The following is a 56,493-nucleotide window of genomic DNA, read 5'->3' on the forward strand; positions in this document are numbered from 1 at the left end:
GATCCTGCGGCGCAGCAGTCTGTCGTTGGCCTTCCCGTTGAGTTCGCTGGTGTTCGTGGCGGTGTTGCTGGGGTCTTGGCTGGGGTTGGGGGAGCACATCAGCCCGCTGCACTGGGTGGGCGTTGTGGTGATCATTGCCGGTATCGCCCTGCTGGCCGAAGGCGAAGAGAACTGAAACACGATCCCATGTGGGAGGGGGCTTGCTCCCGATAGCGGTGTATCAGCCAAAGGTGTATTGACTGACCCACCGCTATCGGGAGCAAGCCCCCTCCCACATTTTGACCGAGGTGAATCAATCGAATGTGTAGCTGATCGCCGTCTGCACCTGGCCCTGGTTCACCTCGCCGGCTTGCCTGACGATGCTGCTGTTGGCCGCCGAGCCGACCAGGTGCACCCAACTCGCACTGGTCAGCAATGACCAGTTGCGCGCCAGGGGGAACTGGAAGCTCTGGCTCAAGGTGACGTTCTGGAAACCGCCACTGGCGTTGTAGGCCTTGAACCCCGTGGCGGCCGCCTCGTTATTGTCCACCCCGAAAAACGTCTGGTTCTGGCGCGCGTCGGCAAAGCGCGCCACCAGGCCGCTACTGCCGATGATTCCACCGCCCAGCGGGTAACCGAGTTCACCGCCGACCTTGCCCAATACGCCGCTCTGGGAATGCCCACCGCCCACGGCCTGGCCCAGCTGCGCGTAGACCCGCCAGAAATCGGCCGGCGCGTACTGGACGAAACCGCCGACCTCGGCCATGTCCGACACATTGCGCAGGCCTTGCAGCGCGCCGTTGGAGGTACGGCCCGACAAATAATTGATGTACGGGCCGGCAGTGAGGCCGTGGGCGTTCAATGCGCTCCAGGTCAAGCCGTCATCGGTGCTCAGGCTGACGTCACCCCAGTCCAGGTCCAGGTAGGGCACGGGGCGGGTTTCGTAGCGGCTGCCGGTCGGGTCGTGGGGTTGGTAGCTGACGCCTGCGCCGACGTCTCCGGTAATGCCTTCGGCCTGCGCGCTCAGGCTCAGCAGCCCGGCGAGTGCAGCGCATGTGATCCTTAACATGGTCACAGTTCCTGGGTGAGTGAACAGGCGCGCATGAACGCGCAAACCCTGGCGCCTGCGCAAGCACTCATCTTGTTTGTAGCAAGCTACAAAAATTGTAGCTTGCAGCGCACCTATCGCCCGGAATATCCAGCAAACCCCCAGCCCCGCTGGGCTTTGGCCAATTGGCACGCTCCCTGCTCTACCGGTAAGGCAAGCGCATACAGCGCGCCTCTTTCCAAAGGTAGACGCAATGATCCAATGGCATATCGTGTGTGACTTCGACGGGACCATCACCCCCACCGATGTCATCGACAACGTCCTCCAACGCTTCGCCGGCCCCGAATGGGAAACCATCGAACAGGAATGGCTGGACGGGCATATCGGCTCACGCGAATGCCTGAGCCGCCAACTGGCGCTGATCAAGGCGACCCCGAGCGAGTTGCTGGCCTATTTCGACAGTGTCGAGATCGACCCGGACTTTCCGGATTTCGTCGATCACGTCATGGGCCTGGGCGCGACCATCGAAGTGGTCAGCGACGGCATCGAGCAAGGCATCGCGCGCATTCTGTCGCGCAACTACGTGACCTTGCTGCCGATCCTCGCCAACCGTCTGCGCCAGGTCGACCAGAACAGCTGGCGCATCGACTTCCCTTACGCAAGCGATGCCTGCCGCGCCGCTTCCGGCAACTGCAAATGCAAATCCACGCCGCGCAACAAGCGCGTGCTGGTGATCGGCGACGGCAAGTCCGATATGTGCGTGGCTTCCACCGCCGACTTCGTGTTCGCCAAAGGCAGCCTCGCCGAGTATTGCGTCGCCCACCAGATTCCCCATGCGCGCTTCGACAGCTTTGCCGAAGTGCCTGCATTGCTGGCGCAGCTGCCACAAGGCATCGCCGCCAACGCCACATCCTTTACTGCCGACACTCAGGAAATTTTCCATCATGTCTGATATCCGTATCGCTACCACTGAAGACCAGATCCTTCTGGATAAAGAAGCCAAGTACTGCTCCTACGGCGACACCGTGCATTACATCGAGCCGCCGCGTATTTTCAGCCGTTGCGAAGGTTCCTACGTGTGGGACACCGAAGACCAGGCTTACCTCGACCTGCAGATGTGGTACTCGGCCGTCAACTTCGGCTACGCCAACCCGCGCCTGAACAACGCATTGAAACAACAGATCGACACCCTGCCGCAGATTGCCAGCCAGTACCTGCACAAGGGCAAGATCGAGCTGTCGGAAATGATCGCGGTGGACGCCAAGAACAAGTTCGGCCTCGACGGTCGCGTGCACTTCAACGTCGGCGGTTCGCAGTCGATTGAAGACTCGTTGAAAGTGGTGCGTAACGCGTCCAACGGCAAGAGCCTGATGTTCGCCTTCGAAGGCGGCTACCACGGGCGCACCCTCGGTGCCTCGTCGATCACCTCCAGCTTCCGCTACCGTCGCCGCTATGGCCACTTTGGCGAACGCGCCAACTTCATCCCGTTCCCCTATCACTTCCGTGGCCCGAAGGGCATGACCAAGGAAGAGTACGGCAGCCACTGTGTGCAGCAATTTGCGCGGTTGTTCGAGACTGAATACAACGGCGTCTGGGACCCGAAAACCAACCAGTGCGAATACGCGGCGTTCTACGTCGAGCCGATCCAGGGCACCGGCGGCTACGTGATCCCGCCGATGAACTTCTATCGCGAACTCAAGCATGTGCTGGACCAGCACGGCATTTTGATGGTGTCCGATGAAATCCAGATGGGTTTCTACCGCACCGGCAAACTGTGGTCGATCGAACACTTCGACGTGCAGCCTGACGTGATCGTGTTCGGCAAAGCGCTGACCAACGGCCTCAACCCGCTGGGCGGCATCTGGGCCCGTGAAGAGTTGATCAACCCGAAAATCTTCCCGCCAGGTTCGACCCACTCCACCTTCGCTTCCAACCCACTGGGTACGGCGGTCGGCCTGGAAATGTTCAAGATGACCAGCGAAGTCGACTACGGCGCGATGGTCATGGCCAAGGGCAAATACTTCCTCGAAGGCCTGCAGGACTTGCAGAAACGTTTTCCGATCATCGGCGACGTCGACGGCCTGGGCCTGGCGCTGCGCTGCGAAATCTGCGGCCCGGACGGTTTCACCCCAGACAAGGCGACCCTGGACTACATGGTCGAGGAGGGTATGAAAGGCGACATGGTGGTGGATGGCCAGAAGCTCGGCCTGATCCTCGACGTGGGCGGCTACTACAAGAACGTGATCACCCTGGCGCCGTCCCTGGAAATCAGCTACCCGGAAATCGAGCTGGGCCTGAAGCTGCTCGAGCAACTGCTGGTGCGAGCGACCACACGGTGAGTGTCGGCGAGATCGACCTCGGTGAAGGTGATGCCGGCTTCGTTCTCGGTGCTGGTCCGGTCGGGATCCTGTTGATTCACGGCCTGACCGGCACCCCGACGGAATTGCGCCAGGTCGCCAAGGGGCTGGTCAAGGCGGGCAACTGCACGGTGTACGTGCCCACCCTGGCCGGGCACTGCGGTGATAACAGCGACTTGCAGGCCACCGGCTGGCGGGACTGGTACGAAGGGGTGCGCAAGACCTTCGCACAGATCGAGCGGCGTCACGCACAAGTGTTCGTTGGCGGCTTGTCCATGGGCGCGGTGATTTCGATGTATGTGGCTGCCGAACACCCTGGGCGAGTTGCCGGGCTGCTGATGTATTCCACCACCTTGAAGTACGACGGCTGGAGCATCAACAAACTGGCGTTTCTTACGCCGTTGCTGATGAAGATTCCGTTCGGCGTGCACCTGTGCAGCTTCGAAGAAAAGCCGCCCTACGGCATCAAGAACGAACGCCTGCGGGCCGTCGTCGAGCGGCAGATGAAGCAAGGCGAAAGCAGTGAGGCTGGGTTGTTGACCATGGAAGGCATCACCGTGCGCGAGTTGCACCGCCTGAACGCCGTGGTCAGGAAACGCATGCCCGAGGTCAAGGTACCGACGCTGGTGCTGCACTCCATCGAGGACGACATCACCAGCCGCTGGAACGCCGATTACGTGGAGCGCCACCTCGGTGGCCCGGTGACCAAGATCCTGCTGGATAACTGCTACCACATGATCACGGTCGACCTGCAATACCGCCGGGTGATCGAGTTGAGTGCCGCGTTTGTCGAGCAGCACATTCGGTCCGTCGAACCTGAGCTGGTGTGGCGAGGGAGCTTGCTCCCGCTGGGCAGCGAAGCTGCCCTGAAACCGGCTGCCTCTTTTTAGCTGGAAGAACTCACTGCTGTTGAGGGGGCTGCTTCGCAGCCCAGCGGGAGCAAGCTCCCTCGCCACAAAGGGATCAGATGTGATAACCACCCAAGCCTTCCCGACCCTCCGGGCTATCCAGCGCGATGCCTGGAATGACTGTTTTCCTGGTGCGCTGGAAGACTGGGACTATTACCTCGCGGTGGAAAACGCCGCGATCGATGACTTTCAGTGGCGTTACCTGGCGGTTTACGAAGAGGGAACGCTGGCGGCAGTGGCTGTGGCGTTCATCACCCATTATCGTCTCGACACCACGCTGTCGGGCGCCGGCAAGCGCTTGACCGAACGTGTGGCGCGACTGTGGCCGGGTCTGTTGCAACTGGGGTTGTATGCCCTCGGTTCGCCGGTGGCCGAGCGCTGCGACGTCGGTTTTGCCAGTGGCGTGGCGGATGCGCGGCGCCCGCAGTTGCTCAAGCACTTGCTGGAGGTCGCGCGCCGGGATGCGGATGACTTTGGCGTCGGCCTGCTGGCAGTCAAGGACGCACCGAGCAACGACCCGCATTGGGCCGAAAGTTGCCGTGCGGCTGGTTTTCAAAGCATGCCGAGCCTTCCCACGGGCGTGTTGCCGCTGCCTTACGGCTCAGTGGACGCTTACCTTGGCTCGCTGGGTAAATCCACGCGCAAAGACCTGCGCCGCAAACTGCGCGCACCGGGGCCGCGGGTGGAGTGGCGGCACAACATCAATGATGTGCTGCCCGAGGTCATGCGCCTCTATGAAGCCACGCTGATGCGCGCGGACTTGCAGTTCGAACGCCTGCCCGCCGGTTACTTCACGGGGATTCTCGAACAGCTGCAAGCGCGTGCGGTGTGTGTTCTTTACTGGGTGGACGAGCACCTGGTGGCGTTCAACCTGATCCTGCTCGATGAGCATCGGCTGATCGATAAGTTTTTCGGGCATGACATCGCGTTCAGCCGTGAGTACAACCTGTACTTCCGTAGCTGGCTGACCAATGTCGACTACTGTATTCAACACAATATTGCGGTGTACGAGTGCGGCCAGGCCGGGTATGCCAGTAAACTGCGCCTGGGCTGTCAGTTCCAGGGCAACAGCCTGTTCTTCCGCCACCGCAATCGGTGGGTCAACGGCGTGCTCAAGTTAGTCAAAATGTTGTTCCGACCGGATCGTTCCGACCCTGCCATGGCTGCTGCGATAAGCGAAACCTGATGATCACCAAGACCCGCCAGAAAGCCCGCCCCTTTGCCATTTCGCGCTGGAGCGTCCAGCGCAAGCTGGTGCTGGCCTTCTGGCTGGTCAGCGTCATTCCGACCATGATTGCGGCGGAATTGGCCGCCACCACGTTGTCGCAGATTTTCGACAGCAACGTGCGTATCTGGCTGCAGGAGTCGACCAAGATCGTCAAGGACGAGATCGGCGACATCCTTCACGACAACGCGCGCATGGCCAAGCTGTTCCTGCGCTACACCAGCCCACCCTCATCGCGGCAGGCCGAACGGCATGACCGGCTCACCGCCGACATCGCCGATGCCACCGACATCGATGTGGTGGCGCTGATTCGTAGCAGTGATCACAAGGTGGTGTTCAGCACCGCCGCCGACGACATCGTCAAGCAGATCAACCTGACCAGCAATACGGTGTTGCAGACCGTACAGGTGGCCGGTGTCAGCACGGGCCTGGTGGTATCGACCTTCGAAACCAACCGCGATGGCGTCGATTATCTGTTGCTGGTGGCCACCTACCTGGACAGCAGCTTCCTCACCAGCGTGGCCGATGTGCATTCCCTGGACCTGCGTTTGTACCTGGCCAATGCCACGGGGTTTTCCGAGATATTTTCCACCCAGCGCTTCGAAAACCACCCGGCGCGCATCCCGAAGAACGTCGAAGCCGAGCTGCGCAGCACCCGGCAGCCGAGCGAGCAGTTCACCAACCAGTACAGCGGCTTGTACTGGCCGATATTCAACGATGCCGGCGAGCTGCAAGGCGTAATCTTCAGCGGCCTGCTGCGCCACACGAGCCTGGTGGGGCTGGTGAATCAGAGCAACTTGTTCGTGCTGATTTTCCTGGTCAGCTCGGCGCTGTCACTGGCGGCAGGGGTGTGGGTGTCGCGGCGCCTGACCCAGCCCCTGCGGGACTTGTCCCAAGGTGTGGACGCGGTGATCTCCGGCAACTACGCGCATCGGGTAGAGGTCAGCGGCGGCGACGAGCTGGCGCAACTGAGCAGCACCTTCAACCACATGACTGAACGCCTGGGCGAATTGCAACACCTGGAAGCCCAACTGCGCCGGCGTGATCGCCTGCATGCCCTGGGTGAAGTCGCCATGGGCCTGGCCCATGAAATCCGCAACCCGTTGGGCATCATCAAGACGGCCACTCAACTGTTGCACCGACGCGCCGACCTTCCGGACGCCGACAAACGCCACTTGGAGTACGTGATCAGCGAGGTCAGCCGGATCAACGACCTGATCACCGAATTCCTCGACTTCGCCAAGCCCAATCCGCCGATACGCGTACAGCAACCGGCCCGCCCGTTGGTGGAAGACATCCTCGGTTTCTGTGGCCCGGAGTTGAGTAGTCACAATATCGATGCACAGATTGACGACCAGGCGCCCGACGCCACGCTCTACGCGGATGCCAAGCAGCTCAAGCAGGCCTGTCTGAACCTGATTCTCAACGCCATCGACGCGATGCCTGAAGGCGGGCGCCTCACCCTGGGTATCCGCAGCGTGGGTGACACTACCGTGATCAGCATCGCCGATACCGGCCAGGGCATTCCGGCGGATATGGTCGAGCGCATTTTCACGCCGTTCGTCACCACCAAGGCCTCGGGCACGGGGCTGGGCCTGGCCAAGGTCTATTCGATCATGGAGAGTCACGACGCCAGCATCGAGTGCGTCAGTGAGAAAGATGCCGGCGCCACCTTCAACCTGTACATTCCGGCTAACGGTGAAGACGACGGCGAGGATGAGAACGGGCATGACGCATAACGTATTGGTGGTCGACGACGAGCCCAAGCTCTGTGACCTGTTGTCATCCGCCCTGAGCCAGAACGGCATCCAGGTGTTTACCGCTGGTAATGGCCTGCACGCGCTCAAGGTGCTGGAGCAGGAGGACATCGACCTGGTCATCAGCGACTGGCGCATGCCGGGCATGGACGGGCCGGCGTTGCTGGCCGAGATCAAGCAGCGTTATCCGCAGTTGCCGGTGATCGTGATGACGGCCTACAGCACGGTGAAAAATGCCGTGCAGTCGATGCGCAACGGCGCCTACGACTACATTGCCAAGCCGTTCGATATCGACGAGCTGGACATTACGGTGGCCAAGGCCCTTCAGTTTCGCGACATCATGCGCGATAACGCGCGCCTGCGTGCCGAGCTGGATGAGCATGCACAGTTCGACAGCCTGGTCGGTGACAGTCCGGCGTTTCGTAAAGTGCTGCAGGCGGTGGACTCGGTGCGCGACAGCAGCGCAACCATCCTGCTGACCGGCGAAAGCGGCACCGGCAAGGAAATGGTCGCCCGCGCGATCCACAAGCATGGCAGCCGTGCCGACCAACCGTTCGTGGCGGTCAATTGCGCGGCGATTCCTGAGGGGCTGCTGGAAAGCGAGATGTTCGGTCATCGCAAAGGCGCTTTCACCGGCGCCGTGGCCGACCGGGTAGGGCGCTTCATGCAGGCCGACAAGGGCACGCTGTTTCTTGATGAAGTCGGTGATATGCCGCTGGCCTTGCAGGCCAAGATCTTGCGTGCTTTGCAGGAACGGGTCATCGAACCGGTGGGTGATCCCCGCGAGCGCAAGGTGGACGTGCGGGTGATCGCCGCGACCAACAAGAACCTGCTGGACGCGGTGGCCAACAAGGAATTTCGCGAAGACCTGTATTACCGGCTGAATGTCTTCCCGATTCCTTTGCCGGCCCTGCGCGAGCGCGTGGAAGACATCGCACCCCTGGCCCGGCACTTCGCCCGCACCCTCAGTGCGACCGCCGGCAAACGCATCACCGGGTTCAGCCCCGAAGCCTTGCAGGCCATGGCGGCGTACCACTGGCCGGGCAATATCCGTGAGCTGCAAAACTGCGTGGAACGAGCGACCATCGTAGCGGCTTCGCCGGTGATCGAGGATATCGATTTGCCGGGGTATTTGTTTGCTTCGAAACCGAGCGAGGGCGGGGTGACGGCGATCCTCAGCGACGGGCCGGGTGTGCCACAGGACCTGGATGCGGCGCTGGCGGAAGTGGAGAAAGCCTACATTCTGGCGGCGTTGCAGGAGAGCAATGGCGTGCAGGCCGCGGCAGCAGCGAAGATCGGTATTTCGGAGCGCAGCTTCTGGTATCGCCTGAAGAAGCTGGGCATCCAAGTCGACAAAATAGTCCGCTGACACACTGTGGTTAAAACTGTGGGAGGGGGCTTGCTCCCGATAGCGGTATGTCAGCCATGAATTTATTGACTGACCCAACGCCATCGGGAGCAAGCCCCCTCCCACATTTGGACTGTGGTGTGTCAGGTGTGTAGGCGTACCCAGACGCTTACCAGGACGGTTGCCGCCATCAACCAGGCCACCGCTGCCACGGCGAGCGACGCCTCCAACCGCATCCGATCCACCATCACATACAACGTCGCCAAGTACACAAAGTACGGAATGATCGACCACATCCCAAACACAATGGTGGTCTTCAGATCCTCGACCGAGCGGCCCTTGCCGACGATGTAGTGGGCGATCAGCGCGAAGGTCGGAAACAGCGGCACCAAGCCTGCGATGTAATAGTTTTTGGTCTTGGCCAGTGCGGCCAATATAAGCACCACCGCCGCGCCGAGGGCGGCTTTCAAGAATAGATCCATCAGTGACTCAACCCGTATTTTTTGACCTTGTCGAACAGCGTGGTCTTGGCCATTCCCAGTTCCTGGCTGGCCTGGGTCAGGTTGCCGCCGCTGCGTTGCAGGGCGTCAACGAGCAGGTTGCGCTCGAAGGCTTCCACCGCCTCGGTAAAGGCCAGGCCGTGGGTGCTGCCGCCCGTGCCGCTTTTCTTGAATGCGGGCAGGCCCAGGGCGAAGCGTTCGGCGACGTTGCGCAGTTCGCGTACGTTGCCCGGCCAGTCGTGGCTCATCAGGCTCGACAGAGTCTGGTTGTCCAGCTCCGGGGCGATGCGATCGAAGCGCAGTGAGGACTGCTGCAGGAAGTGTTCGAACAACTGCAGGATATCTTCACGGCGCTCGCGCAGTGGCGGCAGTTCCAGGGTGACGACATTGAGACGGTAGTACAGGTCGCTGCGGAACTGGCTGGCGCGGCTCAGTTCATCGAGGTCGGACTTGGTGGCGGCGATCACCCGGCAATCCACGGCCACGCTCTGGTTCGAACCCAGGCGTTCAAGGGTGCGCTCCTGCAGGACCCGCAGCAGTTTGATCTGCAGGTTGATCGGCATGCTTTCCACTTCATCGAGAAACAGCGTGCCTTCATGGGCGTGCTCGATCTTGCCGATGCGGCGCTTGCCGGCGCCGGTAAACGCGTTGGCTTCGTGGCCGAAGATCTCGCTTTCGAACAGGTTCTCCGGCAGCCCACCGCAGTTCAGGGCGACGAACTGGTGGGCGTGGCGCCGGCTGAAGTCATGCAGACAGCGCGCGACCAGCTCCTTGCCGGTGCCGGTTTCGCCTTCGATCAGCACGTTGGCCGACGTGTCGGCAACGTTGGCGATCAGTTCGCGCAGGTTTTGCATCGCCGGCGAGCGCCCGATGATGCGGCCCTCCAACGAATCGCGCTCGGCCAGTTGGCGCCGCAGCGACCAGACTTCCCGCGCCAGCCCACGCTGTTCTAGGGCACGACGGGCGACGTCTACCAGGCGTTCGGGGAGAAGGGTTTTTCCATGAAGTCGTAGGCGCCGTTGCGCATGGCGCCGACCGCCATGGAGATGTCGCCATGCCCGGTGATCAGCACCACCGGCAGGCTTTTATCCAGCGCCTTGAGGCGCGTGAGCAAGGCCAGGCCATCGATGCCCGGCAGGCGAATATCGCTGATGACAATGCCGGCAAAATTCTCGCCGATATGGGTCAACGCTTCTTCGGCACTGCCCACGCCAACGCTGGGGATGTCTTCCAGCGCCAATGCCTGCTGGCAACCCAGCAGCACGTGGGGGTCATCTTCGACGATCAGGACGGTGAGGTCTTGGGGTTCAATATTCATGTCGACTCAACTTTTTCAGCGCCCGCCAGCGGCAGGTTCAGGACAAACGCGGTACCACCAGCGGCCGGATGTTCCACGGCCAGGCTGCCGCCGGTGGCCGCCGCAAGGCTCGCGGAAAGGGTCAGGCCCAGGCCCAACCCTTGCTCGCCGGGCTTGGTGGTGAAGAAGGGCTCGAACAGGTGTTTGCGTGCCTCGGGGTCGATGCCGTGGCCATTGTCGCGCACCCGCAGGCGATATTTGCCCTCGGCGCTCTGGCCTTCCAGCCACAACTGCGGCGCCGGTTGCGCCTGCATCGCATCGAGGGCGTTGCCGATCAGGTTGACCAGGATCTGCTCCAGGCGCGTCTGATCGATCTGCAACTGGGCATGGGTGAAGTCACGGTGCACGGCCAGGGGCAGGTTGTCCAGGCGCGCGCCGAGCACCTGGAACGCGGCGTCCACCGCCTTGGCCAGGTTCGCTTCGCCCTGGTCGTCACCGCGCCGGGCGAACGAGCGCAGGCTGGCGGTGATGCGACCCATGCGATCGATCAGTTCGTTGATGGTCTTGAGGTTGGCGCTGGCGGTGTCCAGGGCCCCACGTTCGAGGAAGCGCACGGTGTTGCCGGACAGGGTGCGCAGCGCGGCCAGGGGTTGGTTCAATTCGTGGGCGATGCTGGTGGACATCTGGCCGATCGCTGCGAGTTTGCCGGCCTGCACCAGTTCATCCTGGGCACGGCGCAAAGTCTCTTCGGCCTGGCGCCGTTCGCGGATCTGGCCTTTGAGGCGTTCATTGCTGGCACGCAGGTCGGCGGTGCGTTCGGCAATCCGTCGTTCCAGCTGGCTGTTGGCTTCCTGCAAGGCCTCCCGTGCGGCGAGGCGGGTGGCGATGACCTTGCGCCGCTCGTTCCAGGCAATCAGCAAAAACGCGACCAAGCCAAACGCGACGGCGACCAGGATGCCCTGGTTGATCGCGGCGCGGCGTAGTTCATTCAGCGGGGTGAGCAGGGTGAAGTTCCACGGTGTGTCATTCAGTGGCCGGGTTTGCGCCAGGTAACTGACTTCTTGCTTGTCGTTGACCACTTCGCTGTTGGCCGGGAAGGTCAGCTTTTCGCTGCCTTCGTTCAGCCGCTCGCGGGCCAGGGGCTCCAGGGCGTCCAGTGTCGACCAGTAATATTGCAGGCTGTTAGCCAGCCGGTCCCTGGTGTCTTCGCTCAGGGGACGCACGGCCTTGAGGCGGCGGGCCGGGTCACTGGACAGGATGATGATGCCGTTTTCGTCGCTGACAAAAGCTTCGAGGCGCGCGCGTTGCCAGCGCTCTTCAAGCGCTTCCAGGCGGACCTTGACCACGGCGACGCCGATGATCTTGCCATGCTCTTCCAGGCCGTGGGCCAGGTAGTAGCCGGGTTCGCCGTTGGTGCTGCCGATGCCGTAGAAACGACCGGGCTGGCCGCGCACGGCGTTCTGGAAATAGGCGCGAAAGGACAGGTCTTCACCCTGGTAACTGTCGGCGTCGCGCCAGTTACTGGTGGCCAGCACTCGGCCGGTGGTATCCATCACGTAGATGGCGCGGCTGCGGCTGCGGCGGTTCAAGCCTTCGAGGTAATCGTTGACGGTCTTGCGGGTTTCCTGGTTGGGGTCAGCCAGGAGCAGGGAAACGCTGGATTCCAGCTCAAGCAGGCTGGGCAGGTAGGTGTATTTGCTCAGTTCGCTTTCGACGGTGCGAGCGTGCAACTCCAACTGGCGTTCGCCGTTGTCGCTGAGGGTGCGGATGCCATAGTACTCACTGACGCAGAAGCCGATATAACCCAAGCCGATCATCAGGGCGATGATCAACGGCGGCAGGAACAGTTGACGTATCAGGCGAGGCTTCACGGCAAGTGATGGCGGCGCAGCGCGATAGGGGGTGGGGTCGCATTTCATCACAGATGCCTTGGGTCAACCAGCGCTGCCGGCCTGTGCGGTCAGTGTGGGAGGGGGCTTGCCCCCGATTGCAGTGTGTCAGTCGGTATATCTGTCGCTGATCTACCGCTATCGGGGGCAAGCCCCCTCCCACATTGGTCCGGTTTCTTCAGTGGATGCGCTTTAATACTTAGTGCTGCAGGATTTTCTCGAGGAAGTGCTGAGCACGTTCGGAGCGGGCGCTGATGTCGCCGAAGAACTCTTCTTTCGGGCAGTCTTCGATGATCTTGCCGGCGTCCATGAAGATCACGCGGTCGGCCACTTTGCGGGCGAAGCCCATTTCGTGGGTCACGCACATCATGGTCATGCCTTCGTGGGCCAACTGCACCATCACGTCGAGCACTTCGTTGACCATTTCCGGGTCCAGCGCCGAGGTCGGTTCGTCGAACAGCATGACGATCGGGTCCATGGCCAGGGCGCGGGCAATCGCCACACGTTGCTGCTGGCCACCGGACAGTTGGCCTGGATGCTTGTGGGCATGGGCCGACAGGCCGACGCGCTCCAGCAGTTGCAGGCCCTTCTTGGTGGCTTCTTCCTTGCTGCGGCCGAGCACCTTGATCTGCGCGATGGTCAGGTTCTCGGTGATGGTCAGGTGCGGGAACAGTTCGAAGTGCTGGAACACCATGCCCACGCGCGAGCGCAGTTTCGGCAGGTTGGTCTTCGGGTCGGCAATGGAAGTGCCATCGACGATCACGTCGCCCTTCTGGAACGGCTCCAGCGCATTCACGCACTTGATCAGGGTGGACTTGCCCGAGCCGGACGGCCCGCACACCACGATCACTTCGCCTTTTTTAACCTCGGTGCTGCAGTCGGTCAGCACCTGGAAGTCGCCATACCACTTGTTGATGTTCTTGATAGAGATCATACGGCAAACCTTTTTTGCAGACGCTTGACCAGCAGCGAGGCGGAAAAGCTGATGATGAAGTAGACGACACCGGCGAAGATCAGGAACTCATTGGAGCGGCCGATGATGTCGCCGTTGGAACGGGCAGAGTTGAGGAAGTCCACCAGGCCCACGGTGTAGACCAGCGACGTGTCCTGGAACAGGATGATGCTCTGCTGCAGCAGCAGCGGGGTCATCTTGCGAAACGCCTGGGGCAGGATGATCAGGCGCATGGTCTGGCCGTAGGTCATGCCCATCGCCTGCGCGGCGGCCATCTGGCCCTTGGGAATCGACTGCACGCCGGCCCGCACGATTTCGCAGAAGTACGCGGCTTCGAACATCATGAAGGCCACGACGCAGGAAGTGAACGCGCCGATCGGCGTGTCTTCACCGGTGATCCAGCGCAGCACGAACGGCACCGCCAGGTAGAACCAGGTGATCACCAACAGCAGCGGGATCGAACGGAAGTAGTTCACATAGGCGCCGGCCACACGGGACAGCAGCTTGCTGGATGACAGGCGCATCAGCGCGAGGATCGTACCCAGGATGATGCCGCCGACCACGCCCATGACCATCAACTGCAGGGTCATGACCATGCCGTTCCACAGGCCCGGGATCGCGGGGATGATACCGCTGAAATCGAAGTCCATTATTTACCCCCACGGAGATCAGGCCGGGCACCGCGACTTTCTTCTCGACCACGCGCATCAGCAGCATCAGGCTCATGTTCAGGGTGAAGTAGATCAGCGTGGCCAGGGTGAAGGCTTCAAACAGGTTGGCCGAAAACTCGGCGGTCTGCTTGGTTTGCGCCAGCAGTTCCATCAGGCCGATCAAGGACGCCACGGAGGAGTTCTTGAACACGTTGAGGAATTCGGAGGTAAGCGGCGGAATGATGATGCGATAGGCCTGGGGCAGCAGCACGTTCCAGTAGATCTGCGGCAGCTTGAAGCCCATGGCGCGCGCGGCGGCTTCCTGGCCACGGGGCAGCGCCTGGATGCCGGTGCGCACTTGTTCACACACACGGGCGGCGGTGAACAGGCCCAGGCACACGACGACGCTCAGGTAGGCCGAGGTGGTCGGGTTCAGGTCTTGTTTGTACCAGTCCTGCAGGTTCTGCGGCAGCAGATCGGGTATCAGGAAATACCAGATGAACAGCTGAACCAGCAGCGGCACGTTACGAAACAGTTCCACGTAGCAGGTCGCGATGCCCGATACGAGGCGGTTTGGCACGGTGCGCATGACCCCCAGAATGGAGCCCAGCAGCAAGGCAATGATCCATGCCACGACAGCGATGGCGATGGTCCAGCCCAGGCCGGCGATGTACCAGTCGAGATAAGTCTCGCTGCCAACGCCGGTGGACTTGAAGAACACGCCCCAGTCCCAGTTGTAATTCATTAGGGTCTCCCCTCGAGATCGATCGATGTACAAGCACCCGCTTGGGACAATCCGTTCCCTCCTGACGTTGAACGTCAGGCACACGCAATCGGCTCGAAAACCGCCAGGTCGAGTGTTCCAAGTTAAAGCCAGCAGGTAATTACAAACGCCTGAGGGAGTTTGGCTCCCTCAGGCGATAAGGTTAGCCAGGTTTTAGATCTTTACTTCCGGAGCCGGTTTGTCGCTCGGGTTCTTGATCAGTTCCTTGACCTTGTCGCTCATCGGGAAGTTGAGGTTCAGGCCTTTTGGTGGAATCGGGCTTTCAAACCACTTGGCGTAGATCTTGTTGATTTCGCCGGACTTGTACAGGCTGGCGATGGCGTCATCCACGGCTTTCTTGAAGTCCGGGTCGCCTTTGCGAACCATGCACGCGTAGGCTTCGAAGGACTGCGGAGTACCGGTGATCACCCAGTCATCCGGCTTCTTGGCCTTGGCTTCTTCGCCGGCCAGCAGGGCGTCGTCCATCATGAAGGCAACCGCGCGGCCGCTTTCGAGCATCTGGAAGGATTCGCCGTGGTCTTTGGCGGAGATGACGTTCATGCCCATCTGCTTGTCGGCGTTCATCGCCTTGATGATGCGCTCGGACGTGGTGCCGGCGGTGGTCACGACGTTCTTGCCTTTCAGGTCGGCAAAGTCAACGTAGGACGGCTTGCCATCCTTGTCTTTCTTGACCAGCAGACGGGTGCCGATTTCGAAGATGTTGGTGGTGAAGTCAACTTGCTGGGCGCGTTCGGCGTTGTTGGTGGTGGAGCCGCATTCCAGGTCCGCGGTGCCGTTCTGGATCAGCGGAATACGGGTCTGCGATGTCACCAGGTTGTATTTGACCTTCAGATCGGGCTTGTTCAGGTCTTTTTTCAGGGCTTCAACGACGGCCAGTTGAATGTCATGGGAATAGCCCACGGGTTTGCCCGAGCCATCCGCAATGTAGGAAAACGGGATAGAGCTGTCGCGGTGAGCGAGAGTGATAGTGCCGGAGTCGTTGATTTTCTTCAGCGTGCCGGTGAGTTCGGCGGCGAAAACTGGAGTGCTGATCAGAGCAGCAGCGATAGCTGCGCCCAGGATATGGGGAACGATGCGCATCAATACTTCCTCGACATTTGTTTTTTTATAAAGCCAGCTAAACGGCTCTCTTGTACAGCGAATGCCTTGACGGCTGCTGAGGTGTCTCAGGCAATCGTCAGGAAGTGTAGAGCATGAGTCGTGCCATACCGAAAACAAAAGCCTAACCAGTTGATTTATATGGTTATTAACTTTGTATGACAGTGTCAGCTTACTACCGGGGTACGGCAAACCGAATAGGAGCAGGTTCTGCGTTCGGAAAACCGAATGGCAGGCACTCCTAAGGTAGGAGCGAGCTTGCTCGCGAAAAACGCAAAAGCGCCGCGTTTATTCCGGATAAACGCGGCGCTCTCAGGTTTTTCGCGAGCAAGCTCGCTCCTACAGGTGTCGGCCGGGCGTCAGGCCGCTTCGATCTTGCTGCGCGTCTGTTCAACCTTGGACAGGTAGCGTTGCAGGTTGTCCTGCTCTGCTGCAGTGGTGAACAGGCCCAGCTTGGTGCGGCGCCACAGCAGGTCCTGAGGCTGGGTTACCCATTCTTCGGCGCACAGGTAATCGACTTCGCGGGTGTAAAGGCCACCGCCCAGGTGCTCACCCATATCGGCCAGGGTTTGCACACCTTCCAGCAGGCGCCAGGTGCGGCTGCCGTAGGTGGTCGACCAGCGACGGGCGATCTCGCTCGGCACCCAGTCGAACTTGCTGCGAATAGCCTCGGCCAGGGCTTCTGGCGTGGTCATGTCTTCGCCGCCCGGCAGACTGGCCTTGGCGGTCCAGCTTGGGCGCATCTGGGTGAAGTACGGCGCCAGTTGCGCCATGGCCGATTCGGCGAGCTTGCGGTAAGTCGTCAGCTTGCCGCCGAACACCGACAGGATCGGCGCCTCGCCGCTGCCGCCGGACAGCGACAGGGTGTAGTCGCGGGTAATGGCCGACGGGTTGTCCGATTCGTCGTTGCACAGCGGGCGCACGCCCGAATAGGTGTGGACGATATCGTCACGGCTCAGCTGTTTCTTGAAGTGTGCGTTGACCACCTTGAGCATGTAGTCGGTTTCACCTTCGGTGATCGTAACTTTCGCCGGATCACCGGTGTATTCGCGGTCGGTGGTGCCGATGATGGTCAGGTGATTGAGGTACGGAATCGTGAAGACGATGCGCTGGTCTTCGTTCTGCAGAATGTGCGCATGTGCACCTTCGTAGAGTTTCGGCACGATCAGGTGGCTGCCCTGGATCAGGCGAATGCCGTAAGGCGAATCCAGGTTCAGGTCGTCCTTGATGAACTTGGCGACCCACGGGCCGGCGGCGTTCACCAGCGCCCGGGCGCGGATCGAGAACAGGCTGCCATCGGCGCGTTGCATGTTCATTTCCCACAAGCCGTTGCTGCGGTGGGCACTCACGCAACGGGTCTGGGTGTGGATATGCGCGCCTTTCTCACGCGCGGCCATGGCGTTGAGCACCACGAGGCGGGCGTCGTCGACCCAGCAGTCGGAATATTCGAAGCCTTTGGTGATTTCGCTTTTCAGCGGGCTGTCGGCACCGAACTTGAGGCTTTTCGAACCGGCCAGTTTCTCGCGCTTGCCCAGGTGGTCATACAGGAACAGGCCGGCACGGATCATCCAGGCCGGACGCAGGTGCGGACGGTGCGGCAACACAAAGCGCATCTGCTTGACGATGTGCGGGGCCTTCGCCAGCAGTACTTCACGCTCGGCCAGGGCTTCGCGTACCAGGCGGAACTCGTAATGTTCCAGGTAGCGCAAGCCACCGTGGATCAGCTTGCTGCTGGCAGAAGACGTGTGGCTGGCCAAGTCGTCCTTTTCGCAAAGGAATACCGACAAACCGCGCCCGGCTGCGTCTGCTGCAATGCCGACGCCATTGATCCCGCCGCCGATTACGGCAACGTCATAGACTTCGGCAAGCGGTGGTGCAGGCAAGGTAGAAGGGTTCATCGGCTGGCCTCGCGATCTTTTCGTATTGGAATTCGAACATTAATGTTCATTTGCGAAAATGGTAGCTGATAAATGCGCGCGCAGCCAGCCAACTTCGATTGAAAAAACTCATCGAAGGGTAGGGAAAGGAAAATTTGTGAACTGATAGTTCCCACGCTCCGCGTGGGAATTGAGCCCATGACGCTCTGCGTCACAGCGGACGCGGAGCGTCCTGCGGTGCATTCCCACGCGGAGCGTGGGAACGAGAAGTCAGACGACTTCCAAACGAACCTTATGCTGATTCAACAACTGCACCAACGCCGGCACCGGCTGCTGATCAGTCACCAGGCAGTCCACCAGACTGATCGGCCCCAGGCGAATCATGGCGTTGCGCCCGAACTTGCTGGAGTCCGCGGCCAGAATCACTTGTCGCGCATTGGCGATGATCGCCTGGGAAACCCGTACTTCCTGATAGTCGAAATCCAGCAGGCTGCCATCCTCATCAATGCCACTGATACCCACCAACGCAAAGTCGACCTTGAACTGGTTGATGAAATCAACACTGGCCTGGCCTACCACGCCGCCGTCACGGCGCACATTGCCGCCGGTCAGCAACACATCGAAGTCGTCCTTGGCACTGAGCATGGTGGCGACGTTGAGGTTGTTGGTGATGATTTTCAGGTGATGGTGATTGAGCAGCGCACGGGCGATGGATTCGGTGGTGGTGCCGATATTGATGAACAATGAGGCGTGATCGGGGATCTGCGCCGCGATGGCTTCGCCGATACGCTGTTTTTCATCGCGCATCTGGTCGGCACGCATGGCGTACGCGGTGTTCTCGACACTGGAGTCATAGGCCGCGCCGCCGTGGTAGCGGCGCAGCAGATTGGCGTCCGCCAACTGGTTGATATCGCGGCGGATGGTTTGCGGGGTGACGACGAACAACTGCGCCATTTCCTCGATACTGACGTAGCCGCGTTCGCGGACCAGCTCGAGGATTTGTTGTTGGCGGGGAGGCAGATTCATGGGGCGTCCTTTGGGCTGCCATACAAAAGTGGCCCATGATGACGCAGGAATCCGCTCCCTGCCAGTTACAACCGGTGGAGATCCGGCGCTTGGCTTATTCGGCGCCTTCGTGCGGCTCCCAGTCGCGGGTGCGGCTGACTGCTTTTTGCCAGCCTGCGTAGAGTTTCTCTTTAGCCGCTTCATCCAGCTGTGGTTCGAATTCGCGCTCGATCACCGCTTTGCCGCGCAGCTCGTCCAGGCTGCCCCAGAAGCCACAGGCCAGGCCCGCCAGGTACGCCGCGCCCAATGCCGTGGTCTCACGCATTTGCGGACGCTCGACCTGGGTACCGAGGATATCGGCCTGGAATTGCATCAGGAAGTTGTTGGCCACGGCGCCGCCGTCCACACGCAGGGCTTTGAGGCGTTCGCCCGAGTCCTGTTGCATGGCGTCGAGCACGTCACGGGTCTGGTAGGCAATCGACTCCAGGGCTGCACGAATAATGTGATCCACGCGTACGCCACGGGTCAGGCCGAACAATGCGCCACGGGCATACGGGTCCCAGTACGGCGCGCCCAGGCCGGTGAAGGCCGGGACCAGGTAAACGCCGTTGCTGTCCTTGACCTTGCCGGCAAAGTATTCGGTGTCGTGGGCGTCGTTGATGATTTTCAACTCGTCACGCAACCACTGCACGGTGGATCCGCCGTTGAAGACTGCGCCTTCCAGTGCGTAGGCCACTTCGCCACGCGGGCCGCAAGCGATGGTGGTGAGCATGCCATGCTTGGATTTCACCGCTTTGTCGCCGGTGTTCATCAGCAGGAAGCAGCCGGTGCCATAGGTGTTTTTGGCCTGGCCGGGCTCGACGCACATTTGGCCGAACAGCGCGGCTTGCTGGTCGCCAGCAATGCCGCCGATGGCGATGCCGCTTTTGGTGCGGCCGTAGATCTCGGACGAAGATTTAACTTCCGGCAGCATTTCCCGTGGAACGTCCAGAATCTCCAGCATCTTCGCATCCCATTCCAGGGTGTGGATGTTGAAGAGCATGGTGCGCGAAGCATTGGTGTAGTCGGTGACGTGGGTCTTGCCGCCGGTAAATTTCCAGATCAGCCAGCTGTCGATGGTGCCGAACAGCAACTCGCCGTTGCGAGCACGCTCGCGGCCGCCTTCGACGTTGTCGAGGATCCACTTGAGTTTGGTGCCGGAGAAGTAGGGGTCGGTGACCAGGCCTGTGGTGTCGCTGATGTATTGCTCGTGGCCGTCGCGCTTGAGCTGCTGGCAGATCTCGGTACTGCGGCGGCACTGCCAGACGATGGCGTTGTAGATCGGGCGGCCGGTGACCTTGTCCCATACCACGGTGGTTTCGCGCTGGTTGGTGATGCCGATGGCGGCGACCTGGTCGTGGTGCAGGCCAGCCTGGGCCAGCGCCTCAACCATCACCGCGCTCTGGGTGGCGAAGATTTCCATCGGGTCATGCTCGACCCAACCCGCCTGCGGGTAATGCTGGACGAACTCGCGCTGGGCGGTGCACACCACGTTGGCGTCACGATCGAAGATGATCGCGCGGGAACTGGTGGTGCCCTGATCGAGGGCAATGATGTAGTTCTTATTCTGAAGGTCGGTCATGTCAATTGCCTTGGACGAAATAAGGAAGTCAGAAATCAGCCGGGGTCACGAAGGGCAGGGACCCTGGCTGGCGCTTTCAGGAAATGCGGGTGTTGCCGTTGACAGCCGTGTCAGTTGTTTCAGCTATAGCAGGTGCGGCGCTCGGCAGGTGACGGGCAATCAGCCCGCGATACGCTGCAGCGCCGAGGCATGCGCCCACAATCGGCGCGAAAATCGGTACCAGGAAGTAAGGAATATCGCGGCCGCCAGTAAAGGCCATTTCACCCCAGCCAGCGAAAAAGGTCATCAGCTTGGGCCCGAAATCCCGCGCCGGGTTCATCGCAAAGCCGGTCAACGGGCCCATCGCGCTGCCAATCACGGCGATCAACAGGCCGATCAGCAACGGCGCCAGCGGGCCGCGGGGCAGGCCATTGTTGTCGTCGGTCAGGGCCATGATCACGCCCATCAGGATCGCGGTGATGACCATTTCCACCAGGAACGCCTGGGCCGTGCTGAGCAGTGCATGAGGATAGGTGGAGAACACTGAGGCCAACTCCAGGCTGGCCTGGGAGCCACGTACCATGTGGTGGGTTTGTTCGTAATCGAAAAACAGATTGCTGTAGAGCGTGTACACCAGCGCGGCGGAGCAGAAGGCGCCGGCGATTTGGGCGAGGATGTAGAACGGCAGTTTGCGTTTTTCGAAATCGGCGAAAATACACAGAGCGATACTCACCGCCGGATTGAGGTGAGCCCCGGAAATACCGGCACTCAGGTAGATCGCCATGCTCACGCCGACCCCCCAGATAATGCTGATTTCCCACAAGCCAAAGCTCGCACCCGCGACCTTGAGCGCAGCGACGCACCCGGTACCGAAGAAGATCAGCAGCGCAGTGCCGAGGAATTCGGCCATGCATTGGCTCGAAAGTGAAGGCTGTTGAAGAGCAGTTGTCATGGAAAACCTCAGTTGTTGTTCTTGTCTGGCGCAGGCCTCAACGGGCCGTTGCGCGATTTTCACCGAGACGAGGATCCCCATCCTGTGTCACGGCTTACTGCTCGAGTACCGAGGGCTATTCCTACAGTATTCGGAAACGAAAAAATATAGACAAGAATGACCGCTGTCAAAGGTCGAAAGTGAACTGCTGGTCACTTTCGAACTATAGGTTTGATGAATGATCACGCTCATCACATTAAATAGGGTTGGCGAATAGGGCGGACTAGAGCGTTTTGTGCGGGGTTGGCCTAGAATCGAGTCTCAGTTTGCTACGTCCGGAGAGGTCATGACCCCCGCATTGGATTTGTTGAAAAAAGTTCGCGCCGAACATCGCATCCATAGTTATGAGCACGATCCCAAGGCGGCTTCGTATGGCCTGGAGGCCGCGGAGAAATTGGCTCTCGACCCGGCGCAGGTGTTCAAGACCTTGCTTGCCAGCAGTGAGAAGGGCGAATTGTTGGTGGCGGTGGTGCCGGTCGTCGGAAGTCTGGACCTGAAAGCCCTGGCTCACGCGGCGGGCGTCAAGAAAGTCGAAATGGCCGACCCGGCGGCGGCGCAGCGCTCCACCGGGTATCTTTTGGGCGGCATCAGCCCTTTGGGGCAAAAGAAGCGCTTGCGCACGTTCATCGATGTGACGGCGCAGCCGTTTGCGACGATTTTTGTCAGCGCCGGCCGGAGGGGGTTGGAGGTAGAGTTGCCAGCCAGGGTGTTGGCTGAACATACCCAAGCCACCTTCGCGCCGATTGGTCGGGCCTGATTTTCAGCCCTGCGCAGATCCAAATGTGGGAGGGGCTTGCCCCCTCCCACAAGGTAGCAGCTTACGCCTGGAACAGCACCAGATGCTCGGCGGCCACTCGAATGCCCACATCCGTGCCCATCTGCTGATCGACGTGGCTGGGGAAAATCGACTCCAACTGCGCACCGGTCGGCAACTGTAGGCGGTACAGGGTCGACGCACCGAGGAAGGTCTTGCCAACAATCCGCGCTTTGAGAGCACTGTCCGGCGCATAGACGATGTCATCCGGGCGCAGCAACACCTTCACCGCGCCACCGGTGGCCCAGGTATAGGCACGGTTGCCGCGCAGCTCGCCCAGCTCAGTGCTGACGGACTCGGGCGAGCTCAATTGACCCTGGATGAAATAGCCCTGGCCGATAAAGCTGGCCACATACGGCGTCTGCGGTTCGTGGTAGAGGTTGTAGGGCGTGTCCCACTGCTCAAGACGGCCCTCCTTGAACACGCCCACGTGATCGCTGACGGCGAAGGCTTCTTCCTGGTCATGGGTGACCAGGATCGCGCTGGTGCCGCGCGCCTTGAGAATGTCGCGCACTTCATGGCTGAGCTTGCGCCGTAGTTCGCCATCCAGGTTGGAAAAGGGTTCGTCCAGCAGCAGCAGCTGCGGCTCCGGCGCCAGGGCGCGGGCGAGGGCGACACGTTGCTGCTGGCCACCGGAAAGCTCGTGGGGAAAGCGTTTGCCCAGGTCTTTGAGGTTGACCAGTTCCAGCAATTCGGCCACCACGCGGTCTTTTTGCGGGTGCTTGCGGATGCCGAAGGCGATGTTGTCGGCCACGCTCAGATGAGGAAACAGCGCGTAGTCCTGGAACACCATGCCGATACGACGTTTCTCGGGTGCCAGCGTGAAGCCGGCACTGGAGATCACTTCGCCCGCCAGGCTGATTTCGCCTTCGTGCACCGGCTCGAACCCCGCAATTGCACGCAGGGTGGTGGTCTTGCCGCAGCCCGAGGAGCCCAGCAGGCAGCCGATGTCGCCAGCGTTGAGGTGCAGATTGAGGTTCTGCACCACCCGTTGATCTTGATAGCCGCATGCCAGATTGCGCAGGTTCAGCAGTAATGGCTGGCTCATGCGTGGTGGTACGACGGCGGGACGAGAAATTCGAGCAGGGCCTTTTGCGCATGCAGACGGTTTTCGGCCTGGTCCCAGGCGACCGAGCGTGGGTCGTCGAGCAGGTCGAGGCTGATTTCTTCGCCACGGTGGGCAGGCAGACAGTGCATGAACAGCGCGTCCGGCGCGGCCAGGTCGAGCAGGGCACGGGTCACCTGGAACGGCGCGAACAGGGCCAGGCGCTTGGCGGTTTCGTCTTCCTGGCCCATGGAGGTCCAGACGTCGGTGCTGACCAGATGGGCGCCGACCACCGCGTCTTTCGGATCGCGCAGCAGTTGCACGCGACCATCGGCCTTGGCCAGGAACTCGGCGCTGGGTTCGTAACCCTCGGGGCAGGCGATACGCAGGTGGAAGTCGAACTGGATCGCGGCTTCTATATAGCTGTTGCACATATTATTGCCGTCGCCGATCCAGGCCACGGTCTTGCCCTGGATCGAGCCGCGGTGCTCGAGGAAGGTTTGCATGTCGGCCAGCAACTGGCATGGATGCAGGTCATCGGACAGGCCGTTGATTACCGGCACGCGCGAGTTGGCGGCAAATTCGGTCAAGGTGCTGTGGGCGAAGGTGCGGATCATCACGGCGTCGAGCATGCGCGACATCACGATGGCGCAATCGCTGATCGGCTCGCCACGGCCCAATTGGGTATCGCGCGGCGACAGGAAGATCGCCTGGCCACCCAGTTGGATCATGCCGGCTTCGAAGGACAAGCGGGTGCGGGTCGAGGACTTCTCGAAAATCATCCCGAGCACGCGGTTTTTCAGAGGCTCGAACAGTACACCGCGGTTACGCAGGTCTTTAAGCTCAATGCCTCGACGGATCACGCTGACCAGCTCTTCGGGCGTGCAATCCATCAGGGAGAGAAAGTGCCTTGCGCTCATCATTAACTACCTTTTGCAACAGACCGCAGATACTCAAAGCCTTGTTTATTGTGACAACGGGCGAGACCTGCGGCGAAAGCCGCACGGGGCGACGAAATAGGGGAAGGCGCGATATTGACATTAAATGTCGCGTCTTACCAATAGGGCTACGGTTTTTAAGGGTGTTCAAGCAGGGCGCCGAAGCGCTTTTGAAGACGGTTTCCTGACAGCAGCGGCCCATTTGTACACTGGCGTCGAGACCTTTTGCAATGCGCAGGGGCGGGTCCGGGCCTGGTTTCAGCGGTTTCAGGCGCGTGCGGGGAGGTTTCCGAAACATTTGCTCACTCTTGGCCGTGCTTTGGCCTATGGCTGCCGATTCACCGCGCGAACGTTGCTGGCGCACCGAGCGGTCGCGGCCCATAGTTGAACAAAGCCCTTATAAAAAGACTGGCCATGACCAAGACTCTCCATCACCGTGCCTGCCACCTATGCGAAGCGATCTGCGGCCTCACCTTGGAAACCACCCAAGGCGACGACGGCAGCCTGGCGATCACCTCGATCAAGGGCGACCCGTTGGACACCTTCAGTCGGGGGCACATCTGCCCGAAAGCGGTGGCGTTGCAGGATATCCAGAATGACCCGGATCGCCTGCACCAGCCTATGTTGCGGGTGGGTAACGAATGGCAACCAATCCCGTGGGAAGAAGCGTTTGCGCTGGTAGCCGAACGCCTCGCGGGCATTCAGGCCCGGCACGGGCAGAATGCGGTGGCGGTGTATCAAGGCAACCCCAGCGTGCACAACTACGGGCTGATGACCCACAGCAACTACTTTCTCGGCCTGTTGAAAACGCGTAACCGGTACTCCGCGACGTCGGTAGACCAACTGCCCCATCACCTCTCCAGCCACCTGATGTACGGGCATGGCTTGTTGCTGCCGATTCCGGACATCGACCACACCGACTTCATGTTGATCCTGGGCGCCAACCCGCTCGCCTCCAACGGCAGCATCATGACCGTGCCAGACGTGGAGAAGCGCCTCAAGGCCATTCAGGCCCGAGGCGGCAAAGTGGTGGTGGTTGACCCTCGCCGCAGCGAGACGGCGGCGATTGCCGATCAGCACCTGTTCGTGCGTCCTGGCGGTGACGCGGCCTTATTGTTCGGGCTGCTCAACACCCTGTTCGCCGAGGGATTGACCCGCGACAGCCATTTACCGGTTGATGGTTTGGAGACCGTGCGCCAGGCGATCGCCGGGTTTACCGCCGAGGCCATGAGCCGTCAGTGTGCGGTGCCTGCCGAGCAGATCCGCCAACTGGCGCGGGACTTCGCGGCGGCGGATAAAGCGGTGTGTTACGGGCGAATGGGCGTCTCGACCCAGGCGTTCGGCACGGTGTGTCATTGGCTGGTGCAACTGATCAACCTGGTGACCGGCAATCTGGATCGGGTAGGCGGCGCCTTGTGCACCACGCCGGCAGTGGATTTGGTGGCCTCGACCGGCGGCGGGCATTTCAATCGCTGGCAGAGCCGCGTGTCCGGGCGGCCCGAGTACGGGGGAGAGCTGCCGGTGTCTGCCCTGGCCGAAGAAATGCTCACCGAAGGCGAAGGGCAAGTCCGCGCCCTGGTGACGGTGGCCGGCAACCCGGTATTGTCAACGCCCAACGGCCGGCAGCTGGAGCAGGCGCTGGATGGGTTGGAGTTCATGGTCAGTATCGACCTCTACATCAACGAGACCACGCGCTATGCCGATCTGATCCTGCCGTCCACTTCGGCACTGGAGAATGATCACTACGACACCACCTTCAATATGTTCGCGGTACGCAACGTCACGCGCTTCAATCGCGCGATCCTGCCCAAGCCTGAAGGTGCGCTGCACGACTGGGAAATCTTCGTCGGCCTGGCCAAGGCATTCTCGGCCCACACCGGCGTGGTGCTCAAGCCGACGATGCCTCCCGCGCAGATGATCGACTTCGGGTTGCGCGCCGGGACTTACGGGGATGCATCTGCGCGCAAGCTGTCGGTGGCGATGCTGGCCGATCATCCCCATGGCGTGGATCTGGGGCCGCTCCAGCCAAACCTGGCCGAGCGGCTGAAAACCGCCGATGGCAAGGTGCAGGCGGCGCCGCTAGTGATCCTGGCGGACCTGGCGCGTTTTGCGGCGCAACCGGTGCCCGTGGCTGACGAACTGCTGCTGATCGGTCGTCGCCATGTGCGCAGCAATAATTCCTGGATGCATAACTATCATCGGCTGGTGAAGGGTAAGCCGCGCCATCAACTGCTGATGCATCCTGATGACCTGGCCAGTCGGCAATTGAACGACGGTCAGCGGGTGCGCGTCAGCTCACGCATCGGCATGGTCGAAGTCGAGGTGGTCGCCAGCTTGGACATGATGCCCGGCGTGGTCAGCCTGCCGCATGGCTGGGGGCACGGGCGCCCAGGTGTGCAGATGAGCATCGCCAGCGGTCAGCCGGGGGCAAGTGCGAATGATTTGACCGATGAGCGGCAGTTGGACGAGCTCTCCGGCAATGCGGCGCTCAATGGCGTGCCCGTGAAAGTTGCAGCGGCGTGAGGCTGGCTGTCGGCGCGCCCGAGCATCCTGCAGGTTTTTTGCGTTACAATGCGCCACCGTGCCGACCCGTGAGTCGCAAAGTTCCTGCAGAGGTGTTCCATGGATATCATCGAAACGATCAAAGAGCAGATTGCCAACAACACCATTCTGCTTTACATGAAAGGCGCGCCAAACGCTCCCCAGTGCGGTTTCTCCGCGAAAGCGTCCCAGGCCATCATGGCGTGTGGCGAGAAGTTCGCTTACGTGGATATCCTGCAGAACCCGGAAATCCGCGCCAACTTGCCTAAATACGCCAACTGGCCGACTTTCCCGCAGTTGTGGGTGGCCGGTGAACTGGTTGGCGGTAGCGACATCATCACTGAGATGGCAGCTGATGGCTCGTTGCAAGCGCTGATCAAAGATGCAGCGGAAAAAGCGGCAGCCAAGACTGAAGCTTGATGCTTTGGTAAAAGGCCACGCAATAAAAAGCCCCGCCTCTCATAAGAGGGCGGGGCTTTTTTTGGCTTCTCTGTAGGAGCGAGCTTGCTCGCGAAGCACTTAAGGCCCCCGCGTTTATCCAGAATGAACGCGTTGCCTGGGCGTTTTTCGCGAGCAAGCTCGCTCCTACAGTAAAACAAGAACTACGGGGTTATTCGCCCATCTGCGATTGCAGGTAGTTCTCCAGGCTGACTTTGTCGATCAGGCCCAGTTGGGTTTCCAGCCAGTCGATGTGCTCTTCCTGGTCTTCAAGAATATCTTCCAGCAACTCGCGGCTGCCGTAGTCGCCAGTGGCTTCGCAGTGAGCGATGGCGGCCTTGAGGTCGCTGTGGCTCTTGCGTTCAAAGCCCAGGTCGCTGCTGATCATTTCCTGGGCGTGCTCGCCGATATTCAGCTTGCCCAGGTCCTGTACATTCGGCAGGCCTTCGAGGAACAGGATGCGTTTGATCAGCGCATCGGCGTCCTTCATGGCCTTGATCGATTCCTTGTATTCGCGTTTGCCCAGCTTTTCCAGGCCCCAATCGTCATACATGCGTGCATGCAGAAAGTACTGATTGATCGCGACCAGTTCATTGGCAAGGATTTTGTTGAGTTGCTGGATGACTGTGATGTCGCCTTTCATGACTGGGGTCCTGCCCTGTAATCGCTGTGTAGGGGCAGAGTTTGAGCGGCGAAAAACCTGGTGTCAAACCTAAGTTATTGAATAATAAATGAAAATTAATCGGAATAAGAATGTTTGTGTTCCGCGTCTTGGCGCTAACTAATTGAATTGCAGGCATAAAAAAACCGGACACGGAGTCCGGTTCTTTAAAACACGCCTATTTAAGCGTGTGTAAATTCTGCTGAGTAGGGCACGCCAGCCTGGGCTGTCTGCAACTGCGTGAGGGTTTCCCGTACCACTTGCTTGGCGAGGCATGCGCATTTACCGCACTGGCTGGCAACGCCGGTGGTTTCGCGCACTTCCTTGTAGCTGCAGCAACCTTCATAGATTGCTTCGCGGATTTGTCCGTCGGTGACGCCAGTACAGAGGCACACATACATAAGGGAGAACCGTCGCGGGTTTAGGGCTTGAGTGCGATGGATCTTAATGTTAACGAGAATGATTGTCAAAGTAGTTTCATCAACGATCGCACGCACATTGCCTGCGCGCTGACGAACGGTTTTTTCGGTGTATGATGGTCAGTCTTTACGAAGCGTGACCGCGTCACAGGTTTGTCGCTGAGACAAGGCAGACTCGACGCTGGTCCTGTTACTTCAATCGTCACCCCTTCATCAGGAGATATCCAATGAGCGTACTCGTCGGCAAACAAGCCCCGGATTTCGACGTACCCGCCGTTCTCGGCAATGGCGAAATCGTAGACAGCTTCAAGCTGTCTGAAGCCATCAAAGGCAAATACGGCCTGGTGTTCTTCTACCCGCTGGACTTCACCTTCGTCTGCCCATCCGAGCTGATCGCTCTGGATCACCGCATGGACGATTTCAAGGCGCGCAATGTTGAAGTGGTCGCCGTTTCCATCGACTCCCACTTCACTCACAACGCTTGGCGCAACACCGCCATCAATGATGGCGGCATCGGCAAAGTCCAATACACCATGGCAGCCGATATGAAGCACGATATCGCCAAGGCCTACGACGTTGAATCCGAAGGCGGCGTGGCATTCCGTGGCGCGTTCCTGATCGACGACAAGGGCGTCGTGCGCTCGCAGATCATCAACGACCTGCCGTTGGGCCGTAACATGGAAGAGCTGATCCGTCTGGTCGACGCTCTGCAATTCCACGAAGAGCACGGCGAAGTCTGCCCTGCCAACTGGAAAAAAGGCGACAAAGGCATGACCGCTTCCACCGAAGGTGTTGCGGCTTACCTGACCGAGAACGCTGGCAAGCTGTAAGCCAGATTCAGGGTAGAAAAAAACCGGCCTGGAAAGGCCGGTTTTTTTATGCGCGGGATTCAACCTCAGTCGTTGAAATCTTCCCAGCCGCCCATCTGTTTCCAGCGATTGACGATGCCACAGAACAGCTCGGCGGTCTTCTCGGTGTCGTAGCGGGCCGAATGGGCTTCGCGACCGTCGAAATCGATACCGGCGGCCTGGCAGGCTTTTGCCAGTACGGTCTGACCATAGGCCAGGCCGGCGAGCGTAGCGGTGTCGAAGCTGGAGAATGGATGAAACGGGTTACGTTTCATGTCCAGGCGCGCCACGGCGGCGTTCAGGAAGCCCAGATCGAAACTGCTGTTGTGCCCGACCAGGATCGCGCGTTTGCAGCCATTGGCCTTCAGCGCCTTGCGTACGCCACGGAAGATGTCGGTCAGCGCCGCTTCTTCACTCACTGCCATGCGCAAGGGGTGATCGAGCTTGATCCCGGTGAACTCCAGGGCTGCCGCTTCGATGTTGGCCCCTACAAACGGCTCGACGCGGAAGAAGTGGGTGTGTTCCGGGTACACGAAGCCTTGCTCGTCCATGCCGATGGTGGTCGCGGCAATTTCCAGCAATGCATCGGTGGCGCAATTGAAGCCGCCGGTTTCTACGTCGATAACGACAGGCAGGTAGCCACGGAAACGTTCGGCCATTGGGTGGCGCGAACCGCCTCCACCGGCGTGTTCCTGGTCGTCATCGTAATGGTCTTCACTCACTTGCTTTCCTCCAGCAGGCGCCAGCGCAGTGTTTCACCGGCGCGCAGCGGGATAACGGTCAACTCGCCAAAGGGCAGGCTGGCAGGGGCGGTCCAGTCTTCACGAACCAGGGTAATGCTGTCGGTATTCGCCGGCAGGCCATAGAAGCGCGGGCCATTGAGGCTGGCGAAGCCTTCGAGCTTGTCCAGGGCGTTGCGTTGTTCGAACGCTTCCGCGTACAGCTCGATGGCAGCAAACGCGGTGTAGCACCCCGCGCAACCGCAGGCGGCTTCCTTGGCGTGCTGCGCGTGGGGCGCGGAGTCGGTACCGAGGAAGAACTTCGGGCTGCCGCTGGTGGCGGCATCCAGCAAAGCCACCTGATGGGTGTTGCGCTTGAGGATCGGCAAGCAGTAGAAATGCGGCCGAATCCCGCCCACCAGCATGTGGTTGCGGTTGTACAGCAGGTGATGCGCGGTGATGGTCGCGCCGACGTTGGCCGAAGCCTCGGTGACGAACTGCACGGCCTCTGCGGTGGTGATGTGTTCGAACACCACCTTGAGCGTCGGGAACAGCTCGACCACGCGGCGCATGTGCTCGTCGATGAAGATCTTCTCGCGATCGAACACGTCGACATCGCCACGGGTGACTTCACCGTGAATCAACAGCGGCATGCCAACCTCAGCCATGGCTTCGATGGCCGGCAGGATCTTGTCGATGCTGGTGACGCCGGAATCGGAGTTGGTGGTCGCGCCCGCCGGGTACAACTTGGCGGCGTAAACGTAACCGCTGGCCTTGGCCTCACGAATTTCTTCAGGCTGGGTGCGGTCGGTAAGGTAGAGCACCATCAGCGGTTCGAAGCGGCTGCCGGCCGGGCGCACAGCGAGGATTCGCTGGCGATAGGCATCGGCTTCGGCCGCGTTACGCACCGGGGGTACCAGGTTAGGCATGATGATGGCACGGCCAAACGTGCGCGCTACATCGGCCACGGTTTGGGGCAACGCAGCACCATCGCGAAGATGAATATGCCAGTCGTCGGGACGCAGCAGGGTCAGGCGGTCGGACATTGGGGATTCCAGGCGGGTCAATCTGGAGGGAATGCTACCGGAAAAGACTCGTGCAGGCACTCGCTATCAAGTTTTGCAGGATGCGACCGATAGCTCTGGGTATGCCTTAACGATGTATGACGCTTTGAAGTGTTGTAGAAACCAGTGGAGCCTCCCGTGCGCCAGCATTATCTAGCCCTGCTCAGTGTGTTCGCCAGCCTGCCCGCGATGGCCCTCACGTTCCAGACACGTCTGGAGAATATTGAGTGGAAGGTGGAGGGCGATCAGTTCGAGTGCCGACTGACCCAGCCGATCGCCGATTTCGGCTCGGGTGAGTTCGTGCGCCGGGCGGGTGAGCAGGCGACATTTCGCCTGAAAGCCTATAACGGTTCGCTCGGTGCCGGCTCCGCCACATTATTGGCCGCCGCCGCGCCCTGGCAACCGGGCCGCGGCGATATCAACCTCGGTGCGGTACGCGTCGGCAGTGGTGATGTGCTGTTTAACAGCTCCCAGGCCCAGGCCGGGCGGTTGTTCACTGGCTTGCTCGAAGGACGCAGCCCGACCGTGCGACATTACGGTCGCGAGGGTGGTTACTCGGAGATTCGCCTGCTGCCGGTGAAATTCAACAAGGCCTACACCGACTATCAGTTGTGTACTACCAAGCTGTTGCCGATGAATTACGATCAGGTCAAGCAGACGGAAGTCGGCTTCCCCGGGGGGGGCATCGAGCTGGATGCCGCGGCCAAGAAGAAGCTGTCGGTGATTGTCGCGTTCATGAAAGCTGACCCCACCGTCAACCATATCGAGTTGAACGGCCATTCGGATAACAGCGGCAACCGCTTGACCAATCGCGATGTCTCGCGACGCCGCGCCTTGGCGGTGATGGACTACTTCAAGGCCAATGGCATCCAGGAGTCGCAGATCACCCTGCGCTTCCACGGCGAAAGCTACCCCTTGGCGCCCAACACCAATGCCGCCAACCGCGCCCGCAACCGTCGGGTCAACGTGCAGCTCGAGCGTGTGGCAGCGCCCGAGAAACCGGCGCCCCAGGCCGCCGCACCCAGCAACCCCGCCGCCACCTCATAACGTGCGACCATCGGTCGCGCGTTCGACATAATCTGTCGCTTTATCTTCATTTGCTGTCGCGCCCCTGTAATTTCACGGTTTTGATCGGTAGAATCGTCGCCTTTCCGTACAACCCCGTGGAGTGATGGCATGGCCGACGTAAACAAGGTCGTTCTCGCGTATTCCGGCGGCCTGGACACTTCGGTGATCCTCAAGTGGCTGCAGGATACTTATAACTGTGAAGTGGTGACCTTCACCGCTGACCTGGGTCAGGGCGAAGAGGTCGAACCTGCACGTGCCAAGGCGCAAGCCATGGGCGTGAAAGAGATCTACATTGACGACCTGCGCGAAGAGTTCGTCCGCGATTTCGTCTACCCGATGTTTCGCGCCAATACTGTCTACGAAGGCGAATACCTGCTCGGTACCTCCATCGCCCGTCCGCTGATCGCCAAGCGCCTGATCGAAATCGCCAACGAAACCGGCGCAGATGCCATTTCCCATGGCGCCACCGGCAAGGGCAATGACCAGGTGCGTTTCGAACTGGGTGCCTACGCCCTCAAGCCTGGCGTGAAAGTGATCGCACCTTGGCGTGAATGGGACCTGCTGTCCCGTGAAAAGCTGATGGATTACGCTGAAAAGCACGCGATCCCGATCGAGCGTCACGGCAAGAAGAAGTCCCCGTACTCGATGGATGCCAACCTGCTGCACATCTCCTATGAAGGCGGCGTGCTGGAAGACACCTGGACCGAGCACGAAGAAGACATGTGGAAATGGACCGTCTCCCCGGAGAACGCTCCAGACAAGCCGCAATATCTGGAACTGACCTACCGCAACGGCGATATCGTCGCGCTGGATGGTGTCGAGATGACCCCAGCCACCGTACTGGCAACCTTGAACCGTATCGGTGGTGAACACGGTATCGGCCGTCTCGACATCGTCGAGAACCGTTACGTGGGTATGAAGTCCCGCGGCTGCTATGAAACACCGGGTGGCACTATCATGCTGCGCGCTCACCGCGCCATCGAGTCCATTACCCTGGACCGTGAAGTGGCCCACCTCAAAGATGAGCTGATGCCCAAGTACGCCAGCCTGATCTACACCGGTTACTGGTGGAGCCCTGAGCGTCTGATGCTGCAGCAGATGATCGACGCCTCCCAGGCTCATGTGAACGGCGTCGTGCGCCTGAAGCTGTACAAGGGCAATGTGATCGTGACCGGTCGCAAGTCTGATGAATCACTGTTCGACGCCAACATCGCTACCTTCGAGGAAGATGGCGGTGCCTACAATCAGGCGGATGCAGCGGGCTTCATCAAGTTGAACGCCTTGCGCATGCGCATCGCGGCCAACAAAGGCCGCAAGTTGTTCTGACTGTTTCGCTTGTCCTGAAAAGGCCCCTTATGCAAGGGGCTTTTTTTTGTCCTGAATATACCCATACGGGCATTAATTGAGGTGCGACGTTTACAAACGTTTAGTGTTTGTTTAAGGGATCTGCTTAAAAACCATACAGATGTTTTTTAATTTCAGCATTTTACTTCTCCAAGGAAAGGTTTTTTACATCTGAATAGGAACTATGTCTTACAGAATTTTCACTCATGTAGGAGCAATTGAGATGTAATTTATGGAATTTTCTGTAGGAAAATGGAGTGTGTATAAATATGTTAAATGGAACTGAAACTGATGCGGTTTTTTCAGCCCTTCGTTTACGGTGCGGTGTCATACAAGGGGCATTTCCTGAAAGGCATGTGCGCCGCGTTTACCGCGTACACCCGGGGATGAGGATATTTCACTCAAAATATGTACGAGCAGGGAAAGGTCTGAAAGGCTCCATAAAGCCGAATACCTTAAAGTTGGCGAATTTTTGTAGGTTAATTCCTATCTTGCTGTGGGTTGGGTCTCTGCCTACTGTTGCTCGGGGGGGGCGCTATGCCAACTAGCAGATGACTAGGCTATTGTGCTTTCTCTAAATAATTCGAACAGCGAAATTGGACTTTCTCATGAATAAAGTGCTGATCGTGGATGATCATCCCGTCATTCGGCTTGCTGTGCGCATGCTAATGGAACGTCATGGTTATGAGGTCGTTGCCGAGACTGATAACGGTGTCGATGCGTTACAACTTGCGCGGGAACATATGCCGGACATTGTCATACTGGATATTGGAATACCCAAGCTCGATGGCCTTGAAGTTATTTGTCGGTTAGCTTCAACCAAGCAAGCCGTATCGTTCAAGGTACTGGTGCTGACGTCCCAGGCACCTGGTCATTTTTCCATGCGCTGCATGCAGGCCGGGGCTGCCGGCTACGTGTGCAAGCAGCAGGACTTGACCGAGTTGCTTAGCGCCATCAAGGCAGTGCTTTCCGGCTACAGCTATTTCCCGAACCAGGCGCTCAATTCGGTACGCTCCACGATGGGCAACGCCAGTGAAGCTGACATGGTTGAACGTTTGTCGGGGCGGGAAATGATGGTGCTCCAGCAACTGGCCCGTGGCAAAACCAATAAGGAAATCGCCGATGGCATGTTCCTCAGCAACAAGACCGTCAGCACCTACAAGACGCGCCTGCTATTGAAGCTCAATGCCCGCTCCCTGGTCGACTTGATAGAACTGGCCCAACGCAATGGCTTGGTGTGAGCAGGGCGCTCCGCCGCTCTGACGTTCCTGTAACAACCGGCACAAAAAAGCCTCCGTCAGGGAGGCTTCCGACCGTCTGCCAGAGGGTCAAAGATCGAAGTCGTAATCGGCCAATTGTTTCTGTAAGCGTCGCTCTTCCAGAAGATTGTCGATAGTTCGGCGTTTGCTCAAATTGGTCTTGGCTACCTCTGCGACGGGCGCTGGCGCCTCATCGTCTTCCAGCTCCACCAGGTCGTCATCAACTTCGATTTGTTCTTTGCCAGTGCTCATAGGTTCACTCCAGGCTAAGACTGCCGTTGGCGCCCCTTATAGCGATAATCCACGAACGGGTAAAAAAGATTTTTTCAATCGATGGATAGAGAAAACCCCGGAACCCTCAATCGTCGGATGTCTTGTGCTTGTATTCGCATAGATCTTCGATCCTGCAGCTGCCACATCGAGGCTTGCGCGCCTGGCAAACATAGCGCCCGTGAAGAATTAGCCAATGGTGCGAATCAAGCAGATAGGGCTTGGGCACGAACTTCATCAGTTGTTTTTCGACCTCGACCACATTCTTGCCGCGAGCGATGCCGGTTCGGTTGCTGACGCGAAAAATATGGGTGTCCACCGCCATGGTGAGTTGACGGAACGCGGTGTTGAGCACCACGTTAGCGGTCTTGCGCCCGACTCCGGGCAACGCTTCCAGGGCTTCCCGGGTTTGCGGCACTTCGCTGGCGTGTAGCTCCATGAGCAGGCGGCACGTCTCGATCACGTTCTTGGCCTTGCTGTTGTACAAGCCGATGGTCTTGATGTACTCCGATAATCCCTCCACACCCAAGGCATAAATAGCCTCTGGCGTATTGGCCACCGGGAACAGCTTGGCCGTGGCCTTGTTGACGCCAACGTCGGTGGATTGGGCCGACAGGATCACCGCGATCAACAGCTCGAACGGCGAAGAGTACGCCAGCTCAGTCTTAGGTTCCGGATTGTCTTCGTGAAACCTGCGGAAAATTTCCAGGCGTTTTGCAGCGTTCATAAGGGCGGACGTTTCCTTGCAGGCGGTCGACGTGATTGTAGCAATACACAGTGCAGCGTCAGCTGTGGGTCAGGTGTTGCCGGTGGCGTCGGCCTCGGCATCATGCAGCATCTGCTCGGCGGCGTTCAGCGCGGCGCTCAGGCTGGCCAGTTGTTGTTCATCAGCTTGTTGATCCTGGGCCTTTTTCAACTCGGCCCGGCGCATCGCCAGTTGAATCTTGGCGCGTTTGAGCTCAGGGCCCTGGGTGGTCGGCAACGTTGGCGGGCTGTTGCCTTCCAGCGCGGCAAGCGCCTGCTCCGAGGCTTCGAACTGCCTTTGCAGGACAATCAATTGCGACTGCTGCTCATAAGTCGGCGGATGCCCAAACGCCTTCAGGGACTTGTGCAGTTGAGCACGGCTCATGGCGAGATTGATTTTGGCTTGCTTGATCGCGGCATCCTGAACGGCCTGGTGGGGATCAGCTTGTGCCGCGGCCACCGGGGCCGTGCGTTTGGCCCGCGCCAGGCGTTCGGCGAGCTTGCAGGCTTCCTCACGCTGCAGGCGCGCGTTGCGCTGTTCGAAACGCCGCCGAGCGCGGTCGCGTTTGAGGCCACGTTCGTGCCGTTCGTGATCGCTGCCCGCCAGGCCGCCTACGATAGGCAAGACGTCAGCGAGTGGGCGCAGTTCGATGCAGTCGACAGGGCAGGGCGCTACACACAGATCGCAACCGGTGCACTCGTCGATAATTACCGTATGCATCAACTTGGCGGCGCCCACGATGGCGTCCACCGGGCAAGCCTGGATGCATTTGGTGCAACCGATGCATTCGGCCTCACGGATATAGGCGATCTGCGCCGGCGCGTCTCCACGGCGGGTATCCAGGGCCAGCACTGGCACACCCAGCAATTGCGCGAGCCCGGCGATGGTTTCCTGGCCTCCGGGTGGGCACTTGTTGATTGCCTCGCCGTTGGCGATGCCTTCGGCGTAAGGCTTGCAGCCCGGGTGCCCGCACTTGCCGCATTGAGTCTGCGGTAGCAGCGCGTCGATACGTTGAATGAGGTTCATGCTTTGATCATAGCGTTGACGCCAGGCCCACCGGTGCAGGCTGAAAAGCCCCGGCGCCGAAGCGCCAGGGCATCTTGCAGGGGTTACTTGATGCGTTGACCCGGCTTGGCGCCGCTGTCCGGGCTTAGCAGGTAGATTTCTTCGCCGCCAGGGCCAGCCGCCATCACCATGCCTTCAGATATGCCGAACTTCATTTTTCGTGGCTTCAGGTTGGCGACCATCATGGTCAGGCGACCATCGAGCTTGGACGGGTCCGGGTAAGCGCTCTTGATGCCGGAGAACACATTGCGTCGCTCGCCGCCCAAATCCAGGGTCAGGCGCAGCAGCTTGTCGGCACCTTCCACGGCTTCGGCCTTGACGATCAGTGCAACGCGCAAGTCCACGGCGGCAAAGGTGTCGAACTCGATTTCATCGGAAATAGGGTCCTTGGCCAGCTCGCCATTACCTGCGGGCGCAGTCGAACCGGTATCCGTCTGGCTGGCGACCAGGTCTTCTTTCGAAGCGTCGGACATGGCCTGGACTTTCACCGGGTCGATGCGGGTCATCAGGGGCTTGAACGCGTTCAACTGGTGGTTGCTGAGCAGCTTGGCGTGGTCATTCCAGGTCAGTGGCGCGACGTTGAGGAACGCTTCTGCGTCGGCGGCCAGCAGCGGCAGCACCGGCTTGAGGAAGATCACCAACTGACGGAACAGGTTGATGCCGGTGGCGCAGATCGCCTGAACCTCGGCCTCTTTGCCTTCCTGCTTGTTCAGCGACCAGGGTGCCTTGTCCGCAATCCAGGCATTGGCACGGTCAGCCAGGCCCATGATTTCGCGCATTGCACGGGCAAAGTCACGGGCTTCATAGGCGTCGGCGATGCTCGGCGCGGCGGCCAGGAACGCATCGGTCAGTTCCGGAGCGGCATTTTCCGCGACCAGTACCCCCGCATTTCCCTTATGGATGAACCCGGCACAACGGCTGGCGATATTGACGACCTTGCCGACCAGGTCCGAGTTGACCTTCTGGACGAAGTCTTCCAGGTTCAGGTCGAGGTCGTCGACGCCACGGCCCAGCTTGGATGCATAGTAGTAACGCAGATACTCCGGCGACAGGTGGTCCAGGTAGGTGCGCGCCTTGATAAAGGTGCCACGGGACTTGGACATCTTCTGCCCGTTCACCGTCAGGTAGCCGTGCACGGCAATGCCGGTCGGCTTGCGGAAGCCCGAACCTTCGAGCATCGCCGGCCAGAACAACGCGTGGAAGTTGACGATGTCCTTGCCGATGAAGTGGTACAGCTCAGCGGTGGAGTCTTTGCCCCAGAACGCATCGAAGTCCAGCTCCGGCGTGCGGTCGCAGAGGTTCTTGAAGCTGGCCATGTAGCCGATCGGCGCATCCAGCCACACGTAGAAGTACTTGCCCGGCTCGCCCGGGATTTCAAAGCCGAAGTACGGCGCATCGCGGGAGATGTCCCACTGCTGCAAGCCGCTGTCGAGCCATTCGGCGAGCTTGTTGGCCACGGCGTCCTGCAGGGTGCCGCTGCGCGTCCAGGTTTGCAGCATCTGCTGGAAATCCGGAAGCTTGAAGAAGAAGTGCTGGGAATCCTTGAGCACCGGGGTGGCGCCGGAGATGGCCGACTTCGGATCCTTTAAGTCAGTCGGGGCATAGGTCGCGCCGCATTTTTCGCAATTGTCGCCGTACTGGTCTGCGGTGCCGCATTTCGGGCAGGTGCCCTTGATGAAGCGGTCGGCCAGGAACATTTTCTTTTCCGGATCGAAGTACTGGGTGACCGACCGCTGGTCGATGTGCCCGGCTTCCTTCAATCGCAGGTAGATCTGGCTCGAAAGCTCACGATTTTCGTCGGAGTGGGTCGAATGGAAGTTGTCGAAATCCACCAGGAACTCGGCAAAGTCGGCGCTGTGTTCAGCCTGCACATTGGCGATCAGTTGTTCCGGGGTGATGCCTTCCTTTTCGGCGCGCAACATGATGGCCGAACCGTGGGCGTCGTCCGCGCAGACGTAAATGCATTGATTGCCGCGATGCTTCTGGAAGCGCACCCACATATCGGTCTGGATGTACTCAAGCATATGGCCAAGATGGATGGAACCATTGGCATAGGGCAGGGCGCTGGTGACGAGGATCTTGCGTGGCTCGGACATGGGGCTCGGCTACTTGATGAAACGGAGGTCGGCCACTATAAAGCGCCGGGAAATTTATTTCACCCCGTGGTGCTGTTTCAGAATTTTCCATCCCTGCGAAAGCATGCCGCTGGCGGTCTGGAACGGTTAGGATAGCCGCCTGTTTCAGTCAGTCTTTTTTCGGGAGTTGCCCATGAGCGCCGTCAATCGCGCAGCGGTGGAAGCCGTTCTTCGCCAGTATACCGACCCCTATTTGAACCAGGACCCGGTCAGTGCCGGCTGTGTACGGGCTATCGAGGTCCAGGGTGACCAGGTATCGGTCCGGTTGGAGCTGGGCTATGCCGCTGGCCTGTTCAAAAGCGGATGGGCGCAGATGTTGCAAATAGCCATCGAAGGCCTCGATGGCGTGCGCTCGGCCAAGGTCGATATCCAGTGCGTGATCGCGCCGCACAAGGCCCAGGCGCAGATCCCTGGCCTGGCCAACGTCAAGAATGTGATCGCCGTGGCGTCGGGCAAGGGCGGTGTGGGCAAATCCACCACCGCCGCCAACCTGGCCTTGGCCCTGGCCCGCGAAGGCGCGCGCGTGGGCATCCTCGACGCCGATATCTATGGTCCGAGCCAGGGTGTGATGTTCGGCATCGCCGAAGGTACACGGCCGAAGGTCAAGGACCAGAAGTGGTTTGTGCCGATCGAGTCCCTGGGCGTAGAGGTCATGTCCATGGCTTTCCTGACCGATGACAACACGCCGATGGTCTGGCGCGGGCCGATGGTCTCCGGTGCGTTGCTGCAACTGGTCACCCAGACCGCCTGGGGCGATTTGGACTACCTGGTAATCGACATGCCGCCCGGTACCGGCGATATCCAGCTGACCCTGGCGCAGAAAGTCCCGGTGGCCGGCTCGGTGATCGTCACCACGCCTCAGGACCTGGCATTGCTGGACGCGAAGAAAGGCGTGGAAATGTTCCGCAAGGTCAACATCCCGGTGCTGGGGGTGGTGGAAAACATGGCCGTTCACATCTGCTCCAACTGCGGCCATGCCGAGCATCTGTTCGGTGAGGGTGGTGGCGAGAAGCTGGCGACTCAATACGGTGTCGAACTGCTGGCTTCGTTGCCGCTGTCGATGGCCATTCGTGAACAGGCCGACGGCGGCAAGCCTACTGTGGCTGCCGAGCCCGATGGTCAGATTGCCATGGTCTACCAGGAGTTGGCCCGCCATGTGGGCGCGCGGATAGTGCTGCAGGAAGCGATTGCTCCCGCGATGCCGACGATCACGGTCAGCGACGACTGAACCTTGCGTAGGAACGTTACCTGTCAGGCTCGTTACGCTTTTTCCGCAGTAACCTGTGTAAGCATTCGCTTACTTTTTTGTAGGTATTCGGTTTTTTTACAGGGTGTGAGCGTCTCGAATCCGTGAGCGATGTTTCTAACTGATTGAAATAAAACAGTTATTCATCTCTGTGTAAACGCCCGCGCCCTTCAGTCGCCCAGTTGGATCCCGTTGAACTTATTTTGGGATTCTCTAACATCAGCCCTGTGTCCACGGATTGGCACGGCCATCACGGAATGATGGTTTGAAGGAATGTCGCAGGATGCGATTCATCAGGACGATGAAAAGGAATACAGGGACTAGGGAAAAAATGTGGGCGGGTCATACCGCCCCTTTTTTCGCCTGTAGAAAAGTGAAACCGGCTACGTAGAAACGCAAAAAGGCCCGCAAGGGGCCTTTTGGGGCGGTGACGCTATCAGCGTTCGAGCTGTGCAATCTTACCTTTTTTGCCGTCCCACTCCGCTGCATCGGGCATCGGATCTTTGCGTTCAGTGATGTTCGGCCAAATCTCTGCCAGCTCGACGTTCAACTGAATAAATTCCTGCATCTCTGCCGGGACTTCGTCCTCGGAGAAAATCGCAACGGCCGGGCATTCTGGTTCACACAGGGCGCAGTCAATGCACTCGTCCGGGTGGATGACCAGGAAATTCGGGCCTTCGTAGAAGCAGTCCACCGGACACACTTCTACGCAGTCGGTGTACTTGCACTTGATGCAGTTGTCGGTGACGACGAAGGTCATTTCTAATTTTCTCCTCAGGCGGCGGCAGCGAAACCCTGTGTGGCAGGGCTCGCGAGGTTCGGGAGCGATAGTCTGCAGGCCAGGCTCATAGCCCGCAGCATCCCAAACCGCGCGAGAGTCTACCAGCTTGCAAGCGTCAGCGTTATATCCGAGTCTTCAGTGCATATAACATTTCGAGCGCTTTGCGTGGGGTCAAGTCATCCACGTCGAGCTTAGCCAACTCATCGAGTACCGGATGGGGCAGGCTGGCGAACATATCGCTCTGGTGCGGCACGGCGGATTTCTTGCTGGCCTTGGCTGGGCTGGCGACGACCGTTTCATGGGGCAGGGCCGTGGTTTCAAGGCGGCTGAGGTGCTCGCGGGCGCGGGTGATCACATCATTTGGCACACCGGCCAATTGTGCGACCGCCAAGCCATAACTCTGGCTCGCCGGGCCCGGCAGCACATGGTGCAGGAACACGATGCGCTCGTTGTGCTCGGTGGCATTGAGGTGCACGTTGGCTACCAGCGGCTCGCTTTCCGGTAACACGGTCAGTTCGAAGTAGTGGGTAGCAAATAATGTGTACGCGCGCAGGTGAGCCAGACGTTCAGCCGCGGCCCATGCCAGCGACAGGCCGTCGAACGTGCTGGTGCCGCGCCCGACTTCGTCCATCAGCACCAGGCTACGCTCTGTGGCGTTATGCAGAATGTTGGCGGTTTCGCTCATTTCCACCATGAACGTCGAGCGCCCACCGGCCAGGTCATCACTGGAACCGATCCGGGTGAAAATCCGGTCCACCAGGGACAGCTCGCAACTGGCCGCCGGCACGAAGCTGCCGATGTGGGCCAGCAGCACGATCAATGCGGTCTGGCGCATGTAGGTGGATTTACCACCCATGTTCGGGCCGGTGATCACCAGCATGCGTGTGTCGTCGTCCAGCGACAGGTCGTTGGCGACGAACGGCGTGGTCAACACCTGCTCCACCACCGGGTGGCGCCCCTGCACGATACGCATGCACGGTTCGCTGACAAACCGCGGGCAGTTCAAATCCAGGTTCAGCGCACGCTCCGCAAGGTTGCTCAGCACATCCAGCTCCGCCAGGGCAGCTGCGGTGTCTTGCAGCGGCGCCAGGCGGCCGATCAAGTCTTCGAGCAAGGCTTCATAGAGCATTTTTTCCCGCGCCAGGGCGCGGCTCTTGGCCGACAGTGCCTTGTCTTCGAAGGCTTTAAGCTCAGGGGTGATAAACCGCTCGGCACCCTTGAGGGTCTGACGACGTTGATAATCGATAGGCGCCGACTCGGCCTGCTTGCTCGGCAACTCGATGAAATAGCCGTGCACACGGTTGTAACCAACTTTCAGGTTGGCCAGCCCGGTGCGGGCTTTTTCGCGCGCTTCCAGGTCAATCAGGAACTGCCCGGCGTTTTCGCTCAGCGATTGCAGCTCATCCAGCTCACTGTCGTAACCCGTCTTCAGAACGCCACCATCACGGATGATCGCCGGCGGGTTGTCGATAATGGCCTTTTCCAGCAGGGCTGCGAGATCCGGATAAGTGCCGGCGGTGACGGCCAACTGTTGCAGGTGCGCAGTGTCCAGCTCGGTCATCGCCGCTTGCAATTGCGGCAGGGCACCGAGGGCATCGCGCAGGCGCGCCAGGTCACGCGGACGCGCGTTGCGCAGGCCGATTCGCGCCAGAATGCGCTCTATATCGCCAATTTCTTTGAGTTGCGGCTGCAGCTTTTCAAAGCGATAGCCGTCGAGCAGGCAGGTAATGGAAGACTGACGCGCTTGCAGCACGCTCAAATCCCGCAGCGGACGGTTCAGCCAGCGGGTCAGCAAGCGGCTGCCCATGGCGGTCTGGCAGCGGTCGACCACCGATTGCAGCGTATTGTCACGCCCGCCCGCCAGGTTGGTGTCCAGTTCCAGGTTGCGACGGCTGGCGCCATCCAGTACCACGGTATCGTCCAGACGCTCATGGCGCAGGCTGCGCAAGTGCGGCAGGGCAGTGCGTTGGGTTTCCTTGGCGTAGCTGAGCAGGCAGCCGGCGGCGCCGATGGCCAGGGTCAGGGTTTCGCAACCGAAGCCTTTGAGGTCCTGCACGGAAAATTGCTGGCACAGGCTTTTGAGCGCTGAATCCCGCTCGAAATCCCACGGTGCGCGCCGCTTGGTCCCACGCCGCTTCTCCGCCGGCAGGTCCTTGGGCCAATCGTCCGGGATCAACAACTCCACCGGATTGATACGCTCCAATTCCGCCAGCAGGTTCTCCCAGCCCTTGATCTCCAGCACACTGAAATTGCCGCTGGTGATATCCAGTACCGACAGGCCGAACAAGCGCTCATCACCCAGGACAGCGGCGATCAAGTTATCGCGCCGCTCATCCAGCAGCGCCTCATCGCTGACCGTCCCCGGCGTAATAATGCGCACCACCTGGCGTTCCACCGGCCCCTTGCTGGTCGCCGGATCGCCGATCTGCTCACAGATCACCACCGACTCGCCCAGCTTCACCAGCTTGACCAGATAACCTTCCAACGAATGGTAAGGAATCCCACACATCGGAATCGACTGCCCCGCCGACTGCCCGCGCGCGGTCAGGGTGATGTCCAGCAACTTGGCGGCCTTCTTCGCATCCTCATAGAAGATCTCGTAGAAGTCGCCCATGCGATAGAACATCAACTGATCAGGGTGCTGGTTCTTCAGTCGCCAGTACTGCTGCATCATTGGGGTGTGGGAGGATAGATCAGAAATTTGCTTATTCATCAGTGGGTTAGCTGCAATCTTCAAAAAGTGTGGGGCAAAAATGGGGCTATTTGCCTTGCTTTTGGATGCCTGCCCAGATGCGTTGCAACTCGGTCGGTGACTCGTCATCCATCCACTTGGCGTATACCTCAACCAACATGGTGAAGTCCTTGTGGCCCATCTGCTTTGCGATGAACGCAAGGTTACCACGAGCAGTCAGGCACCAGCAGGCGTAGGTGTGGCGAGTCTGATAAGGACGGCGCGGACGTATGCCGGATCGCTTCTGGATTGCTGCCCACTTGGTATTCCATGCGGTGGGGACATACCAGAAATTAATGATTTTCTTGCGTGCCTGTGTGGAAGGGGACAGTAGGGGAGTGACGCTCTCTTTCCGGCTCTCGTGCCTGTTCAGGAACACCTCAATGGAGCGTGCAGGGTGATTGGTAACGAGCGACATCAATACCCTGCAGGCTTCGACCGCTGGTGGCATCAATAATATTGAGCGCGGCTTTCCCGTTTTCGGTACTTTGAACGTGCCGTTGGCGGTAATGGCGCGGGTGATGTTGATCTGTCCTGCGCCCAAGTCGATGTCTTCAACAGCCAGCGCACATAACTCACCTGGTCTAAGCCCGGTATACACGGCTAAGGTAATCGCCGCCGAGTCCTGAGGGTGGATGCATCCTTTATCGATGAGCAGCTGGAATTCATCACGAGTAAGCGGATCCGGCTCCTGGCCTTGCATTGCGAACCGATTGCACGCTTCAGATAATCCCTTGCGGCAGTATCCATTGGTCTCGCACCAGCCCAAGAAACCGGCGAACGTCGCTAGGTAGTGATTGACAGTTGACGGCGCTCGATCAGCAATCAACAACGTCCTCAGTAACTGGATGTCTTCGGGCAGCAAAACGCCGGCGAGACGATCAAATCCGACCAAGGCAGTGCAGATGTCCAGGGCGTAGCCGTATTTCTCCTCGGTCATTGGCGTGATGTCGACAGCCTTAAGCGGTTTGTATCGCTCCAGTAGAGCCCCAAGCTTTTCGTCCTTGGCACTGCTGTAGTTGGTCGCGTGCTTCGAGTTGGGAAAGTGCCGGCCATAGTCAAAGTGACCGGTTTTTATCTCATGAAGAATCGCCGCCCTTAATAGGGCGGCGTGTTTGATGTTGGCTTTGGTGATCGGAAGACCAAGGGATTCGCGGCAGCGTATACGCCGCCACATGAACACGACGCGCAGGTTGCCGCCGTGTATCTCAATCCCTTTGTGCTTTGCTAGCTCGGTCTCTAGGCCGCTTCCTGGGGTGCGCTCTCGGCCCACTTGTCATACTCCGTCATATTGATTGCTATACGGCCGTCTGGGGTCTTTCGCCAAATACGGCCTTGGGCCCAAGTGCCGTTTTTTACTTTGTGGCGAATAGCGTCTTCACTGTAGCCAGTAAGCTCCGAGGCGCGGTTGATCATTACCCATCTAGGGAAGCTCATGCTAAATCCTCCAGCATGTTAAATGGTGCGCCGACTGAGTTGCTGGTTTGCAGTGAGCTCATGGACGTTAAGAGCAAGGCTGAAAGTTCGTTATTCATTTCATTCACCGCTCATTGCGTATTTGTTCTTACTGTTCGCTGATAACTCCGGTAGCAGGACTCTGGCTGGCTTGACTGTAAAACAAGTTCCCTCTATTTCAACCGTTTGAATGCCTCTTAGGAATCCAGTTATATCTATGTCAATGCCGTTTTTTAAACGGCGCTGATGCGCGGCGACCAGATGTAGAATAGGGCGCTTCCTGCCGGTAGCTGTAAGCGGTATAGATCTTGCGTAAAGCAGGGACTTGATTTGCTCAGGCATAGATCCCAATCGAGCTAAGCAATTGGACTCGCGTGCTTCAATCGTCCAGCAGTAGCGACTATCAGCTATGAATTGCAAGGCGATTGAAGCCATAGCTTCCCGCCCTTTCAGTTCTTTTTCCGGCGTCGTTAGATATTGGCTGGTTTTGTACCGGCCAGCTACGTCGAAGCGTTGTTCGCACGCAACTACTTTGCCTTCTTTAGTTACACAAAAAAACGAGCGTTCACCTTCAACAAAGTGGTTTTCAGATGCGGCAATTATTATTTCGTACAGTTGTCCGCCCGAACGTCTGTGCCAGGTCTTTGGTAAGGTGTTGGCTTGTCGAACGTATGTCGTTTGAAAAAAACCTCCGTACTCATCGCTCGGCACTTGTACCGTTTTTGTAAAGCCTACACATCCGACGGTGGGTAAAGGGTCATTGATAATGTCAAATTCCCAATCCCCAGCATTAGTTGAGCTGGGCGCTATGATGAATCTATCTTTGCTCGGAACGTAAGGGCCGATTCCTCTAATTAAATTCATCCGCTCCAGGTTGAGAGTGTTGGGGCCGGCGCCTTTGTTTTTTTTGATTCTAGTTTCAAAGCATGTGATCAGAGCCGCAGCCACAGAGTCTTCGAATGAATCAGTTGTCCAGAGATCTTGATTGTCTGAGCATGATGGTTTCATTGCATTTCTCCTTGCTGTGCCATGCTCAGGGCAATTGCCACGGGCTTGACCCAAATCGACACGTTGCTAAGCATGAACGTCTCCCCAGCCTCAGAAAGCAGCAGGGTCATGCCGAACACATCGGCCATCGCTCGGGCTGCAGCGCGCGGTACTGCGTTGCCAATCCGCTCCCGGTGGCTGCCGTCATTGATACCGTCCAGCCGGAATACACCTGCCTGTTCAATTTTGCGAACTCGCTGCATCCGCTCGATTTCATGGGCGGTCTGAGGATCGGTTGACCAGTACTCATCTGGATCAAAAAGCGATTGAAGCGCGGCAAGCTCCAGGGTGGTGAACGGGCGGTGCCAGGTGCCGTCCAGGCTGGTGATCATGCAGGTCAGCCGGTCATTGGGCGCTGGCATGCGCTGATCGGCAACCGACCACCGGCCGTTGTCGTGACAGGCGCTGGCGGACACTGCGCCGGCCGGCGTGTTGTAGTCGACCACTCCATAGTGCCCGCCGGTCAGATAAGCATCGCCCTTGGAGCGCGACATGCCTGGGCGCGGATCTGCGATCGATAGAGCTCCGCTGGCAACCTGTTGTGAGCCGGTTACGGTCTTGGCGCTCTCGCACCAGGGCGTGATCCGCAGCTTTTGGGTGCTGGCGTTCGGGTGCCAATTTTTATAAGCAGGATCTGCCACGGCGAAAGCGCCTTGCCCGGTGGTGCTGCCTGCGATGACGGTGCCGGCCGGCTTGCTGTAGTCGGTCACCAGGTACTTGCCAAAGCCCTTGGACGGTTGCCGAGGATCTGCAACCGCCTGCCCGCCGGAGCTGGGGCCGTGCCCTGCGGTGACAGTGCCGGCGGCTTGGTCGTTGCGAACGACCCGGAATACGTTGTTGTGACGCTCGCCGCTCATGCGCGGGTCTGCAACGCTAAACGTCCCTTGCCCTGGGCTGCGCTGACCGGTCACCACACCACAGTGGCGGTTGTAGGGCAGCACGCCGTACTGGGTGTATTCAAATTTGCTGGTCGGGCGCGGATCTGCCACCGAAAACTTGCCGTTCATGGGCCGGCTCGCACCTGCAACCACTCCGGCTGTATCGTCCCAATCGACAACCCCGAGCACGCCGTTGTGGTATTCCGGCACTATCACGAAGTCACGAAGATGACCGTCCTCAATCGCAAACCGACTCAGGCTGCGCCAATCCTTGCCTGCCTCAACAAGAGCCAGGCGTACCCAAGTTTTCCACTGCAATGCCGGCACCCGGTGCATCGGCCCCGCCTGCTCGATATCGCCGGCCAGCGGCATGCGGCTCAGCACATCACCGACAGCGCGCAGGCTCCGCTTTTCAGGTTCATACAAGAACGCCGGGACCTGCTCGACGTGCCTGGCCACCAGCAAGAAACGCTTGCGGCTCTGTGCCAGCCCGCCAATTTCGCCACAGTCGTGGGTGGTTTCCGCCACCGCATAGCCGTAATGGCGGAGCAGCTTGGTGATCTGATCCAGCAGGTAGCGGCCACGGGTTGCTAGGCGCGGCACGTTTTCGAACACGATCAACTTCACCGGTTTGTGCTTCCAGGCTTCGCACATCAGCCACACACACCGCAACGTCAGCTCGTTGAGCGCCCGGTATTTGGGAGTTTGGCTCATTGTCTCGGAAAGCAGGCCCGATGCGCCCTTGCAGGGGCTGCTGATGAACACCGCGTCCGGGTCTTCGTTGCCGGCGGCGCGGCGCAGATCCTCGGCGGTGGCCTCGATCCAACCGGCTGGGGGCTGCTGGCCGTGGAACGCTGTGTACTGTTCTCTTGTGAACAGGTCCATCAGCGTGCCAGGAACACCTGTCATCATTTGGAAGTCGCGCAATCCGGCGGGGTCGACGTCGACCCCGCCAAGGCAACGCCATTCTGCCTGCACGGTGCCGAGGACTGGCTTGGAGTCGCTGAAGCCAGCGGCGCCGCTGCCCAGGCCACAGCAGAGGTGGAAGTGGGTGAGGGTGCGTTTAAGCATCACCAAGTCCTCCCGGTGGCAATACATTGATCGCAGAACCCCATGGGCCAATCGCTGCAGGTTGGGCAACCCTGCTCGGCAGCGTTCGAGGCGTGCGTATACCCCAAGGCAGGCTGCGCGAGCGGGCGTACTGAAGCGGTTAGCGTTGCATCACTGAGCGCTGCCCCGCGCAGCTTTTCGTGGGGTATAAGTGCCTCGGCAGTGGCGCTGGGAGGAGCAATAATGCCTGCTGCTGCGCAGCAGAGACTGTTTGTTTCTGGCGTGTCGACACTATCTGCAGCGCGGAGCAAAGCGGACAGGGCGCTGGTGCTGTTCTGTTGGTTCTTCATGCCGCTTTCCTCCGATGTTCGATAGCGAGTTGGTCCATCAGCCGCTGGTGGTAAGTGTTGCGTGCTTCTGCGGGTGGCCAAGGACGGATGGTTTCAATCATGGGTTCGATGCCGATCAAGCAATCCCAGATAGCCGGATCGGGTGGCATGAGGTCGCGGCGTTCGGTAGCGAGCGCTATCAGGTCGGCTTTGTGAACGCTGGTGGGGAGTTCTGGTGCTATGTCGAACCGATCACAGACGCGCCACCAGATACAGTCCTCAAAGTGTTCATAGGCACTGATCCATTGCTTGAGTGGCCGCGTCATGTCGCCCAGGTACGCCTCGGGTGCGTCATGAAGCAAGGCCGCGAGTTTGTGTTCTTCCGGCACCAGCTCGGCGACGATGCAGCTGTGTTGTGCCACGCTGTAGAACTCGCGGGTGTGGCCGTTGAAGCGGCAAAGGTGTGCCAGCGCGTGCGAGATGTCCCGTGGATCGATCACGTCGGCGTCGGGTTCAAGCAGGTCAAAGTGTTTGCCTGAGTGAGTAAGGATCCAGTTCATGCTGCCTCCTTGACGAGATCGGCCAGCAGCAGGGCGTTGTCGGTTGCCTTGTGCAATTGGCGAAGGGCGTCATACCCAATCAGGGCTTTCAGCTGCCGATCAAACTCCTTGTTGTAGCGGGTGAGGGCGCGCAGTTCCTTGGTGGCCTTGGTGTGTTGCTGTTGCAGTGTGCCCGCGACTTCTGGTGTCAGGCGCAGCATGGGAATGGCGCGGCTCATATGTCACCGCCTACTGCTTTTTGATTAAGGAGATGAGCGTCCGCTTCGGCTCTAAAAAATTGCGCTGCTTTGAGGGCTTCTTGGGGGCACATTGCTTCTACTGGCTCGCGCACTATCACCCAGCGGCCTTGGGGCTCAGCGATTGAGTCGCCTTCTAAGGTCGTTTCCAGTTTGGGTGCTACAGGACCTAGCAAAGCTGCCATGGCAAGAGCTTGGTCGCGGAGTGTAAGTGAGTCGCGCTCGAGTTTTTTGCCGGTGCGGAATGCGCTAAATGTTTCCGCCGCAATTCGGAGTTTCTCGGCGATATCCAGGAGAGTTTGACGCGCTGGTTCCCCCAGTTTCGACGCCGCCAGTGCCTGCTTATAGTGGGAATACAGTTGCTTATGGTTGCGCTGGGCCTGATCAAGCAAAAGCTTCAGGTCCTGAATCTCACCGGCGTTATCCGATTGCTGAATAGCCTTGCCTTCATCAATACCTTCGATGCGGCCGTCAATCAGGCCCCCTCGATAACCGACCCAATAGAGGATCGCGGCGGCGATGATGATGCTGATCAATGCGAGGATTTGAATCGCAGTCATGTGGTGTGCTCCTGGTAGTGAGTTCTGGCTGGTGGTGGCAGCCAATTGGTGTGTTATTCGTCGTCTGGGTCTGGTGGATCTGCGAGGCCGCACATCAGCTTGGCCTGGTGCGGCATGTAACCTTCCTCTCGCAGGGCGTCGTAGCGCTGATAGTCGGCGGCAAAGTAGCTGCACTCATCACACAGTCGGCTGGCCTTTTCGTCGGCAGACAACGGTGTATCGCAGTGTCGGCAATGATCGAGGAGAGACATGTCATGCCTCCGTGGATTCTGTGTGTGGCTGCTGCGTCTCTTCATCCGCTTTGTAGGCTCGAATATCGATCCAAGAGGCCAGATGGCGGATGTGGACATATTTAAGTGACTTGCGGCTGTCCTTCAGCGTGGTCACGGGCAGTGGGATGCGGCCGCAGTCGAGGTCCGCCGCGAAGGTGGTCTCGTTGAGGTTGCGAAAGTACTGCACGCGCAGCTTGTCCAGGGGAATGAGAACGTCGCCGAAGGTACGGTAGAGCAACTCGATGGTGGCGGCTTCCGGGGCTGGCAGCAGGCGCAGTGGTGCCTGGTTGATGTCCTTCATGCTGCTGCTTTTTCCCAGTGGGGCTGGCGTAGGTCTTTGAGCGCTTCTTCTGCGGTGGTGCCATAGCCACAAAGGCTGTTCTCGGGGCCGATTTTTATTGACGCGTAGAGAGATTCACTCTGACCCAATTCAGGATCGCGTATATCGAGTGACACGACGTAGCGCATGGCGCCCATTTCCTCTGCGAGGAATTTGATGATAGCGGCGAGTTTGATTTGTTCCTGCTGGATCGGCCCTGCTGGAGCCATGTCCAGGTGCGCGTCAGCAGCAATCCGGTTTATTGCCCTGGCGATATCGGACTGTGTTCGTTGATTGGCTGGGATGCGCAGTAGGTCAAGAAGGTGCTGATCAATCGGGTCGTTGTTCATGGTTTATTCTCCGTTTGGGATGATTCCAAGTATTTAGGCAATGACGTTTGGTCAGTTCCCGCAGATGCTCAGGCACTTCGAGGAGCGCGGCGTTGCGCTCCTCGCGTGTGCGCATGGCGACGATCTGGCGGGCGTACTCCCTAGGCCACGTCACGGTTGTCTGCCGGGATGGCTGGCAGTTCGAGCCCCAGTTGCTCGGCCAGCCAGGGCATGCCGGCTTGCCGGACCTTGGTCGACTGGCTGTACTGCATGCCGGCGGTCTCGTGGTACCAGTTGCCGTTCTTGATCCGCAGGTATTCACGATCACGGACGGGGAAGGCCGGTAGGTTGCCCTTGAGCAAGCCCTTTTCACGCATGAGTGCGATCAACACCGGACGGGTGAGGCCAAAGTACTTGGCGGCTTTTTCCAGGCTACGTTCCATTGCGACCTCCTATGCTGCATGCGCGGCGGGGGTCGCCGTGTCAGCGAGGTGGGTGATGGACTCGGCAACCATGGAGTAAATCTCCGCGTCAGTCCCACACACCGTGAAGCACTTGGTGCGAGGTTTCCTGACGCCGATGCTCATGATGGTCGTGATGCCGGTGCGGGTTTTGTTGCGATGGATAGCCAGGTTGATCGGTTGCTCGAAACCCATATCGAGGCTGAGCGCACCGCCGGTTTGCACCAAGTCGAACACACGCTGCTTGTGTTCGATCTCGAATACACCGTAGCGCCTGTCTGCATGCGGCAGAGTTGAATCGCCAGGGCTGGTTGGACCGTTAACAATCTCCTCAATGAAGTCCGCAAGCTTGAGGTGCATTTTTTTGCTGTTGGTCAGAGTCAGCGTGTGGCGTTCGCTGCCCAGTTCAACAGTAAAGTGGGTATCGACTTTGCGACGTTCAACTTTCAGGCGGAACGCCAGGGCGTCACGCTGAACTTCGGCACGCAGAAGATGATTGAAGGTCTCGGTCAAATTGACCTGGGCCTTGAGCAGTGTCAGCGTGCGGTTGTCTAGTTTGTACTTGCTCATGCTGCTTGCCCTCCGCCATTCGGATCGAATGGCGCGGGTGCGGAGCGCTGTTTCAGCTTTGGTTTGGACGCGATGAAAGCGCAGCCGAGGTCTTGTGCCAGGCGGCGGATTTCAAAGATGCGGGAGGGATTAGCAGCGGCCGGGTGGACGTGCAGGGTTGCTGTGGTGTGCATGGTGTTGCCTCGCTCTGTGGTGGAAGAGTGAGGCAAATATCAACCATTGGTTAAATCATGTCAACAACTGGTGGGTGATGTTTTCTGGTTTCTGCTTCTCTTGTATAGAAAGCTAGGGGTCACTCGGGTGTGAAGGTCCCAATAACTTTTCCACAAATCTGCATGTCTTCAGTCAATTCCATGATCGGATACTGCGGGTTGATGGGCTTAAGGTAGTGCTTCCCAGCGTCCTGTACCAAGACTTTGAAAGTCGCTTCGTTGGTGCTTGGTAATGTCGCTATGACCCGATCACCGTTATTAACTGCCAGCTCAGGATCTACAAAGATGACTGATCCTGCTGGATAGCTTCTACCAGGCCCATTGTTTGTCATCGAGTCTCCAACGACCCGTAATGCATATCCGGACTTGCTGATATTGACAGGGCAGGGGAGCCAAAGCTCCGCATCAAATGATTCGACACTGGCATCCATTTCGCACCATGAACCGGCTTGTACCCATGAAATCAATGGTACCAGGCCCATTTTGTCACTGTTGGTTGGAACGTTGTCTACGTTGCTGCCCAGGCTTCTATGTGTCGCATCATCGGGGAATACAGGCATTACCCCATGCTCAAGCCACTCTCTACGAACCCCTAGCCAGTCTGATAGTGCTGTAAGGCTATCTACTTCAGGCATAGCTGCACCGTTGAGCCATTTGCTGACCGCTTGAGGTGTCTTTATGACGCCTTTGGTTTTGAGATGCTCGCGGACGTCTGCGCCGCGCCCATGCTGACGGACATTATTAGAGTCCAGGGCGGCGTGGAGCCGTTCGGCGAACATGTGGCGTAAGCTTTCTTTATCAATCATAGGTTGATGATCACATAGAAGTTGCTAATCCGTCAGTTGACCTTTACTATCAACCAACAGTTGAATGGAGGGCTTTAAGTTGAACCCGTCAGACTTTCCAAATGCCATCGCGTTCGCTTTTGAAGCGGTGGGGGGTATCGGCGCAGCTGCCAGGGTCTGCGACCGTAGCTATCAAGCGCTGAATAAATGGCGTCTGGCAGCGAGCCTGCCGCGAACCGATTACACCGGTGAAACCCAGTACGCCAAGCTTTTGGCGAATGCTGCGGAGCAAAAGGGCAATGCTTTTGATGCGGCTTGGTTGCTTCATGCGTCGACCCCACAAAAAAATGCAGCATAGATAGAAAAAGGGCGACCCAAGGGCCGCCCAGTTCCTCCCGGCACACACCACCACAGTGCTGTCGGGTCGCGATGAAGGCAGGAGGGCACACCACATGCAAACCACCTCCCTTTCTCGCGCTGCCAAGACACGGATGTCTTGGGTTGCTGCCTTTTCCACCACAGATTAGGCAGCTGTTGCGCCAGAGGTGAGAGACGGATCGCTCACCTCGGCACGGTGCCGGTTTCGATCTTGAGGATCTTGCCGGCGTTTGGGCCCTTTCAAGCCACGCGGCAAATGTAACACCACTGCACGCCGCGCGGCACTGGCAACTTATAAGGATTAATGCCATGAGCCGAATTGCTCTGAGTTGCGTTGATCGAGCACAACGGGAAGTCCTGACGCTCGAATTAGCGCTGTACCACGCCGCACGGGATTATCCAGGCGGCGCCGCTGCAATTGCAGCCACAACCGGCCGTAATGCCACTACTTTGCAACACAAGCTGTCTCCCACCCACCCTTCGCACACCGTAAACGTCCAAGAGTTCGGCGAGATTCTCGAACTAACTAAGGACCGCCGCATTCTTGATGCGGTGCATGCCCTTGTCGGTGACACGACTTGGCAGGAACTGGCCGACACCTATACCAACGATATGCCCGAGACACTGACAACGGGGATTGCCTCTTACTTCCGGCAGGTGGCCGATCTGGCAGACACCTGGGCCAAAAGCATTGGCGACGGCGTAGTGAGTGACCAGGAGCTGGCCGAGATACGCCTGCAGGTGTTTCGCGGAATCCAGGGGTTGTTGGGCCTGCTCAACCGTGCCCAATACGTCAATCAGACAACGCGGGGAACTGACCGTGGCTGACGATATCGACTTCGCTAATGACCTGGTGCAGGAGCGCATGGATCGTGCACTCGCTGCACGAAACTCAAACAAAACCGCCACGGTCGCGCATTCCTTCATGTTCTGTGAAGAATGCGACACACCGATTCCGACAGAGCGCCGGATTGCGATCCCTGGCTGCACCCACTGTGTAACTTGCCAATCCTTCGACGAAGCCAGGAAGGCCCGACATGCTCGATGAGGTATTGGGTCAATTTGCTGACTATGGCCTTGAGCCAGCTCAACCATTGGTTTTCGGCAAGCTCACCCGCTGCAAAACCAGCCAGGACAAGGGCAAGGAGAAAAACGGCTGGTATGTCGTCCATGAACACCGCACCGAGAAGAACGAAACACTGATTTTCGGCAGCTTCGGTGATTGGCGCTCCGGCGATAGCCAAAAGATCAAAGTCAAGGCCGGGCGCATGAGCCCCGAAGAGCGTGAAGTCATGCGCGCTCGCCAGGAAGAGGCCAAGCGCAAGGCGGCAGAGACCGCTGCCAACGCGTCACGCCGCGCGGCCAACCGTGCTGCGGGCCTGTTCAAACGCATGCCGGATAAAGGTAGGAGTGCCTATCTGGAGCGAAAGCAGATCGTTGGCTTCAAGGTCCGCTATGCGCCTCGTACCGGCGCATTTTTAGTGCCTATGTGCAACGTGCGTGACGAGATCGTCGGCCTGCAGGTGATCTTCCCAGCGAAGCAAGAGGACACTGGCCGCGATAAAGCTTATTGGCCCTACGGCATGTCCAAGGAAGGCGCGTTCCACCTGATCGGCCCTCACCCTGAACCTGGCGAGCCGGTGCTGGTCTGTGAGGGCTACGCCACGGGCGCAAGCCTGCACATGGCGACTTCGCTTACCGTGGCGATTGCCTTTGACGCGGGCAACCTTCTGCCTGTCTGCAAGGCCATGCGCGAGCGCTTCCCTGGTTGCCCACTGATCATTTGCCGCGATGACGACTGGAAGACTAAGCGCCCCAACGGTGACGCCTGGAATCCTGGCGAAGAGAAGGCGAACAATGCAGCGCTGATCGTCGGCGGCCAGGTGGTCGCCCCGGTGTTTTCCGGCGACCGTGAGGTCAAGTGGACCGACTTCAACGATCTGCACGTTGCCGAGGGCTTGGAGGCCGTCCGCCGCCAGGTGCTGGCGGTCGTCAAACCTCCTGCAGCGGGCGGCTGGAAAGACCAGCTCGCTCGCACCGAAAACGGCTCCCTGATAGCACACATGCAAAACGTCGAGCTGATCCTGGGTAACGACGAGCGCTGGGCGGGTGTCATCGGTTACAGCGTCTTCAGCTCCAAGATAGTGAAACTACGGTCTGCGCCCTACGGTGGCGGTGCCGGCGACTGGGCAGACATCGACGACATGAGGGTGATGAAGTGGCTCGCGCAACAGTACAACCTGCGCGTGAAGGCTTCCCACGTCATCGAGGCGGTCAGTGTTGTCGCCCATGACCATTCGTTCCACCCTGTGCGGGAGTACTTGGAAAAGCTGGAATGGGACCGCGTGCCCCGCATTGAAACCTGGCTAACCGACGTGTTGGGCGTCCAGGCAAGCGAGTACTCGGCCAAGGTCGGCAAGCGTTGGTTAATCTCGGCGGTCGCCCGTGTCATGCGCCCAGGCTGCAAGGCCGACTCGGTGATGATCCTTGAAGGCGGGCAGGGCGCTGGTAAGTCCACGGCCATGGGCGTGCTAGGCGGCGAGTGGTTCATGGATACGCCTTTTGCCCTCGGCGACAAGGACAGCTTTCAGGCCATTCGCGGCAAGTGGATTGTCGAGCTGGGGGAGCTGGACAGTTTCAACAAGGCAGAAAGTACCAAGGCGAAGCAGTTTTTCTCCGCGTCTACCGACACCTACCGCGAGAGCTACGGCCGCAGAACGAATGACGTGCCACGCCAGTGTGTTTTCGTGGGTACCACCAACCAAGAGGAATACCTCAAGGACGCCACGGGTAACCGTCGCTATTGGCCGGTGTTCTGTAACAAGGTCGATCTGGAGCAACTGCGCGAGATCCGCGATCAGTTATGGGCTGAAGCGTTGTTCTGCTTCGAGGCTGGCGATATTTGGTGGGTGACCAAGGATGAGTCTTGGATGTTCGCCGAGGCGCAGGACGAGCGTTTCGTGGTTGACGAATGGGAGGGGCCAATCCTGACTTGGTTGGAGGAATCGCAGATCGGCGAAACCGCCACCGGCAACGAGATCCTGACCCAGGCCCTTAAGCTGGACTTCGGCCACTGGGGCAAGCCCGAGCAGATGCGGGTCGGAGCAATCATGCACCGGTTGGGCTGGCGTAAGAAACGCATGCCCGCGTTGCCGAAAAGCGGTGTGCGGCCATGGGCCTATGAGAAACCTACGGGCTGGGGGCGGGCGTCTGCATTGCAGCAGTCGGTACAGGAGGAGCCTTGCTTTGATTAAAGAGATCGATGCGCGGCTCCGTATGTGGGCAGAAGAGCTGCACAGTGAATTCACCAAGGGCGGGCTCGCTGGCGGCAACATGGTCGCGATGATGATGGAGAGCAACGGTCAATTGATTCGCGGTCGGCGTGCGTTTCGCGCGCCGCTGGAGGGATCGCTCGATATAGAGCTGATCGTGAACAAGCATCTGGACGAGCCACTGGAGACTGTCGTCCGGGAGCACTACTGCAACCATGACACCGACATGCGCTTGAAGTATGCCCATTGCGGCTGTGGTCGCGACACCTACTACCAGCGGCTGCACGAAGCCCACCTGCATATCTACTACATGCTGATGGGGAAGGCTGCATGACCCTCGGCGTCACTCCGTGTGCCCCTGTCCTATTGTCCTGCCTTGTCCAA

At 59.2% G+C, this 56,493-nt stretch carries 54 protein-coding genes and 3 pseudogenes (1 of these 57 only partly in view); 20 read left to right on the forward strand and 37 right to left on the reverse strand.

Annotated features, from left to right (window positions below):
• Nucleotides 1-175: the end of an EamA family transporter gene (locus tag C4J93_RS05610; RefSeq protein WP_124365994.1), read on the forward strand. Its footprint begins 230 nt before the window's first position; the window shows 175 of its 405 coding nt (coding positions 231-405); its start codon lies beyond the left edge, outside the window; it ends in the stop codon at nt 173-175.
• A 117-nt stretch (nt 176-292) separates the two neighbouring features.
• Here C4J93_RS05610 and C4J93_RS05615 read toward each other — a convergent pair whose 3' ends face one another.
• Entirely contained in the window at nt 293-1,048 is a 756-nt protein-coding gene (locus C4J93_RS05615; RefSeq protein ID WP_124428802.1) for a MipA/OmpV family protein, read from the reverse strand.
• A 232-nt stretch (nt 1,049-1,280) separates the two neighbouring features.
• Here C4J93_RS05615 and C4J93_RS05620 point away from each other — a divergent pair, with 232 nt between their 5' ends.
• The 6 genes from C4J93_RS05620 (at nt 1,281) to C4J93_RS05645 (ending at nt 8,643) form a co-directional block, all read left to right on the forward strand.
• Nucleotides 1,281-1,979 (forward strand): MtnX-like HAD-IB family phosphatase, encoded by a 699-nt coding sequence (locus C4J93_RS05620; RefSeq protein WP_124361494.1) that lies wholly within the window; start codon nt 1,281-1,283, stop codon nt 1,977-1,979.
• Nucleotides 1,972-3,366, forward strand: a complete 1,395-nt coding sequence (locus C4J93_RS05625; RefSeq protein ID WP_124428803.1) for an aspartate aminotransferase family protein — start codon at nt 1,972-1,974, stop codon at nt 3,364-3,366. The genes C4J93_RS05620 and C4J93_RS05625 overlap by 8 nt, the downstream gene beginning before the upstream one ends.
• Complete coding sequence (locus C4J93_RS05630) at nt 3,363-4,274, forward strand: carboxylesterase (protein ID WP_124428804.1); 912 nt, start codon at nt 3,363-3,365, stop codon at nt 4,272-4,274. Before C4J93_RS05625 ends, C4J93_RS05630 begins: the two co-directional genes overlap by 4 nt.
• Before the next feature lie 79 nt (nt 4,275-4,353).
• Entirely contained in the window at nt 4,354-5,478 is a 1,125-nt protein-coding gene (locus C4J93_RS05635) for a GNAT family N-acetyltransferase (RefSeq protein WP_124428805.1), read from the forward strand.
• Nucleotides 5,478-7,256, forward strand: coding sequence for a HAMP domain-containing sensor histidine kinase (locus tag C4J93_RS05640; protein ID WP_124428806.1), 1,779 nt, complete (start codon nt 5,478-5,480; stop codon nt 7,254-7,256). Before C4J93_RS05635 ends, C4J93_RS05640 begins: the two co-directional genes overlap by 1 nt.
• Nucleotides 7,246-8,643, forward strand: a complete 1,398-nt coding sequence (locus tag C4J93_RS05645; protein WP_124369806.1) for a sigma-54 dependent transcriptional regulator — start codon at nt 7,246-7,248, stop codon at nt 8,641-8,643. The genes C4J93_RS05640 and C4J93_RS05645 overlap by 11 nt, the downstream gene beginning before the upstream one ends.
• A gap of 122 nt (nt 8,644-8,765) precedes the next feature.
• Here the strand turns inward: C4J93_RS05645 and C4J93_RS05650 are convergent, their stop codons facing one another.
• The 11 genes and pseudogenes from C4J93_RS05650 to C4J93_RS05700 all read right to left on the reverse strand — a co-directional run bounded on the left by C4J93_RS05650 (nt 8,766) and on the right by C4J93_RS05700 (nt 21,226).
• The gene (locus C4J93_RS05650) at nt 8,766-9,104 is read right to left on the reverse strand and encodes a GlpM family protein (protein WP_124361500.1); all 339 of its coding nucleotides are present in this window, start codon (nt 9,102-9,104) and stop codon (nt 8,766-8,768) included.
• Nucleotides 9,104-10,383: pseudogene (locus C4J93_RS05655) on the reverse strand (sigma-54-dependent transcriptional regulator). Before C4J93_RS05655 ends, C4J93_RS05650 begins: the two are co-directional and overlap by 1 nt.
• 53 nt (nt 10,384-10,436) lie before the next feature.
• Nucleotides 10,437-12,338, reverse strand: a complete 1,902-nt coding sequence (locus C4J93_RS05660) for a sensor histidine kinase (RefSeq protein ID WP_124403237.1) — start codon at nt 12,336-12,338, stop codon at nt 10,437-10,439.
• Nucleotides 12,339-12,507: 169 nt separating this feature from the next.
• Entirely contained in the window at nt 12,508-13,242 is a 735-nt protein-coding gene (locus C4J93_RS05665; RefSeq protein WP_124361503.1) for an amino acid ABC transporter ATP-binding protein, read from the reverse strand.
• Entirely contained in the window at nt 13,239-13,910 is a 672-nt protein-coding gene (locus C4J93_RS05670; protein WP_046071144.1) for an amino acid ABC transporter permease, read from the reverse strand. Before C4J93_RS05670 ends, C4J93_RS05665 begins: the two co-directional genes overlap by 4 nt.
• 7 nt (nt 13,911-13,917) lie before the next feature.
• Nucleotides 13,918-14,655 (reverse strand): annotated as a pseudogene (locus C4J93_RS05675) (amino acid ABC transporter permease); the annotation flags it as partial.
• Nucleotides 14,656-14,847: 192 nt separating this feature from the next.
• Nucleotides 14,848-15,774, reverse strand: a complete 927-nt coding sequence (locus tag C4J93_RS05680) for a glutamate/aspartate ABC transporter substrate-binding protein (protein WP_124369809.1) — start codon at nt 15,772-15,774, stop codon at nt 14,848-14,850.
• 377 nt (nt 15,775-16,151) lie between these two features.
• Nucleotides 16,152-17,690, reverse strand: a complete 1,539-nt coding sequence (gene glpD, locus C4J93_RS05685; RefSeq protein ID WP_124428807.1) for a glycerol-3-phosphate dehydrogenase — start codon at nt 17,688-17,690, stop codon at nt 16,152-16,154.
• A 249-nt stretch (nt 17,691-17,939) separates the two neighbouring features.
• On the reverse strand, nt 17,940-18,695 hold the full coding sequence (locus C4J93_RS05690) for a DeoR/GlpR family transcriptional regulator (protein ID WP_124361506.1): 756 nt from the start codon (nt 18,693-18,695) through the stop codon (nt 17,940-17,942).
• Between the two features lie 94 nt (nt 18,696-18,789).
• Nucleotides 18,790-20,295, reverse strand: a complete 1,506-nt coding sequence (glpK, locus tag C4J93_RS05695; RefSeq protein ID WP_124428808.1) for a glycerol kinase GlpK — start codon at nt 20,293-20,295, stop codon at nt 18,790-18,792.
• 76 nt (nt 20,296-20,371) lie between these two features.
• On the reverse strand, nt 20,372-21,226 hold the full coding sequence (locus C4J93_RS05700) for an MIP/aquaporin family protein (protein WP_124361508.1): 855 nt from the start codon (nt 21,224-21,226) through the stop codon (nt 20,372-20,374).
• A gap of 325 nt (nt 21,227-21,551) precedes the next feature.
• On the opposite strand from C4J93_RS05700, the gene ybaK reads away from it, so the two are divergent.
• Nucleotides 21,552-22,022, forward strand: a complete 471-nt coding sequence (gene ybaK / locus C4J93_RS05705; protein ID WP_124403241.1) for a Cys-tRNA(Pro) deacylase — start codon at nt 21,552-21,554, stop codon at nt 22,020-22,022.
• Nucleotides 22,023-22,083: 61 nt separating this feature from the next.
• On the opposite strand, the gene C4J93_RS05710 is transcribed toward ybaK, so the two are convergent.
• A complete protein-coding gene (locus C4J93_RS05710; RefSeq protein WP_124369812.1) occupies nt 22,084-23,127 on the reverse strand; it encodes an ABC transporter ATP-binding protein in 1,044 nt (347 codons plus the stop codon).
• Nucleotides 23,124-24,044 (reverse strand): ornithine carbamoyltransferase, encoded by a 921-nt coding sequence (gene argF, locus C4J93_RS05715; RefSeq protein WP_124366008.1) that lies wholly within the window; start codon nt 24,042-24,044, stop codon nt 23,124-23,126. The genes C4J93_RS05710 and argF overlap by 4 nt, the downstream gene beginning before the upstream one ends.
• A 432-nt stretch (nt 24,045-24,476) precedes the next feature.
• Between argF and C4J93_RS05725 the strand changes: the two genes are divergently transcribed.
• Together C4J93_RS05725 and grxD are read left to right on the forward strand one after the other, a co-directional pair.
• Nucleotides 24,477-26,585, forward strand: coding sequence for a molybdopterin oxidoreductase family protein (locus C4J93_RS05725; RefSeq protein ID WP_124428809.1), 2,109 nt, complete (start codon nt 24,477-24,479; stop codon nt 26,583-26,585).
• Nucleotides 26,586-26,684: 99 nt separating this feature from the next.
• A complete protein-coding gene (gene grxD / locus C4J93_RS05730; protein WP_110624405.1) occupies nt 26,685-27,023 on the forward strand; it encodes a Grx4 family monothiol glutaredoxin in 339 nt (112 codons plus the stop codon).
• 190 nt (nt 27,024-27,213) lie between these two features.
• Here grxD and bfr read toward each other — a convergent pair whose 3' ends face one another.
• The gene (gene bfr / locus C4J93_RS05735) at nt 27,214-27,684 is read right to left on the reverse strand and encodes a bacterioferritin (protein WP_124428810.1); all 471 of its coding nucleotides are present in this window, start codon (nt 27,682-27,684) and stop codon (nt 27,214-27,216) included.
• 200 nt (nt 27,685-27,884) lie between these two features.
• Entirely contained in the window at nt 27,885-28,103 is a 219-nt protein-coding gene (locus tag C4J93_RS05740; protein ID WP_124365113.1) for a bacterioferritin-associated ferredoxin, read from the reverse strand.
• Between the two features lie 245 nt (nt 28,104-28,348).
• On the opposite strand from C4J93_RS05740, the gene C4J93_RS05745 reads away from it, so the two are divergent.
• The gene (locus C4J93_RS05745) at nt 28,349-28,951 is read left to right on the forward strand and encodes a peroxiredoxin (RefSeq protein WP_124361514.1); all 603 of its coding nucleotides are present in this window, start codon (nt 28,349-28,351) and stop codon (nt 28,949-28,951) included.
• Between the two features lie 65 nt (nt 28,952-29,016).
• Here C4J93_RS05745 and rnt read toward each other — a convergent pair whose 3' ends face one another.
• Both rnt and pyrC read right to left on the reverse strand, forming a co-directional pair.
• Complete coding sequence (gene rnt / locus C4J93_RS05750) at nt 29,017-29,691, reverse strand: ribonuclease T (protein WP_124361515.1); 675 nt, start codon at nt 29,689-29,691, stop codon at nt 29,017-29,019.
• Nucleotides 29,688-30,734, reverse strand: coding sequence for a dihydroorotase (gene pyrC / locus C4J93_RS05755; protein ID WP_124369815.1), 1,047 nt, complete (start codon nt 30,732-30,734; stop codon nt 29,688-29,690). Before pyrC ends, rnt begins: the two co-directional genes overlap by 4 nt.
• A gap of 156 nt (nt 30,735-30,890) precedes the next feature.
• On the opposite strand from pyrC, the gene C4J93_RS05760 reads away from it, so the two are divergent.
• The 3 genes from C4J93_RS05760 (at nt 30,891) to C4J93_RS05770 (ending at nt 34,405) form a co-directional block, all read left to right on the forward strand.
• Complete coding sequence (locus C4J93_RS05760; protein WP_124428811.1) at nt 30,891-31,799, forward strand: OmpA family protein; 909 nt, start codon at nt 30,891-30,893, stop codon at nt 31,797-31,799.
• A gap of 129 nt (nt 31,800-31,928) precedes the next feature.
• Nucleotides 31,929-33,146 carry an argininosuccinate synthase gene (locus C4J93_RS05765; protein WP_065886002.1) on the forward strand — a complete coding sequence of 406 codons (1,218 nt, stop codon included), beginning with the start codon at nt 31,929-31,931 and terminating at the stop codon, nt 33,144-33,146.
• 626 nt (nt 33,147-33,772) lie between these two features.
• Complete coding sequence (locus C4J93_RS05770) at nt 33,773-34,405, forward strand: response regulator transcription factor (protein ID WP_003188986.1); 633 nt, start codon at nt 33,773-33,775, stop codon at nt 34,403-34,405.
• Nucleotides 34,406-34,492: 87 nt separating this feature from the next.
• Here the strand turns inward: C4J93_RS05770 and C4J93_RS05775 are convergent, their stop codons facing one another.
• From C4J93_RS05775 to metG, 4 genes are all read right to left on the reverse strand, one after another.
• Nucleotides 34,493-34,675, reverse strand: coding sequence for a PA3496 family putative envelope integrity protein (locus C4J93_RS05775; protein ID WP_124361519.1), 183 nt, complete (start codon nt 34,673-34,675; stop codon nt 34,493-34,495).
• Nucleotides 34,676-34,781: 106 nt separating this feature from the next.
• A complete protein-coding gene (nth, locus tag C4J93_RS05780) occupies nt 34,782-35,420 on the reverse strand; it encodes an endonuclease III (protein WP_124361520.1) in 639 nt (212 codons plus the stop codon).
• A 69-nt stretch (nt 35,421-35,489) separates the two neighbouring features.
• On the reverse strand, nt 35,490-36,464 hold the full coding sequence (gene rsxB / locus C4J93_RS05785) for an electron transport complex subunit RsxB (RefSeq protein ID WP_124428812.1): 975 nt from the start codon (nt 36,462-36,464) through the stop codon (nt 35,490-35,492).
• 83 nt (nt 36,465-36,547) lie between these two features.
• Nucleotides 36,548-38,599 (reverse strand): methionine--tRNA ligase, encoded by a 2,052-nt coding sequence (metG, locus tag C4J93_RS05790; RefSeq protein WP_124369818.1) that lies wholly within the window; start codon nt 38,597-38,599, stop codon nt 36,548-36,550.
• Between the two features lie 172 nt (nt 38,600-38,771).
• Between metG and apbC the strand changes: the two genes are divergently transcribed.
• Complete coding sequence (apbC, locus tag C4J93_RS05795; protein WP_124366015.1) at nt 38,772-39,866, forward strand: iron-sulfur cluster carrier protein ApbC; 1,095 nt, start codon at nt 38,772-38,774, stop codon at nt 39,864-39,866.
• Nucleotides 39,867-40,320: 454 nt separating this feature from the next.
• On the opposite strand, the gene fdxA is transcribed toward apbC, so the two are convergent.
• From fdxA to C4J93_RS05875, 15 genes and pseudogenes are all read right to left on the reverse strand, one after another.
• On the reverse strand, nt 40,321-40,644 hold the full coding sequence (fdxA, locus tag C4J93_RS05800; protein WP_124361524.1) for a ferredoxin FdxA: 324 nt from the start codon (nt 40,642-40,644) through the stop codon (nt 40,321-40,323).
• 142 nt (nt 40,645-40,786) lie between these two features.
• Nucleotides 40,787-43,366 (reverse strand): DNA mismatch repair protein MutS, encoded by a 2,580-nt coding sequence (mutS, locus tag C4J93_RS05805; protein WP_164485284.1) that lies wholly within the window; start codon nt 43,364-43,366, stop codon nt 40,787-40,789.
• A gap of 58 nt (nt 43,367-43,424) precedes the next feature.
• Entirely contained in the window at nt 43,425-44,669 is a 1,245-nt protein-coding gene (locus C4J93_RS05810) for a site-specific integrase (RefSeq protein WP_124428814.1), read from the reverse strand.
• A gap of 263 nt (nt 44,670-44,932) precedes the next feature.
• Entirely contained in the window at nt 44,933-45,859 is a 927-nt protein-coding gene (locus C4J93_RS05820; RefSeq protein WP_124428815.1) for a hypothetical protein, read from the reverse strand.
• Nucleotides 45,856-47,847 carry a DNA cytosine methyltransferase gene (locus tag C4J93_RS05825; RefSeq protein WP_124428816.1) on the reverse strand — a complete coding sequence of 664 codons (1,992 nt, stop codon included), beginning with the start codon at nt 47,845-47,847 and terminating at the stop codon, nt 45,856-45,858. Before C4J93_RS05825 ends, C4J93_RS05820 begins: the two co-directional genes overlap by 4 nt.
• 325 nt (nt 47,848-48,172) lie before the next feature.
• Nucleotides 48,173-48,715: a phosphohydrolase gene (locus C4J93_RS05835; protein ID WP_124428817.1), complete on the reverse strand. Its 543-nt coding sequence runs from the start codon at nt 48,713-48,715 to the stop codon at nt 48,173-48,175.
• Nucleotides 48,712-48,933, reverse strand: coding sequence for a hypothetical protein (locus tag C4J93_RS05840; protein ID WP_124428818.1), 222 nt, complete (start codon nt 48,931-48,933; stop codon nt 48,712-48,714). The genes C4J93_RS05835 and C4J93_RS05840 overlap by 4 nt, the downstream gene beginning before the upstream one ends.
• Nucleotides 48,934-49,109: 176 nt before the next feature.
• Nucleotides 49,110-49,511, reverse strand: a pseudogene (locus tag C4J93_RS05845) (hypothetical protein); the annotation flags it as partial.
• 53 nt (nt 49,512-49,564) lie between these two features.
• On the reverse strand, nt 49,565-49,762 hold the full coding sequence (locus tag C4J93_RS05850; RefSeq protein WP_124428819.1) for a hypothetical protein: 198 nt from the start codon (nt 49,760-49,762) through the stop codon (nt 49,565-49,567).
• Nucleotide 49,763: 1 nt separating this feature from the next.
• Nucleotides 49,764-50,084 (reverse strand): pyocin activator PrtN family protein, encoded by a 321-nt coding sequence (locus tag C4J93_RS05855; RefSeq protein WP_124428820.1) that lies wholly within the window; start codon nt 50,082-50,084, stop codon nt 49,764-49,766.
• The gene (locus C4J93_RS05860) at nt 50,081-50,452 is read right to left on the reverse strand and encodes a hypothetical protein (RefSeq protein ID WP_124428821.1); all 372 of its coding nucleotides are present in this window, start codon (nt 50,450-50,452) and stop codon (nt 50,081-50,083) included. Before C4J93_RS05860 ends, C4J93_RS05855 begins: the two co-directional genes overlap by 4 nt.
• Before the next feature lie 140 nt (nt 50,453-50,592).
• Nucleotides 50,593-50,874, reverse strand: a complete 282-nt coding sequence (locus C4J93_RS05865; RefSeq protein ID WP_124428822.1) for a DNA-binding protein — start codon at nt 50,872-50,874, stop codon at nt 50,593-50,595.
• A gap of 9 nt (nt 50,875-50,883) precedes the next feature.
• Complete coding sequence (locus C4J93_RS05870) at nt 50,884-51,462, reverse strand: hypothetical protein (protein WP_124428823.1); 579 nt, start codon at nt 51,460-51,462, stop codon at nt 50,884-50,886.
• On the reverse strand, nt 51,459-51,635 hold the full coding sequence (locus C4J93_RS27075; RefSeq protein ID WP_164485232.1) for a hypothetical protein: 177 nt from the start codon (nt 51,633-51,635) through the stop codon (nt 51,459-51,461). Before C4J93_RS27075 ends, C4J93_RS05870 begins: the two co-directional genes overlap by 4 nt.
• Nucleotides 51,636-51,754: 119 nt before the next feature.
• Nucleotides 51,755-52,480 carry a LexA family transcriptional regulator gene (locus tag C4J93_RS05875; RefSeq protein WP_124428824.1) on the reverse strand — a complete coding sequence of 242 codons (726 nt, stop codon included), beginning with the start codon at nt 52,478-52,480 and terminating at the stop codon, nt 51,755-51,757.
• A 79-nt stretch (nt 52,481-52,559) separates the two neighbouring features.
• Between C4J93_RS05875 and C4J93_RS05880 the strand changes: the two genes are divergently transcribed.
• From C4J93_RS05880 to C4J93_RS05900, 5 genes are all read left to right on the forward strand, one after another.
• The gene (locus tag C4J93_RS05880; protein WP_256660151.1) at nt 52,560-52,817 is read left to right on the forward strand and encodes a hypothetical protein; all 258 of its coding nucleotides are present in this window, start codon (nt 52,560-52,562) and stop codon (nt 52,815-52,817) included.
• 329 nt (nt 52,818-53,146) lie between these two features.
• Nucleotides 53,147-53,665 carry a phage regulatory CII family protein gene (locus C4J93_RS05885; protein WP_164485233.1) on the forward strand — a complete coding sequence of 173 codons (519 nt, stop codon included), beginning with the start codon at nt 53,147-53,149 and terminating at the stop codon, nt 53,663-53,665.
• Nucleotides 53,666-53,702: 37 nt separating this feature from the next.
• Entirely contained in the window at nt 53,703-53,885 is a 183-nt protein-coding gene (locus C4J93_RS05890; RefSeq protein WP_372238169.1) for a TraR/DksA C4-type zinc finger protein, read from the forward strand.
• On the forward strand, nt 53,875-56,091 hold the full coding sequence (locus C4J93_RS05895; RefSeq protein ID WP_124428828.1) for a VapE domain-containing protein: 2,217 nt from the start codon (nt 53,875-53,877) through the stop codon (nt 56,089-56,091). The genes C4J93_RS05890 and C4J93_RS05895 overlap by 11 nt, the downstream gene beginning before the upstream one ends.
• Nucleotides 56,084-56,443: a hypothetical protein gene (locus C4J93_RS05900; RefSeq protein WP_124428829.1), complete on the forward strand. Its 360-nt coding sequence runs from the start codon at nt 56,084-56,086 to the stop codon at nt 56,441-56,443. The genes C4J93_RS05895 and C4J93_RS05900 overlap by 8 nt, the downstream gene beginning before the upstream one ends.
• The last annotated feature ends 50 nt before the right edge of the window (nt 56,444-56,493 follow it).

It is taken from the genome of Pseudomonas sp. R2-37-08W (assembly GCF_003851705.1).
Classification (GTDB): Bacteria; Pseudomonadota; Gammaproteobacteria; order Pseudomonadales; family Pseudomonadaceae; genus Aquipseudomonas.

What these genes read in the sequence shown, in the direction of transcription:
- C4J93_RS05860 (WP_124428821.1), bottom strand. Translation starts at nt 50,452, where the DNA reads ATGAACAACGACCCGATTGATCAGCACCTTCTTGACCTACTGCGCATC.
- C4J93_RS05700 (WP_124361508.1), bottom strand. Translation starts at nt 21,226, where the DNA reads ATGACAACTGCTCTTCAACAGCCTTCACTTTCGAGCCAATGCATGGCC.
- nth (WP_124361520.1), bottom strand. Translation starts at nt 35,420, where the DNA reads ATGAACGCTGCAAAACGCCTGGAAATTTTCCGCAGGTTTCACGAAGAC.
- fdxA (WP_124361524.1), bottom strand. Translation starts at nt 40,644, where the DNA reads ATGACCTTCGTCGTCACCGACAACTGCATCAAGTGCAAGTACACCGAC.
- C4J93_RS05885 (WP_164485233.1), top strand. Translation starts at nt 53,147, where the DNA reads ATGAGCCGAATTGCTCTGAGTTGCGTTGATCGAGCACAACGGGAAGTC.
- C4J93_RS05855 (WP_124428820.1), bottom strand. Translation starts at nt 50,084, where the DNA reads ATGAAGGACATCAACCAGGCACCACTGCGCCTGCTGCCAGCCCCGGAA.
- ybaK (WP_124403241.1), top strand. Translation starts at nt 21,552, where the DNA reads ATGACCCCCGCATTGGATTTGTTGAAAAAAGTTCGCGCCGAACATCGC.
- C4J93_RS05765 (WP_065886002.1), top strand. Translation starts at nt 31,929, where the DNA reads ATGGCCGACGTAAACAAGGTCGTTCTCGCGTATTCCGGCGGCCTGGAC.
- C4J93_RS05840 (WP_124428818.1), bottom strand. Translation starts at nt 48,933, where the DNA reads ATGAGCCGCGCCATTCCCATGCTGCGCCTGACACCAGAAGTCGCGGGC.
- C4J93_RS05740 (WP_124365113.1), bottom strand. Translation starts at nt 28,103, where the DNA reads ATGTATGTGTGCCTCTGTACTGGCGTCACCGACGGACAAATCCGCGAA.
- pyrC (WP_124369815.1), bottom strand. Translation starts at nt 30,734, where the DNA reads ATGTCCGACCGCCTGACCCTGCTGCGTCCCGACGACTGGCATATTCAT.
- C4J93_RS05625 (WP_124428803.1), top strand. Translation starts at nt 1,972, where the DNA reads ATGTCTGATATCCGTATCGCTACCACTGAAGACCAGATCCTTCTGGAT.
- C4J93_RS05770 (WP_003188986.1), top strand. Translation starts at nt 33,773, where the DNA reads ATGAATAAAGTGCTGATCGTGGATGATCATCCCGTCATTCGGCTTGCT.
- C4J93_RS05650 (WP_124361500.1), bottom strand. Translation starts at nt 9,104, where the DNA reads ATGGATCTATTCTTGAAAGCCGCCCTCGGCGCGGCGGTGGTGCTTATA.
- rsxB (WP_124428812.1), bottom strand. Translation starts at nt 36,464, where the DNA reads ATGAACCTCATTCAACGTATCGACGCGCTGCTACCGCAGACTCAATGC.
- C4J93_RS05640 (WP_124428806.1), top strand. Translation starts at nt 5,478, where the DNA reads ATGATCACCAAGACCCGCCAGAAAGCCCGCCCCTTTGCCATTTCGCGC.
- C4J93_RS05865 (WP_124428822.1), bottom strand. Translation starts at nt 50,874, where the DNA reads ATGGAACGTAGCCTGGAAAAAGCCGCCAAGTACTTTGGCCTCACCCGT.
- C4J93_RS05665 (WP_124361503.1), bottom strand. Translation starts at nt 13,242, where the DNA reads ATGATCTCTATCAAGAACATCAACAAGTGGTATGGCGACTTCCAGGTG.
- C4J93_RS05670 (WP_046071144.1), bottom strand. Translation starts at nt 13,910, where the DNA reads ATGGACTTCGATTTCAGCGGTATCATCCCCGCGATCCCGGGCCTGTGG.
- metG (WP_124369818.1), bottom strand. Translation starts at nt 38,599, where the DNA reads ATGTCCGAGCCACGCAAGATCCTCGTCACCAGCGCCCTGCCCTATGCC.
- C4J93_RS05835 (WP_124428817.1), bottom strand. Translation starts at nt 48,715, where the DNA reads ATGAACTGGATCCTTACTCACTCAGGCAAACACTTTGACCTGCTTGAA.
- C4J93_RS05660 (WP_124403237.1), bottom strand. Translation starts at nt 12,338, where the DNA reads ATGAAATGCGACCCCACCCCCTATCGCGCTGCGCCGCCATCACTTGCC.
- C4J93_RS05850 (WP_124428819.1), bottom strand. Translation starts at nt 49,762, where the DNA reads ATGTCTCTCCTCGATCATTGCCGACACTGCGATACACCGTTGTCTGCC.
- C4J93_RS05725 (WP_124428809.1), top strand. Translation starts at nt 24,477, where the DNA reads ATGACCAAGACTCTCCATCACCGTGCCTGCCACCTATGCGAAGCGATC.
- C4J93_RS05690 (WP_124361506.1), bottom strand. Translation starts at nt 18,695, where the DNA reads ATGAATCTGCCTCCCCGCCAACAACAAATCCTCGAGCTGGTCCGCGAA.
- bfr (WP_124428810.1), bottom strand. Translation starts at nt 27,684, where the DNA reads ATGAAAGGCGACATCACAGTCATCCAGCAACTCAACAAAATCCTTGCC.
- C4J93_RS05825 (WP_124428816.1), bottom strand. Translation starts at nt 47,847, where the DNA reads ATGCTTAAACGCACCCTCACCCACTTCCACCTCTGCTGTGGCCTGGGC.
- apbC (WP_124366015.1), top strand. Translation starts at nt 38,772, where the DNA reads ATGAGCGCCGTCAATCGCGCAGCGGTGGAAGCCGTTCTTCGCCAGTAT.
- glpK (WP_124428808.1), bottom strand. Translation starts at nt 20,295, where the DNA reads ATGACCGACCTTCAGAATAAGAACTACATCATTGCCCTCGATCAGGGC.
- C4J93_RS27075 (WP_164485232.1), bottom strand. Translation starts at nt 51,635, where the DNA reads ATGCACACCACAGCAACCCTGCACGTCCACCCGGCCGCTGCTAATCCC.
- C4J93_RS05870 (WP_124428823.1), bottom strand. Translation starts at nt 51,462, where the DNA reads ATGAGCAAGTACAAACTAGACAACCGCACGCTGACACTGCTCAAGGCC.
- grxD (WP_110624405.1), top strand. Translation starts at nt 26,685, where the DNA reads ATGGATATCATCGAAACGATCAAAGAGCAGATTGCCAACAACACCATT.
- C4J93_RS05890 (WP_372238169.1), top strand. Translation starts at nt 53,703, where the DNA reads ATGGATCGTGCACTCGCTGCACGAAACTCAAACAAAACCGCCACGGTC.
- C4J93_RS05620 (WP_124361494.1), top strand. Translation starts at nt 1,281, where the DNA reads ATGATCCAATGGCATATCGTGTGTGACTTCGACGGGACCATCACCCCC.
- C4J93_RS05615 (WP_124428802.1), bottom strand. Translation starts at nt 1,048, where the DNA reads ATGTTAAGGATCACATGCGCTGCACTCGCCGGGCTGCTGAGCCTGAGC.
- argF (WP_124366008.1), bottom strand. Translation starts at nt 24,044, where the DNA reads ATGAGCGCAAGGCACTTTCTCTCCCTGATGGATTGCACGCCCGAAGAG.
- C4J93_RS05775 (WP_124361519.1), bottom strand. Translation starts at nt 34,675, where the DNA reads ATGAGCACTGGCAAAGAACAAATCGAAGTTGATGACGACCTGGTGGAG.
- C4J93_RS05645 (WP_124369806.1), top strand. Translation starts at nt 7,246, where the DNA reads ATGACGCATAACGTATTGGTGGTCGACGACGAGCCCAAGCTCTGTGAC.
- C4J93_RS05745 (WP_124361514.1), top strand. Translation starts at nt 28,349, where the DNA reads ATGAGCGTACTCGTCGGCAAACAAGCCCCGGATTTCGACGTACCCGCC.
- C4J93_RS05710 (WP_124369812.1), bottom strand. Translation starts at nt 23,127, where the DNA reads ATGAGCCAGCCATTACTGCTGAACCTGCGCAATCTGGCATGCGGCTAT.
- C4J93_RS05875 (WP_124428824.1), bottom strand. Translation starts at nt 52,480, where the DNA reads ATGATTGATAAAGAAAGCTTACGCCACATGTTCGCCGAACGGCTCCAC.
- C4J93_RS05820 (WP_124428815.1), bottom strand. Translation starts at nt 45,859, where the DNA reads ATGAAACCATCATGCTCAGACAATCAAGATCTCTGGACAACTGATTCA.
- glpD (WP_124428807.1), bottom strand. Translation starts at nt 17,690, where the DNA reads ATGAACCCTTCTACCTTGCCTGCACCACCGCTTGCCGAAGTCTATGAC.
- C4J93_RS05895 (WP_124428828.1), top strand. Translation starts at nt 53,875, where the DNA reads ATGCTCGATGAGGTATTGGGTCAATTTGCTGACTATGGCCTTGAGCCA.
- C4J93_RS05680 (WP_124369809.1), bottom strand. Translation starts at nt 15,774, where the DNA reads ATGCGCATCGTTCCCCATATCCTGGGCGCAGCTATCGCTGCTGCTCTG.